Source organism: Hydrogenophaga defluvii (assembly GCF_042665235.1).
In the GTDB taxonomy this organism is placed as follows: Bacteria; Pseudomonadota; Gammaproteobacteria; order Burkholderiales; family Burkholderiaceae_C; genus Hydrogenophaga; species Hydrogenophaga defluvii_A.
In genome coordinates this window covers 1-56,267 of the sequence record NZ_JBHTBZ010000046.1, presented here as the reverse complement: position 1 = coordinate 56,267, position 56,267 = coordinate 1, and the positions used below count along the sequence as shown (strand labels likewise).

Here is a 56,267-nt window from a genome sequence, read left to right as displayed (position 1 = left end):
CAATGAGAAACAGCGGCCGGGGATCGGGCGCCGACTGCCAGCCCGCCCAGGGGCGGGTGTCGTCTTGAAACCGGAACTGGACGCCCAGCGCACCAAGCACGGGCTTGTAAAACGCCAGCGCGCGCTCGAAATCGCTGACGCCGACCATGATGTGTGAGAACACCGTCTGTTTCTTTCTCTGCGCGGGGTGGTACAGCGATATTAGCTGTGGGTTTGGCCTGTGTTGTTCGCGCGGTGCCACGGCAATGGTTTTCACGAGCAAGCGCTTGGGAGTAGTCCATAAGGCGGCTGTATTGCTGTTTGTTGGCTTCCTGCCGAGAACCCAGCTTGGTTACTGCATCAGTCCAATAACGTGTTTTTTATCATTTATGGCGTGATTGATATGAATCAAGGTGAAAAATATCGAAATTTGTTAAATTCGACGTGTTGTTTTTCACTTTGATGAAGTGCTGCTCCCTTCTGGGTAGTCCCTTGTTTCGTATGGGTATTGATAGGGCTCGATAGTTCGTCTCTAAAAATCTTGACGACTGATAGGGTTATTTCGCTGCATGGACCGTTTGTCAAAATTGCCGCACACGAAATCTGGCCGGTTTGCCGCATGGTTGATGGCTGGCAACGTGGCCGTGGCCGTGGTGTTGGTGTGGGCGACGTGGCACTACTTGTCGGACACCCGTCAAGCAGAAAGGCACCTGGCGGAGCAGATCGCAGACAACCTCGCCGTGAGTGTGAGCGCCGAGGTGGCGGCCGAGCTTCGATTGATCGACAACGCCCTGCAAAGCATCCAGCAGCGGCTGCCCGCGGTGTTGGACGTTGGTGACGCCGAGTTCAGGACCCGGCTCGGACTGGCCTTACGCGACCAATCCTTGTTGCTTCCGTTTGTTTACGCCATCCGGTTCGCCGATTTGCGCGGGCAGGTTAACGACGGGCGTGGGCAAGTGGACATCAACGTGGCGGATCGCGCGTATTTTCAACAGGCATTGACGTCAAACGGCGTGGTGGTGTCTGAGCCCATGGTGAGCCGGGTGTCCGGTGAATGGGTGATCATCCTGGCACGCCAAGTCAAGGGCGCAGATGGCAAGCCTTTGGGTGTGGTGTATGCCGCGGTGCTCTCCAAACACTTCAACACGCTGTTTTCCCGTTTTGCTTTGGGTTTGGGCGGTGCGGTGGCCCTGCGAACGGATCAGCTCACCCTGGTTGCGCGCTTTGCTTCGGGAGAGCCCGCCTCAGATGCAGAGCTCGGGACGCAGCGCGTTTCCCCGGCTTTGCATCAGGCCTTGGCGAACAACCCAGCGAAGGGGCTATTGACCACTCGCACGGCTCTGGATGGCATCGAGCGTGTGAACGCCTACCGTCGTATCCCAGAGATGCCCCTGGTATTGCTGGCGGGCTTGAGCACCGAGCACTTCGTCAGCAATTGGAGTCGCGACGCCACGCGCGTCTGGGGCATCGCCGCGCTGATCCAGCTCATGTTGATGGGGGGCTCAATTTACGCTTTTGTGCAGCATGGGCGAGAGCGACGGCTCAGTGCGGTTGCGACGGAGCTTGCCAAAGAGCAATCGATGGTGATTGACAACAAGTGGATCGGTGTCGCTCGCTTGAAAGATCGGAAGATCACATGGGCAAACGCCGCCATAGGCAACATGTTGGGCGTTCCTGCCTCGGAGATGGTGGGCAGGGAGAGTCGTGTCTTCTATGGCGATGCCGACGGTTACGCCAAAGTGGGGCAGGAAGGCTACGGGCAACTTGCTGACGCAGGCTCCTACCATGCCCAAGTTCAATTGAAGGCAGGGGATGGCGGCATCCTCTGGGTGGATATGACCGGGGTTGCGTTGTCCAATGGTGAATCCGCTTGGGTGCTGGTGGACATCACCAACCTCAAACATCGGGAGTCACAAGCCCAACACCAGGCCATGCACGATTCGCTCACGGGTCTGGCGAACCGCCGCTTGTTCAGCGAGCAGATGAAACTGGTTCGGGCGCAAAGCGAGCGCAGCCGTGCTGGCTGGGCCCTGTGTTTTCTGGACCTCGATGGCTTCAAGCCGGTGAACGACACCTTCGGACACGAGGCCGGCGACGAAGTCCTCAAAACGGTGGCAGACCGGCTGCGATCAGCCACCCGAACCAGTGACTTTGCCGCCCGCATGGGAGGCGACGAATTTGCCCTGTTGCTGACGGGCGTGAGTGATGCCGAGGAGGTCAAATCGACCGTTCAGCGCTGTTTGGATGCGATATCGCGTCCCATCGAGCTGGCGAGCGGCGTCACTGTGACAGTCGGCAGCAGCGCGGGTATCGCCATCAGCCATGACGGACAAGCCGACCCTCACGAACTGTTGGTCGCAGCCGACGAGGCCATGTACGAAGTCAAACGAAGCGCCAAGGGGCATCTCGCAGTCGTCACGTTCGGTGACGACGCAGTCAAACCTGGCATTTGATTGAATGTGCCGGCTGAGGTGGTTGCTCGGCGGCAAGGCGCTTCGAATTCATTGGCTGGGCCGACAGCCGGGATAATCCCCCCTTCCCCCAGACTTCCCCCCAAGCGGACCCGCCCGATGACTTTCGCCCCTCTGCAGAACGACACCTTCCTGCGCGCTTGCCTGCGCCAGGCCACCGATCACACGCCGCTGTGGCTGATGCGCCAGGCGGGCCGCTACCTGCCGGAGTACTGCGCCACGCGGGCCAAGGCGGGGTCGTTCATGGGCTTGGCCACGAACGTGGACTACGCCACCGAGGTGACACTGCAGCCGCTGGAGCGTTACCCGCTGGACGCGGCCATCCTGTTTTCCGACATCCTCACCATCCCCGACGCGATGGGCCTGGGCCTGTCGTTTGCGCAGGGCGAGGGCCCCAAGTTCGCCAAGAACGTGCGCGATGAAGCCGCTGTGGATGCGCTGGCCGTGCCCGACATGGACAAACTGCGCTACGTGTTCGACGCGGTCACCAGCATCCGCAAGGCGCTGAATGGCCGCGTGCCGCTGATCGGCTTTTCGGGCAGCCCCTGGACGCTGGCCTGCTACATGGTGGAAGGCGGCGGCTCGGACGACTACCGCGCCGTCAAGACGCTGATGTACCGCCGCCCGGACCTGATGCACCGCATGCTGGCCATCAACGCCGACGCGGTGGCGCTGTACCTCAACACGCAGATTGACGCCGGCGCGCAGGCGGTGATGGTGTTTGACAGCTGGGGTGGTGTGCTGGCCGATGGCAATTTCCAGGATTTCAGCCTGGCCTACACGCGCCGCGTGCTGGCGCAGCTCAAGCGCACGGGGGTGGACGGCAAAGTGGTGCCGCGCATTGTGTTCACCAAGGGTGGCGGCCTGTGGCTGCAAGACATGAAGCCGCTCGACTGCGAGGTGCTGGGCCTGGACTGGACGGTGAACCTGGGCGCCGCGCGCGCACTGGTGGGCAGCGGCGAACACGCCAAGGCCTTGCAAGGCAACATCGACCCCAACGTGCTGTTTGCCGAACCGGCGCAAATTGCCGCCGAGGCCGAGCGCGTGCTGCGCAGTTTTGGCGCCCCGCACACCGACAAAACCACCACCGGCCCCACCCACATCTTCAACCTGGGCCACGGCATCAGCCAGTACACGCCGCCCGAGAGCGTGGCGGCCCTGGTGGAGGCGGTTCACCGCGTCTCCAAGCAGATGCGGACGGGCGCATAGCACAAAAATGGGCCGTTTTGGAGACTTGACAACGCGACTTATGCACACTTTTGATGCTGCGGCGCGTCACAGTATCCATTTGTAAGCCGTTCGCATTTCATCCCGTGCAAAACGGCTAAGTGGTTGATTTGTATAGGGTTTGAATGTTGCTTTTTTTGCGGGCAATCTAACAAAGTCCTTGATTTACAAGGGCTTGCGGGCCAGAAAAGGCAACTATCAACAAAGTTATCCACAGAAAATTGGGACATCGTCCAAAACGCTGTCAAATCAACCACTTAAGCCACAAACCGCAAGTGCGACAGCAAAAAACCCAGCCAACATGAGCCACCTGCTCTCTGTGGTGGTGGCCACCCCGGCCCATGCCGGGCTGGGTGCCGCCCTGACTTACGAGCACCCCGAGGTGCTGGCGCCGGGCACCCTGGTGCGGGTGCCGCTCGGCAAACGCGAGGTGCTGGGCGTGGTGTGGGACGGCGCCCCCCTGGACACCGGCGCCGACCTGGCCACCCGCCCCATCACCGAGGTGTTCACGCCCCTGGCCCCGCTGCCGGCCAGTTGGCGGCAGTTGGTGGGCTTTGCCGGGCGCTACTACCAGCGCAGCCTGGGCGAGGTGGCCCTGGCGGCCCTGCCGCCGCAGTTGCGCGAACTCAACGGCGTGCAACTGGCCCGCCGCCTCAAGCGCCAGCCGGGGCCGGCCACCGCGCACACGCCGCCGCCCGTGCCTGCGTTGAGCCCCGAGCAGACCGAGGTGATGGCCCGGCTGCACACCGCCCGCCAGCCGGTGCTGCTGTTTGGCAGCACGGGCAGCGGCAAAACCGAGGTGTATTTGCGCAGCGTGCAGCAGTTGCTGGAAAGCGACCCGCAGGCCCAGGCGCTCATCATGGTGCCCGAGATCAACCTCACGCCGCAGCTGGAAGAGCGTTTTGGCGAGCGTTTTGGCGCCGACGGCGTGGTGGCCATGCACAGCGGCATGACGCCGCCGCAGCGCCTGGCGAGTTGGCTGGCCGCGCACAGCGGCGCGGCGCGCATTGTGCTGGGCACGCGCATGGCGGTGCTGGCCAGCCTGCCGCACCTGCGCCTGATCGTGGTGGACGAAGAACACGATCCCAGCTACAAAAGCCAGGAAGGCGCGCGCTACTCGGCGCGCGATTTGGCCGTGTACCTGGCCAAGCAGGTCAACGACAGCCACCCCACCCCTGACGGTGAAGCCAGCCACTGCCGCGTGCTGCTGGGCTCGGCCACACCTTCGCTGGAAAGCTGGCACGCGTCCGAAACCGGCCGCTATGTGCGCCTGGCCATGCCCAGCCGCATCGGCGGTGGTTGCCTGCCACGCCTGCGTTTGGTGGACATGAACCACCAGCCGCGCAAAACCCTGCTGGCCCAGCCGCTGCTCGACGCCATCACCGAGCGCATTGGCCGGGGCGAACAAAGCCTGCTGCTGCTCAACCGCCGAGGCTACGCGCCCGTGCTGGCCTGCCACGACTGCGGCTGGAAAAGCGAGTGCGCGCACTGCAGCGCCCACCGCGTGTTCCACAAGATCGACCGCACCCTGCGCTGCCACCACTGCGGCTTCACCGAACGCGTGCCGCGCGCCTGCCCGGCCTGCGGCAACCTCGACATCGCGCCGCTGGGCCGGGGCACCGAGCAGATCGAGGAACACATCATCGAGCGCCTGGCCGGCGTGTTGCGCCCTGACGGCCAGCCCGCCCAGGTGGCCCGCATGGACGCCGACAGCACCCGCCTCAAAGGCAGCCTGGAGCAGCACCTGGCCCGCATGCACAGCGGCGAGGTGGACGTGCTGGTGGGCACCCAAATGGTGGCCAAGGGGCACGACTTCCGCCGCATCACCCTGGTGGCCAGCGTCAACGCCGACGCCGCTTTGTTTGCCAGCGACTGCCGCGCGCCCGAGCGCCTGTTTGCCCTGCTGATGCAAGCCGCCGGCCGCGCTGGGCGCGACGCCAGCCTGGGCGCCGGCAGCGAAATGTGGGTGCAGACCGGCTACCCGCAGCACCCCCTGTTTGCCGCCCTGCGCCAGCACGACTACCCCGCCTTCGCCGCGCAAGAGCTGAAAGACCGCGAGGCCGCCGCCATGCCGCCTTTTGCCTTTCAGGCCCTGGTGCGGGCCGAGGCGCGCAGCCAGGAAACTGCGCAGGGTTTTCTGAACGAAGCGGCCGCCCTGGCCACCGAGTTGCCCGGCGCCGATCAGGTGACGGTGTTCCCCGCCGTGCCCATGACCATCCAGCGCGTGGCCAATGTGGAGCGCGCCCAGATGCTGCTGGAAAGCCCCACCCGCATGGCCTTGCAGCGTTTTCTGGCGGCGTGGCAGCCGGTGTTGCTTGATACCCGCCAGGGGCCGGCGGGCAAAGGCTTGATCCGCTGGGCGATTGACGTGGACCCGCTGAACCTGTGACCCTTCGCGGGCCGGCTTCAGGGTTGAAGCTGTGTCCAGCGGGGCAGTTGAAACCGAGCGAAATCGGCATCGAACGTGACCAGCCGCAACCTCGCCGCGTGTGCGGTGGCGGCCAGCCAGGCGTCGGTCCACAGGCGTGGAGGCAATTCCGCTGCCAGCAGGTGAGCCAGAGCGGCGTCGGCAGCTTCGGCATCGGGCACAAAGCCCACGCCCGGCTGGGCGCGCAGCTCGCGGTAAACGCCATGGGCTTGTGCCAGGCTCAACGCCGCATCGCCCATCAGCTTGGGCTGGCTCAGCAGCCGCACCAGGCCCAGCATGGTGGGGCGGCAAAAACACAGGCGCTGGCCTTGGTTCATGGCGTCTGCCATGCCGTCCCAGTACCGGCGGGCGGCCGCGTGGTGCGGGTGTTCGGGGATGACCAGCGCCAGCCAGACGTTGAGGTCAGGCAGGTCGCCTTGCAGGGGCGGGTGGGTGTCTGTCAGCCAGGTGGCCGGCGGTTCGGCCACTCGCAGCGGTTTGGCCACAACGTCACTCCTCGGCCAAGGCGCTGAGGTCGGCGTGGTTGAGTCGGGATGCCGCCAGCTGCAGAGGGCGGCCCAGCCTGACCACGGGCAAAGGCGTGGGCGTGGTTTGGGCGGCTGGGGCCTGCAAACCCCGTGTGACCAGTTCCAACACCAGGTCGCGCAGGCTGCGCCCCTCCAGCGCCGCACGGGCTTTGAGGTGGCGCATCAGCTCGTCGGGCAGGTCCAAGGTGGTTCGCATGAAAGCATATTTGTGCAGATGTGCCCGTCTGTCAATGCCGCTGACACAAAAAACCGCCCAGCGGCAGGTGCCGGTGGGCGGTGGTTGCGGCCGCAGTCAGGCCGGATGTCAGGCCAGGTCGAAGCGGTCCAGGTTCATCACCTTGGTCCAGGCTTTCACGAAGTCGCGCACAAACTTCTGGCCGTTGTCGCTCTGCGCGTACACCTCGGCAATGGCGCGCAACTGCGAGTTGGAGCCAAAGGCCAGGTCCACGCGGGTGGCGGTCCACTTCACAGCGCCGGTTTGGCGGTCGCGGCCCTCAAAGCTGTTGTCGCCGGTGGGCTTCCAGGCGGTGGCCATGTCCACCAGGTTGACGAAGAAGTCGGTCGTCAACTGGCCGGGGCGTTGGGTGAACACACCGTGTTGCGAGCCGCCGTGGTTGGCGCCCAGCACACGCAGGCCACCCACCAGCACCGTCATCTCGGGCGCGCTCAGGGTCAGCAGTTGCGCCTTGTCGAGCAGCATCTCTTCGGGCGAGACGCTGAACGCCTTTTTGCGGTAGTTGCGGAAGCCGTCGGCCACGGGTTCCAGCACGGCAAAGGAGTCGGCGTCGGTCTGTGCCTGGGTCGCGTCGGTGCGGCCGGGGGCGAAGGGCACGTCCACCTTGTGGCCGGCGGCCAGGGCGGCTTGTTCCACGCCCACGTTGCCGGCCAGCACGATGAGGTCGGCCAGCGACACTTTTTTGCCACCAGCGGCGTTGAAGCCGCGCTGCACCTCTTCCAGCACCGCCAGCACTTTGGCGAGCTGGGCCGGCTGGTTGGCCTCCCAGTCTTTTTGAGGGGCCAATTGGATGCGGGCACCGTTGGCGCCGCCCCGCATGTCCGAACCCCGGAAGGTGGACGCGGACGCCCAGGCGGTGGACACCAGTTCGGCCACGCTGAGGCGGGACGCAGTGATGCGGTCTTTCAGCTCGGCGATGTCGCGAGCGTCGATCAGCGGGTGCTCGGGCGCCGGCACCGGGTCTTGCCAGATCAGGTCTTCGGCCGGCACCTCGGGGCCCAGGTAGCGGGCCTTGGGGCCCATGTCGCGGTGGGTCAGCTTGAACCAGGCGCGGGCGTAGGCGTCGGCAAATTCGTCGGGGTTGGCGTAGAAGTGGCGCGCGATTTTTTCGTAGGCCGGGTCGAAGCGCAGCGACAGGTCGGCGGTGGTCATCACGGGCGGGTGTTTCTTGCTGGGGTCGTGGGCGTCCACCACCATGTCTTCGGGCGCCACGTTTTTGGCACGCCACTGGATGGCGCCGGCGGCGGTGGTCATCTGCTCCCACTCGTACTTGAACAGCACCTTGAAGTAGCCCATGTCCCACTGCGTGGGGTTGGGTTTCCAGGCGCCTTCAAAACCGCTGGTGGTGGTGTCGCCGCCCTTGCCCGTGCCGTGTTGATTGATCCAGCCCAGGCCCATTTCTTCCATGGGCGCGCCTTCGGGTTCGGGGCCCACCAAGGCGGCGTCACCGGCGCCGTGCATTTTGCCGAAGGTGTGGCCACCTGCCACCAGGGCCACGGTCTCGTAATCGTTCATGGCCATGCGGGCGAAGGTTTCGCGCACGTCCTTGCCCGAGAGCACGGGGTCGGGGTTGCCGTCCGGGCCTTGCGGGTTCACGTAAATCAGGCCCATCTGCACGGCGGCCAGCGGGTTTTCCAACTCGCGCTCTCCGCTGTAGCGGCTGTTGGGCTTGTCGCTGGTGGCGAGCCATTCCATTTCGGCGCCCCAGTAAATGTCTTCCTCAGGTGCCCAGATGTCGGGGCGGCCGCCGGCAAACCCGAAGGTTTTGAAGCCCATGGTCTCCATGGCCACGTTGCCGCAGAGGATGAACAGGTCGGCCCACGAGATGGCGTTGCCGTATTTCTGCTTGATGGGCCACAGCAGGCGGCGGCCTTTGTCGAGGTTGCCGTTGTCGGGCCAGCTGTTGAGCGGCGCAAAACGCTGGTTGCCGGTGTTGGCGCCGCCCCGGCCATCTGCCGTGCGGTAGGTACCGGCCGCGTGCCAGGCCAGGCGGATAAACAGGCCGCCGTAGTGGCCGTAGTCGGCCGGCCACCAGTCCTGGCTCTGCGTCATCAGATCAGCCAAGTCTTTTTTGAGCGCCGCATAGTCCAGCTTCTTGAAGGCCTCGGCGTAGTCAAAGTCCGGGTCCATGGGGTTGGACACGGCCTGGTGCTGGTGCAGGATGGACAGGTTGAGCTGGTTGGGCCACCAGTCGGCGTTGGACTGGGCGCCATGGGTGGCACGGGCGCCGCCTGCGGCGTGGAAGGGGCACTTGGCTTCAGAGGATGCTTGTGTCATCGCGGGTCTCCTGTGGGTGACAAAAACGGCTCAGCTGGCAGACGCCAGCGCGGCGAGGCGCTCCAGCCACTCGGCCGGCAGACACAGCATGGAGAAGGTGTTTGACGCTGTCATGTCGGGCTCCGGTGGGTGGTGGAGCCCTCACTGTAGGCGGGCACCGAAAATTGCGCAAACCAATTGTCAGCATGTAAGCAATAGCTGATTGCTATTCATCGCGTCAGCGACACCGCTCCCGAGAACGTGAGGAAGGCCGCCGCCGTGGACACCAGGATGATGCGTGCGATGCGCCCGTTGTCGGCGCCCAGGCGTTCGGCCAGCAGCGACACGTTGCTGGCGCTGGGCAAGGCTGCCACCAGCACCATCACCTTGAGCGCGAACGGGTCCAGCGGCACGCCCAGCTGGATGGCGCTCAGGCCCGCCAGCAGCACCAGCAGCGGGTGCAGCAGCAGCTTCATCAGCGCCACCGGCAGGTAGTCGCTCAGGGGCATGGGGTGGTTGGACGTCATCTGCGAACGCGCCAGCACCGCGCCGATGGTGAACAGCGCCACGGGCGAGGCCGCGTCGGCCAGCAGCCACACGGTTTTTTCCACCGGACCGGGCAGTTTGAGTTCGATGGCGGAGGCCACCGCGCCCAGGATGATGGCCCAGGGCATGGGGTTGGCCACCACGCCCTTGAGCGCGTTTTTACCCGCTTGCGCCGCGCCGCCCGGGCTGTCCAGCCGCGAGAGCGCCACACACAACGAGCTGGTGATGATCATGTCCACCACGATGGTGACGATGACCGTGCCCACCGCCTGCGATCCCAGCAGCGCGGCAATCAGCGGCACGCCCATGAAGCCCGTGTTGGGAAAGGCCGCCACCAGCGCGCCCAGCGAGGCGTCGTTCCAGCGGATGCGCCGGTTCATGCTCATCACAATGGCAAACCCCACCATGACCAGCGCGCACACCAGGTAGATGCCGGCCACCGCGCCATCAAGCAGCGTGGCAATCGGCGTGGTGGAGCCGAAGCGGAACAACATGCAGGGCAGGGCGAAGAACAGCACAAAACCGTTCAGCCCGGGGATGGCCTCCAGCGGCAACATGCGACGGCGAGCCGCGATGTAACCGGCCAGCACGAGGGCGAAGAAGGGGAAGGTGACGAGGAGGACTTGCAGCACGCGGAGGATTGTCGCAGTTGCGCGAAGCTGACTTTCTCCGTCGAAATGTTTATACTCAGTTTAAACATCAGGAGTTAGCCATGCCCGAAGCCGTGCTGTCTATCAAACACTGGGGCAACAACCTCGGGGTGCGCTTGCCGCAGAGTGTGGCGCGCGCGGCGCAACTGCACGCCGATCAGCAGGTGCGTGTCACGGTAGAGGGGGGCCGCGTGGTGATAGAACCCTTGCCGACGGCGCCCCTGAGTCTGGACGAACGCCTCAAGCGCTTCGATCCGCAGCGCCACGGCGGCGAGGTCATGCCCACCCAGCCGCTGGGTGCCGAGCGGTGGTGACGCGCCGATCCACATCGCAACCGGCTTCCCGGTCTGCTGGCTGGGTACCGCAGCGGCAGGACATCATCTGGATCGACTGCAACCCCCAGGCAGGGCGGGAAATGCGCGACGTCCACCCCTTCCTGGTCTTGTCGCCCGCCGTCTTCAACGAGCGCACCTCACTGGTGGTCGGTCTGCCCATGACCACGGCGGTCTACAACGCCGACAACCCGTTTGCCGTGGTGGCCGGTCAGGCGGGTGGGGCCAAGGCGGGGCTGACCAGCTATGTCTTGTGCCACCAGCCCAAGTCGTTTGACTGGCGGGTGCGGCAAGCGGCGCCACACCCGATGAAACGCCTGCACGACGCAGCCTTTGCCGAGGTCTGCGGCGTGCTCAACCAGATCATCGCGCTGGCCTGACCCGGTCGGTATGATCGGCCGCTTTGCCCAAAGCCCCATGTCCGCCGGCCTGAACATCGCCCAACAAGACGCCGTCAACCACCTGGGCGGCCCCTGCCTGGTGCTGGCCGGTGCCGGTTCGGGCAAGACGCGGGTGATCACGCACAAGATCGGCAGGCTGGTGCAGGCCGGGCTGGAGGCCAAGCGCATCGCGGCCATCACCTTCACCAACAAGGCGGCGGCCGAGATGCGCGAGCGCGCCAAGGCCTTGATTGGCAAGCCGGCCAAGGACGTGCTGATCTGCACCTTCCACGCGCTGGGTGTGCGCCTGTTGCGCCAGGACGGCGCGGTGCTGGGGCTCAAACAGCAGTTCAGCATCCTCGACACCGACGACATCACCAGCATCCTCAAGGACTGCGGCGCCACCAGCGACACGGCCACGGCGCGCCAGTGGCAGTGGGCCATCAGCGCCTGGAAAAGCGCGGGCCTGAACGCGGCCGAGGCGTTGGCGCAAGCCACCAACGACAACGAGCGCCACATCGCGGTGCTGATGGGCCGCTACGAGGAACGCCTGAGCGCCTACCAGAGCGTGGACTTTGACGACCTGATCTCGCTGCCACTCAAGCTGCTGCGCGATCACGCCGAGGTGCGTGAGAAGTGGCAGAAGCAGATGGGCCACGTGCTGGTGGACGAGTACCAGGACACCAACGCCACCCAATACGAACTGCTCAAGCTGCTGGTGGGCGAACGTGCGCGCTTCACGGCGGTGGGCGACGACGACCAGAGCATTTACGGCTGGCGCGGCGCCACGCTGGACAACCTCAAGCGCCTGCCGCAGGACTTCCCCGAGCTGCGCGTCATCAAGCTGGAGCAGAACTACCGCTCCACCAGCGCCATCCTGCGCGCGGCCAACAACGTCATCGGCCCCAACCCCAAGCTCTTTCCCAAGACGCTGTGGAGCGACCTGGGCGAGGGCGAACCGGTGCGTGTGGTGGACGCCGATCACGAGGACCACGAGGCCGAGCGCGCGGTGGCGCGCATCCAAAGCCTGCGCGCCAATTCCAGCCACAAGGAGTTCAAGGACTTCGCCATCCTCTACCGCGCCAACCACCAGGCGCGGCCCTTCGAGACCGCGCTGCGCCGCGCGCAGATTCCGTACAAAGTCTCAGGCGGGCAGAGCTTTTTTGACCGCGCCGAGATCAAGGACCTGTGCGCCTGGCTGCGCCTGATCACCAACAACGACGACGACCCGGCTTTCATGCGCGCCGTCACCACGCCCAAGCGCGGCATCGGCCACACCACGCTGCAGGCGCTGGGCAACTTCGCCACCCAATACAAACTCAGCCTGTTCGAGTCGCTGTTTTCGCACTCGTTGCCCAGCGCGGTGTCCACGCGGGCCATTGGTGGGCTGCACGAGTTTGGTCGTTACCTCAACGAGCTGGAGCACCGCGCCCGCCACACCCTGGGCAACGAGGCCGCGCGCACCTTCTTGAACGACTGGCTCAAGGACATCGGCTACGAAAAACACCTGTACGACGCCGAGGACAGCGAAAAGCTGGCCGCCGCCCGCTGGAACAACGTGCTGGAGTTTTGCGACTGGATGGCCGGCCGTTGTGGTGGCGAGGTGGACGAGAGCACGGGCATCGCCGACGAGCGCAAGAGCATGCTGGAGGTGGTTCAGACCATCGCGCTGATTTCCACCTTGAGCGAGCGCGAACAGGACCAGAACGTGGTGACACTCTCCACCCTGCACGCCTCCAAGGGGCTGGAGTGGCCGCATGTGACGCTGGTGGGCGTGAACGAAGGCTTGCTGCCCTTCAAGCTCGACGACGCCGATGGCGACCTGAGCGCCGAAGCCCTGGCCCTTCGCTTGCAGGAAGAGCGCCGCTTGATGTACGTGGGCATCACCCGCGCCCAGCGCACGCTGGCGGTGAGCTGGCTCAAGCGCCGCAAGAAAGGGCGCGAAACCGTGCCCGGCACGCCCAGCCGCTTCATCAAGGAAATGGCGCTGGACCAGACCACCATCAAGGAAGACCCGCGTGAAAAACTCAAGGCCTTGCGGGCCGAGTTTGCACAGCGGGCTCAGGCCGCTGCGGCGTCCGACAAGACCTGATTCAGTGCGCCCCGCAGTGGGCAAACAGGTTGTGCTCGTCGCTGCGCACCTGTGTGTCCACATCGGCCAGGCCCAGCAGGCTGTGGAACAGGTGGTCGTGCGAGAGCGGCTGCTTGGCTTGGCTGGCCAGGCAATCGCGAGCCCAGCCGCGCGCCTGGCGCAGCGCCGGCGACACCCATGTCACCATGGGCACGTGTTTTTGTGTGTCGGGCGCCATCGCGTAGGGCAGGCCGTGCAGGTAGAGGTTGTTTTCGCCCAGCGATTCGCCGTGGTCGGACACGTAAACCATGGCGCTCGGTTGGGTGTGCTGTTTGAGCCAGGCCACGGTCTGGGCCAGCACATGGTCGGTGTAGCGGATGCTGTTGTCGTAGGCGTTGACCACCGCTTGCCGCTCGCACTTCTGCAGGGCATTGGTGTCGCACTCGGGCGTGAAGTGTTTGAGCGCGGCCGGCGTGCGTTTGAAGTAGGCCGGCCCGTGGCTGCCCATCTGGTGCAACACCACCACCACGCCGCGCGCGCGTTTGACCGGGTCCAGCGCGGCGATGCGTTCGTCCAGGCCGTGCAGCATGACCTCGTCAAAACACGCGCCATCCGGGCACAGGCCGGGCAGGTTCAGTGCGCGGGTGTCCACGCTGGGCACGCGATCACACACACCTTTGCATCCGGACTGGTTGTCCACCCACAACACGGCCAGCCCGGCGTGTTGCAGCACATCCAGCAGGTTCTCAAAGCGGTCCTGGCTGCCCACAAAGGCCTCGCGCCCCTGGTGCGAAAACATGCACGGCACCGACGCCTGGGTGCTGGTGCCACAGGATGTGACCTGGCTGAAGTAGGTCAGATCGCCTTCTTGTGCCAGGCGCGACAGCTCGGGGTTGGTGTCGCGTGGGTAGCCACCGAGCGCAAAGTTGGCCGCGCGCGCGGTTTCGCCCAGCACCAGCACCAGCAGCGGGGCGGGTGCACGCGGGTTGCTCGGGTGGGCGTCGGTGCCCACGGGCTGCAGGGGCGCCAGCGTGGCCGGACCGGCCAGCGCCCGGCTGGTGGACCAGGCGGCGTTGAAGGGGTTGACCATGTAGCGCAGCGACTTGTGGTTGCGCATCAAGGGCGCCAGGTCTTGAAACCCCAGCACCAGCAAGCCGCCGGCCACCAGCAGCGCGGCCCCCAAGGCCAGCAGGTTGTGTTGGAGCTGGCGTGGCCACGGCAGGCGCGCCACCGGCTGGCGCAGCAGCCAGACCCCCGGCAGCAGCAGGCCCCAGGTGAAGGTCCACAACAAGCTGGGCGAGAGCAGGTCGCGCACTTCGCGCAGGTCGGTCTGCAGGGTGTTGGTCATCATGCCGGGGTCGATCACCACCCCATAGGCCAGCATGAAGTGGCTGCTGCTGGCGGCGGTGGCCAGGCACAACAGGGCAAGGGGCTTGGTCAGGCGCGGCCAGCTCAGCGGGGCCAGCACCAGCCACAGGGCGGCGGCGACGAACAGGGCGGTGCCGGCGATGAACAGCCCACCCCGCCAGCCGGCCAGATCGGGCAGTGCCCACAGCGCGCGCCACAGCGGCAGGTTGCCCAAGGTGGCCAGCCACAGCGCCAGGGCGCCACTGAGCCACAGGGGGTGGCGTGCCGGGCGGGTGGGCGGGTGCGCGGAGGGCGATACGGGGGTCATGAGCGCAGTGTCTGGCGCTCAAATTAACCTTCCCTTAACCGTTTGCCGCCTGGGTCGGCCAGGTGATGCGCCAGCCGTGTGACCACTCGGCGGTGGGTGGTGCGGGCTGCAACTCGGCACCGTGTTCGGTGGCGATGCGCCGCACCAGGGTCAGGCCAATGCCGAGGTTGTGGCCAGGCTGTGCCGGGGTGGATGCGTTTGTGGGACCACCCCCGTCGTCGAGCACGTCGATGCCGTAGGCGTTGGCGCTGCGCCAGGTGCGCACCAGCACCTGGGTGCCGCGCGGCGTGTGGCGCAGGGCGTTGTCCACCAGGTTGCGCAGCGCCAGCTCCAGCATCAGCGGGTGGCCGTGGGTTTGTTGGCCCGGTGCATCGTCTTGCAGGCCCAGCTCGCGCCCACCTTCAAACGCGGCCTGGGCGTGGTCGGCGATCACGGTGGAGGCCAGGTCGGCCAGTCCCACCGACACCATGCCTTGCCGGTTGAGGCCCTGGGCTCGCGCCAGTTCCAGCAACTGCGACAGGATGCGGCCGGCGCGCAGGGCGTCGCGTTCCACTTGTGTCAGCGCTTGCGCACGTTCGGTGGCGTCGCCGCTGCTGCGTGCCAGCTGGGCTTGCCAGACCAGTGCGGTCAGTGGCGTGCGCAACTCGTGTGCCACGTCGGCCGCAAAACCGCGCTCGCGCCGCACCTGGTCTTGCAGGTTCTGCACCAGGGTGTTGATGGCGTGCACCGTGCCCTGGAGTTCCACAAAACGGCGTTCATCGGGAAGGTGGTTGCCGCTGTGCAGATCGAGCGCTGCCACCTGGCCCGCCAGCCGGCGCAAAGGGCTGAGGCCTCGCTTGAGGGCCCAGGCCAGCAGCAGCGCCACCAGTGGCAGCAACACCAGGGCGGGGCGCACGATGTGTTCAGCGATGTCGCGGCCGAGCGCCGCGTGTGCTTGGGTGGGCACCAGCACCACCGCACGGCGCGGCGTGCCGTGATCGGTCGCGTCCTGCACCCACATGCGCCATTCGCCGGGCAGGCCGGGCAGGCGCAGGCGGTGCAGGCCGGCGCGCAGGTCGGTGGGCAGCTGAGGCTGCAGCCCGTGGCTGTCCAGGCGCAGGTTGGGGCCGCTCCAGAGCAGCACGGCCCATTCGCTGGTGTAGGCCTCTTTGCGTCGGGTCAGGGCGGTGGCGTCTCGCACAGGGGTGGCAGACGCGGCTTCGGGCCACTGTGCCGCCGGCAGCGCCAGCCAGTGGCTGGCCACCGATTTCAGCTGCCCTTCGGCGATTTCCTCGGCCTCGTGGTAGCCGGTGTAGAAGGCCACGCCCGCGAGGGTGAGCCACACGGCGGTGGTGGTGCCCAGCACCCACCACCACAGGCGAAGCCACAGGCTTTGGGGGCGCGACGTCATGCCACGTCCTTGGGCATGAAGTAGCCGACGCCGCGCACGGTTTTGACGATGCCGTCGCCCAGCTTGCGCCGCAGGTGGTGGATGTGGACCTCCAGCGCGTTGCTCTCCAGCCCTTCGTCGAAACCGTAGAGCGATTGCTCCAGCCGGTCGCGGCTGAGCACCTGGCCACGTGCCTGCCACAGGGTCATCAGCACCGCCCACTCCTTGGTGCGCAGTTCCACCGGCTGGCCGGCGCGCGTCACGTGCCGCGTGGCGGGGTCGATGGCCACCTCGCCGATGTGGATGAGCGGGTTGGCGCGGCCGGCGCTTCGCCTAAGGGCCACGCGCATGCGGGCCAGCAGTTCATCGGCGTCGAAGGGTTTGACCAGGTAGTCGTCGGCCCCTTGGTCCAGGCCGGCAATGCGGTCGGGCACGGCGTCGCGGGCCGTCATGATCAGCACCGGCAGGTCGGGGTGGGGCAGGCGCACCTGCCCAGGCGTGGCGGCGGGTTGGCGGCGCAGGCGTTGCAGCAGGTCGCCGCCGTCGCCATCGGGCAGGCCCAGGTCCAGCAGCATCAGGTCAAAGGCCTCGGTCTGCAGTGCCGACCACGCGTGGGCCAGCGTGGCGCAGTGGTCCACCGCATAGCCCACGCCTTTGAGCATGGCCACCAGGCCGCCGGCAATGCCGGCATCGTCTTCCACAATCAGCACGCGCATAGGGGCAAAGGGTAGGCGTTGTAGGGTGTCAGTGTAGTCACCCGGTATTCGAGCCTGCCTGGGTTAAGCCCGGCTTAATCGCGGTCGCTTGCAATCCGCGCATGCGTTGGAATTCCTTTTTGTCTGTGCCCGCGGTGCGTGCCGGTGGGCTGCTGTTGGTGGCTGCGTTGCTGTGGGATCTGGGCGGACAGGACATGGCCGTGATGCACTGGTGGGGCGATGCCAGCGGCTTCGCCTTGCGCCACCACCCTTGGCTGGAACGCTATGCCCACGATGGCGTGCGCCGGCTGCTGGTGGCCGTTTTGCTGATCGGCTTGGTGGTGTTGGCGCTGGGCCGTGGGCCGGTGCGCGGCTGGTCGGGCCGCGAGCGGCTGTCTGTGGGCCTGGGCGTGCTCGCGGCTTTGCTGGTAGTAAACGTGATCAAACGCGCCAGCCTGACCAGTTGCCCTTGGGACTTGGCCGAATTCGGCGGACCGGCACAGTACGTGTCGCACTGGGTGCTGGGGCTGGCCGATGGCGGCGGGGCACACTGTTTCCCGGGTGGGCATGCCTCGTCGGCGCTGGCCTTTGTGGGCGTGGCGCTGCCTTGGCTGAGTGGCCGGCGCGGCCCCGGCCGGACGGGGGCGCTGCTGCTGGTGGCGCTGTTGTTGGCCGGCGCGGCGTTGGGCGCAGTGCAGACGGCGCGTGGCGCCCACTACCCCAGCCACACCCTGTGGACCATGGTGATTTGTTATGCCGCCAACGCTGCCGTGTGGTGGGCGGTGCACCGCGTTGCGGCGGTGCGCGAACAGGCTTACCAGCCCAGCCCGATGTGCAGCGGCAGGTAGACCGCCATGCCACTGACGATGGTGCCCAGCACCCCGCCGCGCCAGAAGAACCAGGCCGCGCCCACCGCGGCCGCGTACAGCCGGGCGTCTTGCCAGGTGCTCACCCAAACCCCTTGTGTGGTCAGCACCTCGGGCGCCACCACGGCCGACAGCGCCGCCACCGGCGCATAGCGCAGGCCACGTTGCGCCCAGGCGGGCAGGGTCCAGGGGCGGTCGGAAATGAAGAACAGCGAGCGGGTGACCACGGTGATCACCGCCATGCCGATGATGCTCATCAGCGAGGTCCAGGTGATGTCAAACATGGCGGGCCTCCTCATGCGGGCCGGTTTTGCCCGTGGCCTCCAGCACCAGGCAGATGGCCACCGCACTGGCGATGGCGACCAGGATGTTGAGTTTGAGCGGCAGGGCATAGGCCACCACCGCCGCGCTGGCCGCCACACCGGCCGACACCGCGCGCAGCCGGGACGTGACCAGCGAACAGCCCACACCCAACAGGGCCAGGATGCCGGCAAAGCCCAATCCCCATGCCGTCGGAATGGCGTTGGCCAGCGCCACACCCAGCAGGCTGAACACCATCCACGCACCGTAGTTGATGGCGCAGTTGCCGGCCAGGTAGGCGTGTTGTGCCAGCTGCTGCGCTTCGTTCTGCGGGGCGTGGGGGTAGCGCCTGGCAAAGTACACGTAGGTCAGGTCACCGGTAAGGTAGCCCGTGACCAGGCGCTCCCAGCGGGGCAGGTGCATCATGTGTGGGCGCAGGTGGACCGAAAACACGATGAAGCGCAGGTTGACGCAGAAGGCGGTGGCCAGGATCACCCAGATGGGCGCACCGGCGCCCAGCAACGGGATGGCGGCGAGCTGCGCGCTGCCGGCGTAGACCAGCAGCGTCATCAGCGAGGCCTCCAGCGGGCTCAGGCCCGACTTGACCATGGCCACCCCTGTCATCAGCCCCCAGGCGGCGATGCCCATGGCCACCGTGGCCTGGTGTTGCAGCCCCAGCCGGTACTCGGGGTGCTCGCGGTAGATGCGCTTAAGAAACATGGTCGGGCCCGGTGGCGCCCAGGCGTTGGCCAGGGTGCAGGTCGGCCCCTTGCAGGAAGGCGGTGGCGGGCAGGCGTTTGCCGCCCGCACGCTGCAGTTCCGTCAGCCGCAGCACACCCTGGCCGGTGGCCACACGCACCCCTTGTGCGCTGGCTTCGAGCACGGTGCCTGGGGGGGCGTCGGATGCGCCGGGTTCAGCGAAGGCCGCCCAGATCTTGAGGTTTTCTTGGCCTTGGTGGGTGAGCGCGCCCGGAAACGGGTCGAAGGCGCGCACCCGGCGCGCCAGCACCTCGGCCGGCAAGGACCAGTCGATCAAGGCCTCGTGTTTCTCGATCTTGTGGGCGTAGGTCACGCCTTCGGCGGGCTGGGACGTGCGCCTCAGCTGCTCCAGGCGCGCCAGCGCGTCCACGATCAGGCGGCCACCCAGCGCCGCGAGCTTGTCGTGCAGGCGGGCCGTGTTGTCGTCGGCGGCGATGGGCAGGGTTTCCATCAGCAGCATGTCGCCGGTGTCCAGGCCAGCGTCCATTTGCATGATGGTGACGCCGGTCTCGGCGTCACCGGCTTCGATGGCGCGGTGGATGGGCGCCGCACCCCGCCAACGCGGCAGCAGCGAGGCGTGGATGTTCAGGCAGCCTTTGGCCGGGGTGTCCAGCACCCATTGGGGCAAGATGAGCCCGTAGGCGGCCACCACCATGGCGTCCAGGCCGGCGTCGCGCAACAGCCACTGTGCGGCCTGGGCGTCGTCGGGGTATTTACCGTCCAGGCGCAGGCTGCGCGGTTGGGCCACTTGCAGGCCATGGTCCAGTGCCAGCAGTTTCACGGCCGATGCCTGCAGCTTCATGCCACGGCCAGCCGGGCGGTCGGGCTGCGTCAGCACCAGTGGGACTTCGTGGCCGGCTTCCAGCAAGCGCTGCAGGGCCACGGCGGCAAATTCCGGCGTGCCGGCGAATGCGATTTTCATGGGGCGTTGGTTTGACAGCTCACTCGACGAAGCGGTCGGACGGCTCGAATTCGGGTTCGTCGGTGGTCAGCAGCTGGCGCACAGTGCCACCCGGATCCAGGTGCACATGCAACTGCCTGCGGCGCATATTGTCCAGGAAGCGGTAGGTCCAGATTTCCCCTTCGAAGCGCGCCACGCGCTCGACCAAGGCCGGACGACCGTAGCGCATCAGCACGTCATCGCGGCGCCAGCTACCAACTTGAATGTGGGCGAAGTCGTTGGGTTCCAGCACCTGTTGCGTGTGGGTCAGCCGGCCGTTGGCATCGAAGTCGAGGTTGTGCACCCAGGGGCCGGCGGGCTGGTAGGAGTATTGCAGGCGCTCGCCGTCGGGCAGGCGGTGCACCGCGCTGGGCGGGCCGAGTCGGGCCAGGGTGTCGTCGCGGCTGCTGCCCAGGGGCATTCGGTCGGGCGTGGCGCAGGCGGCCAGCAGCGCGGCGAGCATCGCCAGCACAGGCCACAGCAGCCAGCGCCTGGGTGTCATTCGCGGGCCTCGCGTTCGGCCTTGAGCAGCTTGGTTTTGATGCGGTTGCGCTTGAGCGGCGAGAGGTATTCCACGAAGACCTTGCCCATCAGGTGGTCCATCTCGTGCTGAATGCACACGGCCAGCATGCCTTCGGCCTCGATGGTACGCGGCTGGCCTTCGCCGTCCAGCGCGCGCACGCGCACTGCAGTGGAGCGCTCCACGCCGTCGTAAATGCCAGGCACCGACAGGCAGCCTTCCTCGCCCTTGCGGGTTTCGGGGCTGGCCCACTCGATCTCGGGGTTGATGAGCACCAGGGGCTGGTCGCGTTCTTCGCTGACGTCGATCACGATCAGGCGCTGGTGCACGTCCACCTGGGTGGCGGCCAGACCGATGCCGTTGGCTTCGTACATGGTGGCCAGCATGCGCGGGATGAGCGCACGCACGGACTCGTCCACGGCGGCCACGGGTTTGGCGACGGTGTGCAGGCGGGGATCGGGGTAACGCAGGATGGGGAGCAGGTCGGCGGACGGCATGGTGAACAAGGCAAAAAAGTGTGAGCGCGCGAGACGGCGGTTCCCTTCAAATGGGGACGCTGGCGCGGATTTGTAGCTATTTTCGCCACTTTTGAGTCGGACCGAGTGGGCGCTCGGGCCTAATCATTGCCTAATCAAGGGCTTGGGCGCAAAATCAAACGCAAATTGTCAAGAAATGGTGGGCGCCGACGTGCCTGGGTGCCGCCCGCCAGCAACAGGGCTTCAACATGCCGTTTTCCCCTTTTTGTACGCGTCCGACCGCCCGCCATGTGGCGCTGGCCCTCGGCACGGCGGCTTGGCTGGCTGCCGGTGTGGTGCAGGCCCAGTCGGCCACCCAGCGTTATCCCATCACGCCACAACAACGCGACACCGCGCAACAGGTGGCGCAGGCCGGCGTGGCGCTGAGCGAGTTGGCGCCCAATGCGCCCAGCAGCCACACGGTACAACGCGGTGACACCTTGTGGGGCATTTCGGGCCTGTTCCTCAAGAGCCCCTGGCGTTGGCCCGAGCTGTGGGGCATGAACCTGCAGGCCATCCGCAACCCGCACCTGATTTACCCTGGCCAGAAGCTGGTCCTGGACACCTCCAGTGGCCGCGCCATCCTGCGTTTTGCCCAAGACAGCACGGGTGGTGTGCCCACAGTCAAGGTGTCACCGAGGGTGCGCTCCGAGAGTTTGGCCGACAGCGCCATCCCGGCGCTGTCACCGCAGCAGATCGAGCCCTTCCTGACCGAAGCCATCATCGCCGATCAGGACTCGCTGGGCGACGCACCGCGCATCGTGGCCGCCCAGGAGGGCCGTGTGTTGCTCAGTCGTGGCGACCGGGCCTATGCCCGTGGCCTCACCGGCTATGGCACACAAGGCACGGCGCTGAGCATGGACCCGGGGGAGCCGCGCGCCTTCCGCGTGTTCCGCAACGTCACGCCCCTGAAAGACCCCACCACCGGCGACGTGTTGGGTTATGAGGCCAAGTTCCTGGGACGTGCCACGCTGGTGCGGCCCGAGGAAATGCGCGAGACCCCGGGCAGCGGCGGCAAGTCCACGCTGGAGCTGGTGCCTGCCACCATCGACATCGTGCAGACCAAGGAAGAAATCCGCGCGGGCGATCGATTGCTGCCCGAGCCGCCGCGTGCCTTCCGCAACTACGTGCCCACCGCAGCGCCAGCCGATGTGAATGGCCAGGTGGTGTCGGTGTATGGCAACGCCGTCACCTACGCCGGCCAGAGCCAGGTGGTGGTGATCAACCGTGGGACAGAACACGGCCTGCAGCCGGGCCACGTGCTGGCGGTGTTGCTCAACAGCACCAAGGTCACCGACACCACCGACAAGCAGCGCGTGCAAATCCAGTTGCCCGGTGAGCGCAATGGCCTGATGATGGTGTTCCGCACCTTCGAGCGCGTGTCGTACGCGCTGGTGCTGGAAATCGCCGACGGTGTGACCGTGGGCGCCCGGGTGATCAGCCCCAACCCCAGTCCCTGACAGGGCAGGCTGAGCGCACAAGACAAAAAAGACATCGCAGGGAGGCGCCGTGGAGCGCGACGAACTGGGCGCCTGGTTGCGCCTGCTGCTCACGCCTGGCGTGGGCAATGCCACCGCACGCCAGTTGCTGGCGGCTTTGGGTGGCCCTCATCAGGTCTTTGAGCAATCCCCCGCCGTGCTGGCTTCGCTGGTCGGGCCGCGTCTGGCCGATGCGCTGTTGACGCCACCGCCCGAATGGGTCAGCCAGCTCAGCACGACCTGGGCCTGGTTGCAGGCCGGTCCGGCCCACCATGTGCTGAGCTTGGCGGACGCAGGCTACCCTCCCGACTTGCTGCAGATGCCCGATCCGCCCACGCTGCTCTTCGTGCAGGGCAGCCTGGCCGCGCTGGCCCACCGGCAGCGGGTGGCCGTGGTGGGCAGCCGCAACCCCACACCCCAGGGCCAGCTCAATGCGCGCGAGTTCGCGCGCGCCTTGGGCCACGCCGGTGTGTGTGTGGTGTCGGGCCTGGCCCTGGGGGTGGACGGCGGCGCCCACGAAGGCGCGCTCGATGCCGGCGCCCCCACCGTTGCCGTGGTGGGCACCGGGCTGGACCGCGTGTACCCCGCGCGGCACAAGGCGTTGGCGCACCGCATTGCCGCCACCGGCGCGCTGATCAGCGAGTATCCGCTGGGCACGCCGCCGCTGGCGCCCCACTTTCCCAAGCGCAACCGGCTCATTGCCGCGCTGGGGCAGGGCACGCTGGTGGTGGAGGCGGCGCTGCAGTCGGGTTCGCTCATCACCGCCCGTTTGGCGGCCGACATGGGGCGTGATGTGTTTGCCATTCCCGGCTCCATCCACTCGCCGCAGTCGCGCGGCTGCCATGCACTGATACGCCAGGGTGCCAAGCTGGTGGAGTCGGCGCAGGACGTGCTGGAAGAGTTGCACGTGTTGCCGCCGGCCGATGCCGCTGCCCCCGCCGACGAGCCCCCCGAGGTGCCCGCAACAGGCGATGCGGCTTTGCTGGCGGCACTGGGTCACGACCCGGTGGGCCTGGACGCGCTGCAAGCCCGCACCGGTTGGCCCACGGCGCAGCTGCAGGCGGCGCTGCTGGAACTGGAGTTGGTGGGCGAGGTCGGGCGCTTGCCTGGCGGGTTGTTTCAACGCGTGGGCCGCGTCTGAGTCGCTGTTTAAGAAATTCTTAGGGAAGCGTTAAGCGCTATTTAGCAGCGCGCTTGGGACCCCATTTTTAGACTGCATGGCAGGCACGGAGGCGCACGGTGCGCCACCGCCCACCCGGAGTTTTTCATGCAATTCAACGCCCTTGAAATCAGTGCCGTGGCCCTGTCGGCCGCCACCGCCGCCGCCCCCCGGCTCGACCTCTACGCCGGTATCCACAAGGCCTTGCGCGCCGCCATGAGCGATGCCTTGCTCACCCTTGGCCGCTGCGACACGCAGGACCCCGTTGAGGTGTCGGCCATGGCGACCACCCTGCGCGAACTGCTGTTTTTTTGTGAGCAGCACGTGCTGCACGAAGACCGCTTCATGCACCCCGCCCTGCACGCCCGCGCGCCGGGGGTGAGCGACCACGCCGCCGACGACCACCACGGCCACCTGGAGCACATTGCCATGCTGCGCGCCGAGGTCGACGCTCTGCTGGCGCGTGCGCCCGCCCACCGCGAGTCCGCAGCCCTGGCGCTGTACCGCCGGCTGTCGCTGTTCGTGGCCGAGAACTTCGAGCACATGCTGATCGAGGAGACCCGCCACAACGCCGCCCTGTGGGCGCACTACAGCGACGCCGAGCTGGCCGCTCTGCACGACGCGCTGCTGGCGTCGATTCCGCCACAAGAGATGATGGCCACGTTGCGTTGGCTGGTGCCCTTCATGGCGCACGGCGAGCGCTGCGCCTTGCTGGCCGACATGCGTGCCCACGCGCCGGCGCCGGCCTTCGAGGCGGCATTGGGTGTGGTGCGGCCGCACCTGAGCGAGCGCGACTGGGGCAAGCTGGTTCAGGCCCTCGGCCTGCCCGCCTGAGCGCCATCACCCCTGGGTCAGCACCACCTGCCCTGACACGCAGAGGCGGAAGCGGCCGCGGCCGGTTTTCTCCAGCCGCAGGCCCACGTTCTGCTCCAGCAGGCGGCGTTGCAACAGCAGCAGTCGCGCCTCCAGGTTGTCCACCACATCGGGCAGGCCCAGGCTGGGGTCCAGCCGCAGCTCGCGGTTGGAAAACTCGGTGCGGCCGTGCGCGGCATGGTCGCGCAGCAGCTTGCACAGGATGGCGCCTGCCACCCCTTTGATGAGATAGCTGCCGTTGACGAACACGCTGTGGTTGGCCAGAAAGCAACGCACCTGCAGCACCGCCGGTGTCTGTGGGCAGGGGCCGGTGTCGGTCGGGGGGGCTTCCGGCGCATCGCCATGGGCTTGGAGGTGGGCCAACGTGGCGCCCACCTGGCCGGCCAGCGCCACCAGCATGTCTTCGTCTTCAAAGCTGAAGCGCATGTCCTGCCCGCTTTCCACGAACAGCACGCCCAGCAGCCGGCCCGCGCAGCGCATGGGCACCGCCATCTGACTGCGCGGCTCGGGCAGGCCGGGGTAGGGGATTTCCTGGCCCAGCGCCGCATCGGCTTCGCCCAGTCCGCTGCGCACCGCCTGGCTGTAGCGGTAGGCGCTGGTCAGGTGGTTGACGCGCACGGCGGTTTGCTCCTGCGCGGCCACGCCGATGACGCCGTCGCCCAAGGCAATTTCTGACCCCACCCCGGACAGCGGGTAACCACAACTGGCCACGGTGTAGAGCGAGCTGCCCGCTTCGTCGCACAACAACACCATGGCGTGGGGCATGTCCAGAGGGCCACGCAAGGTATCGATCAAGGTGTTGAGCAGCGCGTCCAGCGAGGTGCTGCGGCTGAGCTGGTCGCTCGCGCGCCGCAGCAGCGCCAGTTGGCCGCTGCGCTCCGGTGGCGCAGGCAGGGGCTGGCCGTCCACGGCTTCGATGCCCAGCACCGCGTAGATGTCGGACCCGCGCAGGCGGAACACCTCGGCCAGGCCTTCGTGTGAGGCGATGCCGGCCAACTGCGCCTTCATGCCTTCGAACACCGGGCCGCTGGTTTCGGTGCGCAGGTAACGCAGGTGCAGGCGGTAGAACTGCGCGGTCTGCGGGTGCAACACCAGCACCGTGGCCTGGGGCTGGGCCAGGATGTTCTGGCGCGTCTTGTTGAAAAACTGGAAGGACAGCGCCACGTGCGCCTCGTCCACGTAGAACACCTGTGACAGGTAGGCCACGTTGGGCGTGCCGTCGGCCGAGCAGGTGGCCATGGTGGCGGGGACCGCACCTTCCATGCAGGGGCGCAGGGCGCTCAGCGTCAGGCTCATGTCCCCACCCCCGGCGTCATCAACGGTGTGCCGGCGCGTGGCCCGGGGCTTTGGTCGAAGGCCTGTTCGGGGCAGAAAACGATGGCCACCACATCGTCGATGCGGTGGGCCAGCATGGCCTGGGTGAAGGTGGGCGGGAAGCCCACCGCACCGACCTCACGTTCCATGGATTCGCGGTAGCGCTGCAGGATGGGCAGGTCGCTCACCGCCATGGGGCGCAAGCTGACCTGACGGCTCTTGAGCTGCAGCGTCTGGTGGCTGGCCGGTGAACTGAAGACCACCGCCACCTGGCCGGTGTGGGCGATGTCATCGAGCAACTGGCCGGCCTGACTGCTCGACACGTAGACCGTGACCTCGCGCCCACCGTCGGCCACATGGCTGCCCACCGCACGCATGAGGCTGGGCACACGTGCCGCGCTGGCAGACGCGACGATCACCGACACCCCCCGTGCCATCAGTGCGAGGTATTCAGGGGGCAGCAGGGGGGTGGCGTCGGTCATGGTGAGGGACGCTCGGTGGCTCAGGCGAGCAGGCGTTCGGGGTTGGCGTCGAGCTTGTTGAGTGCGTCGCGGGTGGCGCGCAGCGTCAGCGTTTCGGCTTCGCAGGGCTTGAGCAGGCCGGCTTCGAGGTAGCTGGCCACACGGCCTTGCTGCAGCAAAAAGCTGCGCCGCTCGGGGCCGGCAAACAGGAAGAGTTGCTTTTGTGGGCTGCGCCACGACAGCTGCACCAGGCTGGCAAAGCCGTTGTGGCTGAGCTCGAACCAGGCGCCGCGCTCCAGGCCCTTGGCCCAGGCCCGCAGCGCGGCCGAGATTTTCTGTTCGGTGTCCGGCACCACCACGATGTCCGAGGCGTCCACGCCGGTGATCATCTCGATGCTGTACTGGTCGAGCTTGATCTGCTCGACCTCGGTGTCGGCCAGGTAGGCGTCGAGGCTGCCCAGGCGCTGGGTCATGTCTTGCAGCCACTGGTCGGACAAGGGTTGGGTGCGGGCCATGAAGGCCTCCACCAGCGCGTCGCTCACGCGTTTGATGTGTTGGTCCTGCAGCGCGGCCGTCAGCCCCAGCAGCGTCATGCCTTCGCGCAGCCGCGCCATCAGGCCGGGCAGGCGGCCAATCACCTTGGCGCGTTCTGCGCGGGTCGGCTTGGCGCTGGCCATCCACAGCAGTTCGCCGGCCACGGCACGGAAACCGGTGGACACCTCGTGCTGCGCCCCATGACGCACCGTGGCCACGGCCAGCACCTCGGTCCAGACGTGGAACAGGAAATCGCGCACCGGTTCGGCCACCGGCGCCTGGCCCAGCAGCTTGCGCAGTTCGATGGTGAACTTCACCGTCAGCGTTTCCTTGAGCTCCACCTGCTCGGCCAGGTTGGCCAGCTTCTGGGTTTCGCCGCGCTCCAGCAGGTGCTGCGAGAGGAAAGCCTCGAACTCCTTGTGGACGATCTCGAACACCTTGCGGCCGGTCTCGGGGTATTGCTCCACCACCTGCACGATGCGGCGCATCTCCGCTTCCAGCGGCTCCAGCGAGACGCCGGCGTCAAAGCCCATCACGCAGGCGCCCATACGGTCGAGCAGCAGGCGCGCCGGGTGGTCGGTGCTGCCCAGGAAATCCGCGTCCACCAGCGCCACACGCAGCACCGGCATCTGCAGCCGCGCAAACCACACACGGATGCTGGGCGGCAGGCGCTCCTCGGCCAGGATGCTGTCGAAAATCAGCGCCACCACTTCGATGACGGCTTTGTCCTGCTGGCTGGACGCGGCCTGTTTGAGCGCGCGTGTCTGCTGCCGCAATTCGGCCACGCCGGCCTGGTAGGCCTCGGGTGCGATGGCACCGGCGTCGGCCGCACGCAAGGCGCCTGGCGTGGGCGGGTGGGGCATGGCCACCATCAGGGTGGTGGCGTCGGCACGTGCCTTGTGGGACGGCGCCGAACCGCCGCCACCCGGTGTGCCAGCGTCCGGCCCGCCCGCAACACCTGGTGTGGGGGTGCCCGCGCTGGTGGGGGTGGCAGGGCCCATCCAGCGCGCCGCCGCTGGGATGTGATCGGCCAACAGCTGGCGCATGCGCTGCGTCATGTCCTGCAGCTTGGCGGCCACCGGGCTCATGCCCGCAGCGGGCGCGCCCGGCGGTGGGTGGGTGGGTGCTGGCCCGGTGGCGGCCGCGGTCCCATGGGCGGGCAGGGGGGCGCCGTCACGTCCACGCCGCACCAGCGCACGCAAATCGATGTGAGGCAGCACCCCTTGCTGCAACAGCCAGGCGTTGGCCAGGTGGCAGGCTTCGTTGAACACCTGGGCCAGGCGGCGCTCCACCACCGGCTGGCAGTGGAGCCAGTCGTCGCGCGTCAGCCCGACGTCCGACCACGCCCCGAGCATGGCCTGTGTGATGTGTGCGGGCTGCACCGTGTCGTTGTGGGCCAGCTCGTGGGTTTGCTCCAGGTGTTGCAAGCGCAGCCGCAGGTCGTTGAACTCGTCCTGTGCCGGGGCTGCCAGCGTTTGGGCCAGCCGCCCCGCGAGGATTTGTATCTCCATGTCCTCTTCTTCGAGCAGGCGCAATTCGCTGCCCAAAGGTGTGCCCGAGGTGGAACTGGGTGCCTGCTCGAGCAGGCGCTGCCCGGCGGCGCGCTGCCAGGGGAGGGCGCGTGTCAGCCAGCTGCGGCGCAGGTTGTCTGCCAGCTGGACTTTGTCGCTGCTGGCACCCGGTTCGGGCAGCTTGTCCAGCAGGGTGGCGATGTCCTTGACCACATCGGGCAGCGCCTTGAGCACATGGCGCAGCAGCAGGCGCCTGGCCTGCTGTGCGTGGGATGTGTGTGTGGAGGCGTCTGACACTTCAGCTGTGGTTCAGGGTGTGGGCCTCGATTGTCCCCGAGAAGCGCGAGCGTGCGCCGCCCCCGTGTGTCAGACCACGGCGCCCGCGTTCGGGTCGTTGGGGTCTTCCTTCTTGCCGCTGCCGCCACCGCCACCCTTGATGAGGTCTTCGCGTTTGATGCCCAGCCACATGGCGATGGCCGCCGCCACAAACACCGAGGAGTAGATGCCGAAAAGGATGCCAATGGTCAGGGCCAGGGCGAAGTAGAACAGCGTCGGACCGCCGAACAGCAGCATGGACAGCACCATGATCTGGGTCGAGCCGTGGGTGATGATGGTGCGGCTGATGGTGGAGGTGATGGCGTGGTTGATCACGCCCACCGTGTCCATCTTGCGGTATTTGCGGAAGCTCTCGCGGATGCGGTCGAAGATCACCACCGACTCGTTGACCGAATAGCCCAGCACCGCCAGCACGGCGGCCAGCACCGCCAGCGAGAACTCCCACTGGAAGAAGGCAAAGAAGCCCAGGATGATGATGACGTCGTGCAGGTTGGCGATGATGGCCGAGACCGCGTACTTCCACTCGAAGCGGATGGCCAAGTAGATCATGATGCCCAGGATCACGACGCCCAGCGCTTTGAGGCCGTCTTCCACCAGCTCCTGGCCCACTTGTGGACCCACGAATTCGGTGCGGCGCAGTTGCACTGCCGGGTTCTGGGCCTTGAGCGCGGCCAACATCGCCTCGCTCTGCTGGCCCGATGTCTGGCCCTGCATGGCCGGCAGGCGCATCAGCACGTCGCGTGAGGTACCAAAATTCTGCACTGGCACGTCGGCGTAGCCCAGGCCCTCGACCACTTTGCGCACCGCTTCCAGGTCGGCCGGTTGTTCGTAGGCCACCTCCATCACCGTGCCACCGGTGAATTCCACCGACAGGTGCAGGCCACGCGTGACCAGGAAAAACACCGCCAGTGCGAAGGTGACAAATGAAACCACGTTGAAAACCAACGCGTGTTTCATGAAAGGGATGTCCTTGCGGATCTTGAACAGTTCCATCGCGTGTGCTCCGCTTCAATCGGCCTTGACGGCAGGGGTCTTGACGGCGTCGTTCGCCGGTTTCCACACGGTGCCGATGGACACCGACTTCAGGCGCTTTTGGCGGCCATACCAGAGGTTGACCAGGCCACGCGAGAACAACACGGCCGAGAACATGCTGGTGAGAATGCCGATGCAGTGCACCACGGCAAAACCACGCACCGGGCCGGAGCCAAAAGCCAACAGCGCCACACCGGCGATCAGGGTGGTGATGTTGGAGTCCAGGATGGTGGCCCAGGCGTGTTCGTAGCCGGCGTGGATGGCCGCCTGCGGCGACGCGCCGTTGCGCAGTTCTTCGCGCACACGTTCGTTGATCAGCACGTTGGCGTCGATGGCCATGCCCAGCGCCAGCGCCATGGCGGCGATGCCGGGCAGGGTGAGGGTGGCCTGCAGCATGGACAGGACGGCCACCAGCAGCAGCAGGTTCAGCCCCAGCGCCAGGCTGGAGAACACGCCGAACAGCGCGTAGTAAATGCACATGAACAACACGATGACGGCAAAGCCCCACATCACGCTGTTGAAGCCTTTTTCGATGTTCTCGGCGCCCAGGCTGGGGCCGATGGTGCGTTCTTCGATGATCTCCATGGGCGCGGCCAGCGAGCCGGCGCGCAGCAGCAGGGCGGTGTCGTTGGCCTCCACCGTGCTCATCTGGCCCGAGATCTGCACCCGCCCGCCGCCAATTTCGCTGCGGATCACCGGTGCGGTCACGACCTCGCCCTTGCCCTTTTCGAACAGCAGGATGGCCATGCGTTTGCCCACGTTCTCGCGGGTCACGTCGCGGAACACGCGTGCGCCTTTGGCGTCCAGCGTCAGGTGCACGGCGGCCTCCTGGGTCTGGCTGTCGAAGCCGGCCTGTGCGTCGGTGAGGTTCTCGCCGGTGAGCATCGCTTCGCGTTTGGTGATGACGGCGCGCCCTTCGCGGTCCAGGTGGCGTTCCGAGCCAAACGGCACCGGCCCGGTGCCACGCTCGGCGGCGCGGCCTTCGGCGCTTTCGTCCACCATGCGCACTTCCAGCGTGGCGGTGCGACCCAGGATGTCTTTGGCCTTGGCCGTGTCCTGCACGCCGGGCAACTGCACCACGATCCGGTCGGCGCCCTGCTGCTGGATCACCGGTTCGGCCACGCCGAGTTCGTTGATGCGGTTGTGCAGGGTGGTGATGTTTTGTTTGAGCGCCTGTTCCTGCACACGGCGGGCCGCTTCGGGGCGCATGCTCACCCGCACCACCAGGTCATCGCCAGGGGTGGCTTCGGCCACCAGCAGGTCGAGGAAGGTGTCTTGCAGCAGGTTGACCACCGGTTGGCGCGTGTCGGCTTCGCGCAGGCGGATTTCAATTTGCTGGCCGCTGCGCGAGAGGCCACCGTGGCGCAGGCCCTTGTCACGCATGGCGGTGCGCAGATCGCCCACCAGGGTTTCGACGCGCCGGTCCAGGGCCGCCGCCATGTCCACCTGCAGCATGAAGTGCACGCCGCCACGCAAATCCAGGCCCAGGTACATGGGGGCGGCGTGCAGCGATGCCAGCCAGGCGGGGGTGCGCGGCAACAGGTTGAGCGCCACCACATGGCTGGGGTTGGCCGGGTCGGTGTTGAAGGCCCGTTCCAGCGCATCGCGCGCCTTGAGCTGGTCGTCGGTGCTGTTGAAGCGCGCCTTGACCGAGTTGCCGTCGAACTGCACCAGCGCGGCTTGCAGGCTGTTCGCCGCCAGCGCTTCTTCCACCTTGGTGACGGTGCCGGTGTCGACCTTGACCGTGGCCTTGCCCGCCGACACCTGCACCGCAGGCGCTTCACCAAAGAAGTTGGGCAGGGTGTAGATCACACCGATCAACAGCGCAACCACCAAGATCGCGTATTTCCAGAGCGGATAACGATTCATAAGAGAGCAAACCTCAAAAGCCGGCGCGCGGGGAATTCATCCAAGGGCACCGCAGATCCGGCTCCGCCGGTCTGCCAGTGCCGCCCCCTTGAGGGGGTGACGCGCCGCAGGCGCGGCGCGGGGGGGGTCAAAACTTCACGGTGCCTTTGGGCAGCACGGTGGCCACCGCGCTGCGTTGCATCTGGACCTCAACGCCGCTGGCAAGTTCCACACTGATGTAGGTTTCGCCAATTTTGGATACTTTGCCCAGCATGCCACCGGCGGTCACCACCTCGTCGCCCTTGGCCAGCGCGTCCACCATGGACTTGTGCTCTTTTTGTTTCTTCATCTGCGGGCGGATCATGACGAAGTACAGCACCACAAACATCAACACCAGGGGCAGCATGCCCAGCAGCGTGTCTTGGGTGCTGCCGCCAGCGGCGGCTTGGGCGTAGGCAGAAGAAATGAACACAGCGGATCTCCAGTTCGAATCAATGAGGGCTCAAGCGAAACGCACGGCCCAGCCGCTGCCCCGCTTGAAGGCAACCGGGGATTGTATTCGGCTGGGTTGTCGGTGGCCGAATGACCCCGCCAGGGCGCGGCGGGGTCACGGGTTTGTCGCTTGTCAGGCGGCCTGGCGCACCGCCGGGTCACGCCACTGGGCCATCAGGCCGTCCCAGCGGCTGCGGGCGGCGCGTGCGTTGCGTTCCTTCACATGGCCAAAGCCCTTGATCTGCTCGGGCAGGCGGGCGATGTCCAGGGCCAGTGCGTGGTTGCCGGCGTTCAGGCCGCGCAGCACCTCGTCGATGCTGGCGCGGTAGTCGGCGATCAACTGGCGCTCCATGCGGCGCTCCTCGGTCTTGCCGAACACGTCCAGCGCGCCACCGCGCAGGCCTTTGAGTTTGGCCAGCAGCTTGAACGCGGTCAGCATGGCCGGGCCGTACTTCTGCTTGATCAGCTCGCCCTTGTCGTTCTTCTTGGCCAGCAGGGGCGGCGCCAGGTGGTAGTTGAGCTTGAAGTCGCCTTCGAACATCTGGGCAATGCGCTCGTGGAACGCCGGGTCGGTGTGCAGGCGCGCCACCTCGTACTCGTCTTTGTAGGCCATGAGCTTGAACAGGTTCTTGGCCACGGCCTCACTCAAAGACGTTTTGCCCAGGGCACGTTCGGCCTGCTGCACCTGTGCCACGAAGCTGCGGTAGGTGTCGGCGTAAGCAGCGTTCTGGTAGCCGGTGAGGAACTCGGCGCGGCGCGCCACGATGCTGTCCAGCGTTTCGCGTTTTTTCAACTCAATCACCTGGGCCGGCGACAGCAGGGCTTGCACCCGCGCCCAATCGTGGGCGGCCTGGCGGCCCCATTCGAAGGCGGTCTTGTTGGCCTCCACCGCCACGCCGTTGAGTTCGATGGCGCGGTACAGCGAGGCGCGCTCCAGCGGCACCCAGCCCTTTTGCCAAGCGTAGCCCAGGATCATGGGGTTGACGAAGATGGTGTCGCCCATGAGTTTGCTGGCCACGGCGTCCGCGTCGAACAGGCCCAGGTTGGCGGGTTCGCCCACGGCCTGCGCCACGTTGGCCACACACTGCTCGGCCGGGTTCTCCCAGTTGCCGTTTTTCACGAACGCCGCCGTGGGCGTGCTGTGCGTGTTGAGCGCCACGTGGGTGCGGCCGGCACGGATGCGCAGCGTGGTTTCCTTGTTGGCGGCCACAATGGGGTCGCAGCCGATGATGAGGTCGCCCCCGGCCATGCCCACGCGGGTGGTGCGGATGTCGTCCTGGCGGTCGGCGATCAGCACGTGGCTCCAGGTGGCGCCGCCCTTTTGGGCCAGGCCGGCAGCGTCCTGCGTGACGATTCCTTTGCCTTCCATGTGGGCGGCCATGCCCAGCAGCTGGCCGATGGTGATGACGCCGGTGCCGCCCACGCCCGCCACCACAATGCCCCAGGCCTGTTCGGTGGGGGGCAACACGGGCTCGGGCAGGGCGCCCAGTTCCACGGGCGAGGCTTTGGCCGCGCCTTTGGCTTTCTTCTTGAGTTGGCCACCTTCCACCGTCACGAAGCTGGGGCAGAAGCCCTTGGTGCAGGAGTAGTCCTTGTTGCAGGTGCTCTGGTTGATGGTGCGCTTGCGGCCGAACTCGGTCTCCAGCGGCTCCACGCTCAGGCAGTTGCTCTGCACGCCGCAGTCGCCGCAGCCCTCACACACCAGCTCGTTGATGACCACACGCTTGGCCGGATCGACCAGGGTGCCGCGTTTGCGGCGGCGGCGCTTTTCGGTGGCACAGGTCTGGTCGTAAATGATGACCGTGGTGCCCAAGATAGAGCGGAATTCGCGTTGCACCGCGTCCAGCGTGTCGCGGTGCTGGATGGCGATGCCGGCGGGCAGGCCGCTCACGCCAGCGTATTTCTCCGGCTCGTCGGTGACGATGGTGATCTTCTGTGCGCCTTCGGCCCGCATGCTCTGCGCGATCTGCACCACGCTGTGGCCTTCGGGGCGCTCGCCCACCTGCTGGCCACCGGTCATGGCCACGGCGTCGTTGTAGAGGATTTTGTAGGTGATGTTCACCCCGGCGGCGATGCTCTGGCGCACCGCCAGCAGGCCGCTGTGGAAGTAGGTGCCATCGCCCAGGTTGGCGAACATGTGCTGGTCGTGGCTGAAGGGCTGCTGGCCCACCCAGGGCACACCCTCACCGCCCATCTGGGTGAAGCCCACGGTGTCGCGGTCCATCCAGATGGTCATGAAATGGCAGCCAATGCCAGCCATGGCGCGCGAGCCTTCGGGCACGCGGGTGCTGGTGTTGTGTGGACAGCCGCTGCAGAACCAGGGCTGGCGCTCGGCGCTGCTCAGCACCGGCACCGCCTTCATGGCGTTTTCCTTGGCCTCCAGGATGGCCAGCTGGGCGTCAATGCGGGCGGCCATGTCGCCGTCCACGCCCAGTTTTTTCAGGCGTTTGGCGATGGCGCGCGCGATGATGGCGGGCGTCAGGTCGGCGTTGGCGCGCAGCAAGGTGTTGGCGCTGGGGTTGGGCACGCTCCATTCGCCGCCCGAGAAGTCGCCCTCCACCTCGTCGAACTTGCCCAGCACGTTGGGGCGCACGTCACCGCGCCAGTTGTACAGCTCTTCCTTGAGCTGGTATTCGATGACCTGGCGCTTTTCCTCCACCACGAGGATCTCGCGCAGGCCGGTGGCAAATTCGCGTGTGGTCTGTGCCTCCAGCGGCCACACCACGGCCACCTTGTGCAGGCGGATGCCTAGAGCGCGGCAGGCGTTGTCGTCCAGGCCCAGGTCCAGCAGGGCCTGGCGGGTGTCGCTGTAGGCCTTGCCGCTGGCGATGATGCCCAGTCGGTCGTTCGGGCCTTCGATCACGTTGTGGTTCAGGCGGTTGGCGCGGATGTAGGCCAGGGCCGCGTACCACTTGTAGTCGAACAGGCGGGCTTCCTGGTCCAGCGCGTGGTCGGGCCAGCGGATGTGCACGCCACCCGGCGGCATCACAAAGTCGGGCAACACGATCTGCACCCGCTCGGGGTCGATCATGGCGGTGGCGCTGGACTCGACGATTTCCTGGATGGTCTTCATGCCCGCCCACACGCCGCTGAAGCGGCTCATGGCGAAGGCATGCAGGCCCAGGTCCAGGATTTCCTGCACCGAGGCCGGGAAAAACACCGGCAGGCCGCAGGCCTTGAAGATGTGGTCGCTCTGGTGGGCGGCCGTGCTGCTTTTGGAGATGTGGTCGTCACCCGCCACCGCAATCACCCCGCCCCAGGGTGTGGTGCCGGCCATGTTGGCGTGTTTGAACACGTCGGAGCAGCGATCCACGCCTGGGCCTTTGCCGTACCAGATGCCGAACACGCCGTCGAACTTGTTGCTGCCGGGCGGCGCAAAACCCAGTTGCTGCGTGCCCCACAGCGCGGTGGCGGCCAGTTCTTCGTTCACGCCCGGCTGGAACACGATGTTCTGCTGCTTCAGGTAGGGCGCGGCCTTTTGCAGCGCCTGGTCGTAGCCGCCCAAGGGCGAGCCCCGGTAGCCGCTGATGAAGCCGGCGGTGTTTTTGCCCACCAGGGCGTCGCGCTGGCGTTGCAGCATGGGCAGTTTCACCAGGGCCTGCACCCCGCTCATGAAGGCGCGGCCGTGGTCCAGGCTGTACTTGTCGTCCAGCGTGACGGTTTCCAGGGCTTTGCGGATGTGTTCGGGCAGCGGTGCGTTCAAGACAGTCTCCTGCGTGGGCGCCAGCCTTATGGGCCGGTGTTTTTTTGGGGGCTTGGCCTGGGTGTGGCCGGGTTGAAATTGAACGCAAAGTGTATGTCTCGTCGCCAGATATGTCTTTGCGTTTCATGCCTCCAAAAACGCGACTTGACAAAGATTCTTGCGCCTCCATTGACAAATTGACAAATTTCTACAGAATTCGCGCACCTGGGGCCTGGGTGATCCGGGCCCCTTCTTTTTGCCTGTCATTTTTGCGCTCTCTGTCCTTGCCTCCTTTGTTTGTGATGCCAGCCCTCGCGCTGGCTTATGCCGCGCTGGGCTGGTTGTCCTTGCGGGTGACCATCGCGCCCGACCACGTGTCGCTGGTGTTTATGCCGGCTGGCCTGGCCTTTGTGGCGGCGCTCACCTGGCGCCGCGTCGGGCTGGTGGGGGTGGCCCTGGGTTCGCTGTTGCTCAACGGACTGACCAACGGGCAGAGTGGTGGCGATGTGCTGAACTGGAACCTGCTCGTCACGCCGCCGGCCGCAGCGCTGCAGGCGGGGCTGTCGGCCTGGATGGTGCGGCGGTGGGTGGGCTACCCGAACGCACTCGACAACCCGGGCCGCGCGCTGGCTTTGCTGGCGCTGGGCGGCCCCGTGGCCTGCCTGATCAACGCCAGTGTGTCGGTGCCGGTGCTGGTGGCCTTGGGCGTTGTGCCCGAGCCCGAGGCCTGGTTCAGCTGGTGGAACTGGTGGTTGGGCGACGCGTTGGGGGTGGTGTTGAGCACGCCCTTGTTGCTGGTGTTGTGGGGCCAACCACGCGAGGCTTGGGTGACACGACGCACCACCGTGGCCTTGCCCATGTTGGTGGCCATGGCCCTGGCCAGCGCCACCGTCTACCAGGTGCGCGACAGCGAGGAGCGCACGCTGCGCGACCAGTTCGAGGTCGAAAGCCGTGAACTCGCCCGGCAACTGCAGCGCCGGCTCGATGCCCAGTCTGACAGTGTGATGGCGGTCGCCAAGCTGATGGAACTGGCCTCGCTGACCCGACCGGAGGATTACCGCGAGGCGGTGATGCCCTGGCTGCGGCGCTACAGCGGCACCCAGAATTTCGGCTGGAGCCCACGTGTGCTTGAGGCGCAGCGCGCGCAGTTCGAGGCCGAACAACGTGCCGCCGGGCGGACCCAATTCCGCATCCTGGGGCGCGATCCGCAAGGCGCAACCTTCCCCGCCTTGCCGGCGGCCGACCATTTGCCCATCACCCTGGTGGAGCCCCTGGAGACCAACCGCAGCGTGCTGGGCCTGGACGTGCTGGTGCTGCCGGCCACGTCCGAGGCCGTGATGGCCACCCAGATCTCGGGTCGCCCGGAGGTGACGCAGGCCATCCGGCTGGTGCAAGAGACCCGCCAGCAGCGTGGCGTGGTCATGTACCAAGCGGTGTTCCACCCGCAGCCCGACGGCCGACCGTATGGCGAACTCAAGGGCGTGGTGTCGGCCGTCTTCCGCATGGACGATGTGTTGACCGCCGCGCTGGGCCCCGTGGCCCCGCAGCGCTTGCAACTGTGTCTGATCGACCCGCAGGGCCGGGCTGGCAACCAGCGCCTGGTGGGCGCGGAGGGCTGCGAGCTGCAGGCGGTGGTTGGGCGCACCATGTCCATGCAGTTGCCGGTGCGTTTCAGCGACCGTTTCTGGGAATTCCGCCTCACAGAAGGGCCAGGCTACCGCGCGGAACAACGCAGCTGGACCGCCTGGGCCACGGTGGCGCTGGGGATGGGGGCTGTGGGCATGTTGGGTGTGTTCCTGGTGGTCATCACCGGCCACGGGCGGCGCACCCAGCTGCTGGTGCAACAGCGCACCGAAGAGCTGGCCGGTAGCAACGCCCGCCTGGTGCAGCTGGCGCATTTCGACCCGCTGACTGGGCTGGCCAATCGCAAACACTGGATGGACCAGGCCCAGGCCACGTTGGAGGCGGCACGTCGGCACGGCGACCGGCTGGCGGTGATGTTCATCGATCTGGACCGGTTCAAACACGTCAACGACAGCCTGGGGCACAGCGCAGGCGACCGCCTGTTGGGCACGGTGGCGCTGCGGCTGCGCGAATGCCTGCGTTCGCGCGACGTGCTGGCGCGTTTGGGTGGCGATGAATTTGTGGTGCTGCTGCCACGGCTGAAGGAGCGTGACGGTGCCGCGGTGGCGGCGCGCAAAATCATGCAGTTGCTGGTGGCGCCGGTGTTCATCGACCAACACGAAGTGACGGTGTCGGCCAGTGTGGGCCTGGCCTGCTACCCCGAAGATGGCGACAGCATTGAAACCCTGCTTCGCCACGCCGACACCGCCATGTACGCGGCCAAAGACGCCGGACGCAATGGCTGGCGTTTCTTCTCCTCCGAGATGAACGAGCACCTGTCGCAGCGCATGTTCATCGAAACCGGGTTGCGCCGCGCGCTGGCGCAAGGCGAGCTGTTTTTGCAGTACCAGCCGCAGGTGGACACCCGAAGCGGCCGGCTGGTGGGGGCCGAGGCGCTGGTGCGCTGGGCGCACCCAGAGCGCGGATTGATCGCGCCCGACCAGTTCATTGCCGTGGCCGAAGATTGCGGCCTCATTGAGCCGCTGGGGCGCTGGGTGTTCACCGAGGCCTGCCGGCAACTGCGTGCCTGGGAGGACGAAGGTCTCAGCGGCCTGCAACTCGCGGTCAACATCTCGGCGCTGGAGTTCAACCGGCCTGGGTTTTTGCCGCAGGTGCGCGACATCCTCAGCGCCTCGGGTGTGAACCCGGCGCAGATCGAACTGGAGATCACCGAAAGCCTGCTCATGCAGTCGTTGCCCGAGCTGAGCGAGCGCCTGGGCGAGCTCACCGCGCTGGGCCTCAAGCTCGCCCTGGACGACTTTGGCACCGGCTACTCCAGCCTGGGCTACCTCAAGCGCCTGCCGCTGTCGCGCCTGAAGATCGACAAGTCGTTTGTGGCCGGCGTGCCCGGCAGCCCGGAGGGCGAGGCCATCATCCGGGCCAGCCTGTCCATGGCACACGACCTGGGGCTGGACGTGGTGGCCGAAGGCGTGGAGGCCGAAGACCAGCGCGACTTCCTGCTCAGCCACGGCTGCGACCGCCTGCAGGGCTACCTCATCGCCCGGCCCATGGGGGCCGACGCCTTTGGTGACTGGTGGCGCCAGCACCTCCACGTCCACGGCAAGGCCATGGCACCCTCGCCCTGAACATCCCCGGGTCTATTGCATGGAACACCTCGACAAATTCGACATCGCCATCCTGCGTGAACTGCAGGCCGACGGCCGCCTGACCAACGCCGAGCTGGCTCAGCGCGTGGGCTTGTCGGCCGCGCCCTGCTGGCGGCGGGTGCGTGCGCTGGAGGAGTCTGGCTACATCCGGGGCTACCGCGCCGAAATCGACCGCCACAAGATCGGCCTGGGTGTGCTGGCCTTTGTGCGTCTGCACGCCGAGCGCAACAACGGCGACAACATCCGTGCGTTGGAAGAAGCCGTGCGCGCCCTGCCCGAGGTGGTGGCCTGCCACTACATCAGCGGCACCGGCACGTTCGAGCTGCAGGTGGTGGCGCAAGACCTCGACAGCTTTTCGCGCTTTGCCCAGCAGCGGCTGGTCAACCTGCCCAATGTCAAAGACCTGCAGACCAGCTTTTCACTGGGTGAGGTCAAGGCCGGCGGGGCCTTGCCGCTGGGGCACCTCAGCGGGCGCTGATCGCGCGCTGATCGGGCGCTGACTCAAGGCCTCAAGGGCGTGCTGGCAAGCCGAACAAGCGTGCGCCATTCCCCCAAGCAATGGCACTGGCCACATCCGTGGGCAGCCCGCCCAGCCACACGCGGTAACCCTGCATCAGCGCGTCGTATTGTTCCCAACGTCCATTGACCCAGGTGTCCGATCCGATCAGAAAACGCCCCGGGTACTTGAGCATGAGCGCGCGCCATTCGGGGCACAGCTGCCCACCCTCGCAGGTCAGGCCGGGGCGGTAGGAGAGTTCGCCCATCAGGCCGGGGTAACGCGCCAGCAGCGCCTCCACCCGCGCCACCGGCGTGCCGCCGATGCCGGTGTGTGCCCAGATCAGCCGCAGCTTCTTGCCTTGGCTGGGGGTGTGTGCCATCAGCAGGTCGATGGCCGCGTCGTCCACATGGGCCAGCACCACCAGGTCGCGTTCCTCGGCCAGGCGCATCAGGCGCCGGGCCGTGGGGCCGTTGGCGGCGGGGCTCTGGTACAGGTGGAATTCGCCCAGGCCTTGGTAGGGCCCGGCGGCGGTGCCAGCGGCCAGTTCGGTGTTCACCATGTCCACGATGCTGGCGTCGGTGGGCCAGCCTTCGTAGTCGGCGCGGTTGCGGTAGAGGCGAACGAAGGGCACCACGGTGACGCTGGCTTTCTGCGCCGCCTCGGTGGCGGCGGCCAGCGCCTTGGTGCCGTCGTTGGGGCGGCTGTTGGCCAGCACCGCGCGTACGCCGTTGCGCTGCATTCGGGCCAGCACGTCGGCCAGCGGGTAGGGGCAGGCGGCGCTGGCCTGGTGCACACAGGCCTCGTCGTTGTAGTGCAGGTGGGCGTCGAACAGCGGGCCGCTGTAGGGCGCGGGTTGGGCCCCCGCCGAGCCGCCAACCGCCAGTGCGAGGAACGCCAACCAGCGCCACATGGCCGTCAGCTCAGGTGCTGGGCGAAGAAGGCCAGCGTGCGTTCGCGCGCCAGCGTGGCCGACTCGGCGTGGTACGAGCCACGCTGGTCGCAGTTGAAGCCGTGGTTGGCGCCGTACACGTGCACCGTCACGCCGGGCTGGGCGGCGCGGAAGGCCTGCACCGTCTCCAGCGGGATCCAGTGGTCCTGGTCGCCAAAGTGGGCCATCACCGGGCACAGCGGCTTGCGCCCGGCATCGGCCTCGGCGGTCATGCCGCCGCCGTAGTAGGGCGCTGCAGCGCTGATGCCGCTCAGGCCGCAGGCCGCGCGCCAGGTCAGCAGACCGCCCCAGCAGTAGCCGACGATGCCGACCTTTTTGCCACTGACCGCCGCCGCGTGGTCAACCGCCGCCTGGATGTCCTGCATCACGCCCGGGGCGGGCAGGGCCTCGACGGCCATCTTCAGGCCGAACCCGGCCTTCATGTCGTCTTCGGTGTAGCCCAGTTCAACGCCTTGCTGCACGCGGTGGAAGGTGCTGGGGGCCACGGCCAGGTAGCCCGCGGCGGCGTAGCCATCGGCCACCGAGCGGATGTGGCTGTTGACGCCAAAAATCTCTTGCAGCACCACCACGGCGCCCTTGGGCGCGCCTTGTGGTTGGGCCACGTAGGCGGGGAAGCTGAAGCCGTCGGCGGCCTTCAAATCTACAAAAGAACCCATGTCACTTTGCTCCGAGTTGGTGTTGCAGAAAATCGAGCCGGTCCTGGCCCCAGAAAATTTCGCCGTCGAGCACGTAGCTGGGCGCACCGAACACGCCACTGTCGATGGCGGCCTGGGTGTGGGCCTGGCAGGCAGCGGCCACGGCAGGTGTTTGCGATTGCGCCAGCCGCTCGGCCGGCAGGCCACAGGCTTGCAGCAGGTCGGCCAGCGTGGTGGGGTCGGCAATGTCGCGGTCCTGCGCCCAGCAGGCGGCCAAGACGGCACCGGTCAGGGCCAGCGCTGCGTCGCTGCCGTCGTGCTGGTCCACCGCCACGATCAGCTGGGCCGAGGCGTCGCCCTTGACCGGGAAAAACGCCGGCTGCAGGTTCAGCGGCAACTGCAGCCAGTCGGCAAATCGGCGCAGCTCCACCAGCCGGTAGGCCTGGCGCTGCGGTGAGCGTTTGGGCAGTGGCAGGCCGCCCGACACTGGGAACACCTGGCCCAGGTCCATGGGACGCACACGCACGGTGGCCCCGGCCTCGCGGGCGATGCGCACAAAACGCGCGTGGCCCAGGTAGGTCCAGGGGCTCATGGTGGCAAAAAAGTAATCGACGCAACGGGGCGCTTCGGTCATGCTGTCTCCGGTTTTGTTCTAATCGGCCGCCTTGGGGCGAGCCGCCAAGCTTAAGCCCCATCCCATTTGTTTGCTGAAAGGTCTGTGCATGTCCCGAGTTCTGTTGGTCACCGGTGGCGGGCGCGGTATTGGCGCGGCCACCTGCCTGCTGGCGGCGCAGCGTGGGTACGCGGTGGCGGTGAATTACCAGGCCAATTCGCTGGCGGCCGACGAGGTGGTGCGGCAGATCCGCGCCCAAGGTGGCACTGCCATGGCGGTGTTGGCCGATGTGGCGGACGAGGCCCAGGTGCTGCGCATGTTTGCCCAGGTCGATGCCAAGTTCGGCCGGCTCGATGCCCTGGTCAACAACGCCGGTGTGGTGGACGTGGCGCAGCGGGTGGACGAGATGGACGTGGCGCGCTGGCAGCGCATGTTCAACACCAACGTGATCGGCAGCATGTTGTGCGCGCGCGAGGCGGTGCGCCGCATGAGCACACGGCATGGCGGCCAGGGTGGTGCCATCGTCAATGTGTCGAGCGTGGCCGCCAAGCTGGGCTCGGCCGGGCAGTACGTGGACTACGCCGCCAGCAAGGCCGCCATCGATACCTTCACCCTGGGGCTGGCGCACGAAGTGGCCACCGAAGGGGTGCGGGTGAACGCGGTGCGCCCCGGCATCATCGACACCGAGATCCACGCCAGCGGCGGGCAGCCCGACCGGGCACAACGTTTGTCGCACCTCATTCCCATGCAACGCCCCGGCACGGCGCAGGAGATCGCGGCGGCCATCGCCTGGCTGCTGTCGGACGAGGCCAGCTACACCACCGGCGCCGTGCTGGATGTGGGCGGCGGGCGCTGAAAGCTGACCATGGACCTGAAACCCCTCATCACCCTGCTGGCGCTGGTCAATCCGCTGGCCATCGTGCCCTTCTTCATCCACTACACCCAGGGTTTCTCGCCCGCACAACGCCAGCGCACCATCACCATCGCGTCCATCAGCGCGTTTGCAGTGATCGCCCTGTGTGCGCTGGTCGGCCTGCAAATCCTGGACTTCTTCAGCATCTCGCTGGCCAGCTTTCAGGTCGGCGGCGGGCTGCTGCTCATGACGTCGGCACTGTCCATGCTCAACGCCCAGCCGGCCGAGGCCAAAACCACGCAGGGCGAGGTGGACGACGCGTCCTCGCGTGCATCGATTGCGGTGGTGCCGCTGACCATCCCGCTGCTCACCGGCCCGGCCACCATGTCCACTGTGGTGATCTACGCCGACCGCGCCCAGACCTTCTGGCAACACGCGGCCCTGGTGGGGTACGGCGTGGTGATCGCGGCGGCCACGGCCGTGTGTTTCACCCTGGCCGAGCCGATCGCGCGTTTTTTGGGGCAGACCGGCATCAACGTGATGACGCGCTTGATGGGCCTGATCCTGGCCGCGCTGTCGGTGGAGGTGATGGCCAGCGGGCTCGTGAAGCTGTTTCCCGCTTTGGCTGGCTGATCAGTACAGGCCCTTGGCCTGCGCATGCACACGCGCCAAGCCCATCAGCGCCCGGGTGAAGGGCATGGCGGTGGTGGTGAGCTGGCCCAGCTCGATCACCGCACCCAGCAAGGCGTCCAGTTCCACTGGCCGGCCGGCTTCCACGTCTTGCAGCATGGAGGTTTTGAACGCGCCGAGTTTGGCGGTGACCGCGTGCCGGTCCTCCGGTTCCTGCTCGATCGGCAGGCCGATTTTTTCGCCCACGGCGCGGGCCTCCAGCATCACGGCCGAGACCATGGCGCGCAGATCGGGGTCGCCCAGGATGCGGTCGGTGGTGGCGCCGGTGAGCGCCGACATGGGGTTCATGGTCATGTTGCCCCAGAGCTTGAACCAGATGTCGCGCTGGATGCGCGACGACGTTTCCAGCTCCAGCCCACTGCGTTGCAACAGGGCCTCCAGGGCTTGCAGGCGCGGGGAGGTGCCGCCCGCCGGTTCGCCGATGATGAGTTTGTTGCCGAAGTGGCGCCGCACCACACCGGGCGCATCGGTGGAACAACTGGCGTGCACCACACCACCGATCACCCGTTCGGGCGCGATGGCCGCTGCGATGTCGCCCGTGGGGTCCACCGAGCGCAGCGCGCGCTGGTTCAATGGCGTGTTCAGCCCGTGCAGAAACCACCAGGGCACGCCGTTCATGGCGGTCAGCACCACCGTGTGGGGCCCCAGCAAGGCTTGCACCTGGGGTGCAACCGCCGCCAGCGCCGGGGCCTTCACCGCCAGCACCACCAGATCGGGTGTGCCCAGGTCGGCCGGCTGGTCGCTGGCCCGCAGTTCGTGGCTGACTTCCTTGTCGGCCTCGCGCAGCCGCAGGCCATGGCGTTGCAAGGCCTGCAGGGTGGCGCCTCGGACCAACAGGCCCACCTCGGCACCCGCCTTGTGCAGCGCCGCCGCCAGCCAGCCGCCAATGGCGCCAGCACCCACCACCACCACCCGTTGAATCACCACGTTGTCTCCCATGCTGTGCTGTGCCGGCTGTGACACCGGCCCCTGGTTCACGCGGTTCCGTCGGCTTCGCCGGTCTCGAAGTCGCTGTCCAAAGCGGTGTCCTCGCTGGGTTTGACCAGCGTCACCGGCACCGGCGCAGCGTGCACCATTTCCACGGTGACCGAGCCCAGCAGCGCCTGGCGCACCATGCCCTTGCCGTGCGCGCCCATGACCACGCCGTCGCAGGCGTGTTGCTCAATCAGTTCGACCAAGGTGTGCGCCGGGTCGCCGCGTGCCACCACCGCCTCAAACGGCACGCCCGAGGACTCGACCAGCGACACCGCCGGGGCCAGCACGTGCAGGCCCGCGCCTTCGCTCACTTCGTCCAGCACCGCCGGGTCGTGGGCCACCACCATTTCATACAGGCTGGCCGACTCCTGCACATTGGCCAGCAGCAATTCGACGTCCAGACCGGCTTGAGACAGCTTGAGCACGTGGCGCACTGCCTCCAGGGACAGCGCCGAGCCGTCCACCGGGATCAGGAATTTCATGAAGTCTCCTCGAAAAGATCGGGTGTTTGGCACCATGATAGATCGGTTTTTGACAAACCACGCGCTTCGCACGCCCGGTAGACAATAGCCCATGCCCGACGCCAAGCCCCCCGAGTCACCCTCACTGGACCCCGATCAGGACAAGTCGACCTTGGCGCCGCTGCGCCGCCCGGTGTTCCGCATGTTGTGGACCACCTGGCTGATGGCCAATGTCTGCATGTGGATGAACGATGTGGCGGCGGCGTGGCTCATGACCTCGCTGACCACCAAGCCCATCTGGGTGGCGCTGGTGCAGACAGCGGCCACGCTGCCGGTGTTTCTGCTGGGCCTGCCCAGCGGCGCGCTGGCCGACATCCTGGACCGGCGTCGCTACTTTTTGATGACACAGATCTGGATCGCCGGTGTGGCCATGCTGCTGTGTGCGGCCATCGTGCCCGATCTGGTGACGCCGCCCTTGCTGCTGGCCCTGGTGTTTTTCAACGGCATCGGGCTGGCCATGCGCTGGCCGGTGTTTTCGGCCATCGTGCCCGAGCTGGTGCCGCGCGCCCAGCTGCCGGCGGCGCTGGCGCTCAATGGCGTGTCCATGAACGCCTCGCGCATCATCGGCCCGCTGGTGGCAGGCGCCCTGATCGCCAGCGTGGGCAGCGAATGGGTGTTTGTGCTCAACGCGGTGCTGTCGCTGGCCTCGGCCGTCATCATCTGGCGTTGGAAGCGCGAGCACGTGCCCAATCCCCTGGGCCGCGAAAAGCTGTGGAGCGCCATGCGCGTAGGCGTGCAGTTCGTGAGCCAGTCGGCCCGCCTGCGCGCGGTGTTTCTGCAGGTGTTCCTGTTCTTCTTCCATTCCACCGCCTGTGTCTCCATGTTGCCGCTGCTGGCACAAGGGCTCGAAGAAGGGGGCGCAGGCACCTTCACCTTGCTGCTGGCCACCATGGGGATGGGCGCCATCCTGGCCGCGCTCGCCTTGCCCCGCCTGCGCCAGCGCCTGTCGCGCGATCACCTGGTGCTGGGGGGCACGGCCCTGCAGTCGGCCGGCATGTTGGTCATGGCCATGACCTCGCACCTGTATTTCGCCGTACCGGCCATGTTCGTCTTTGGCGTGGCCTGGATCAGCACCGCCAATTCCCTGTCGGTGTCGGCCCAGTTTTCCCTGCCCGATTGGGTGCGCGCGCGCGGCATGTCCATCTACCAGATGGCCATCATGGGCGGCAGCGCCATGGGCGCGGCGCTGTGGGGGCAGCTCGCCACCGTGACCGATGTGCACTTGGCGGTGGGTGTGGCTTCTGTCACCGGCTTGCTGCTGGCCGCACTGGCCCAGCGCCACAACCGCGACCGTGGCATCGAGGAGGACATGACGCCTTCGCGTGTCATCCAGCGCCCGGTGGCCGAGGCGCCGCCCAGCAGCGGCCACCTCATGGTCCACATCGAGTACCTGATCGACCCGGCGCGCAGCAACGACTTTCGCGCGCTGATGCAGGAGAGCCGCCGCAGCCGTTTGCGTCAGGGCGCGCTGGCGTGGGAGTTGTTGCACGACATCACCGAGCCGGGGCGTTTTGTCGAACAGGTGATCGACGAGTCGTGGACCGACCACCTGCGCCGCTTCGACCGCGTGACCGGCGCTGACGTGGCGCTGCGCGAACGCAAGCTGGCCTTCCACATTGCCGAAGCGCCGCCGCGCGTGACGCGTTATGTGCTGGAGAGCACGGTCAGCGAGTGACGACGAGGGCTCCCACGATTGCAAGCAACAGCCATCCTGGGTCGATTGCACGCCAAACGACCCAGGTATCGGCATCCTGTCTTTTCATTCAGATCAGAACAAGCGCAGGCTTTGTGCGGGATGCAGTTGACGTTGTGCTGCAAAGTGTGCAGCGAGGCAATGGGTTCGAGCAAGCTCGCGCGAGGCACACTGGGCGCACCAGCGCGGGCGTGCCTGTGGCGGCCACGCCATGAACCGCGGACCTTCTTGGCCAGATCGATGCCGACGGGGACAATACGCATGGACTTCCCCTTCCAAACAACAAGCGAGTTGATGAGCGTTCGAACTTCCCATCGTGGCACCCAGATGCCGTACCCCGCAACGGCGCGGATCACTCAGGACGGGGAAGTCCCTTTCATTCGTTGAGGCTGTGCAAAACCCCCCGCCGAGCCGGAACGAACGACCATCGGCGGAGTCCATGTTCAAACGCTCAATGCTGGAGAGCAGGACATGGCCAGATACAAGCTCATTGATCGCAATCCCCGGCTCTTGCCCGTGGTGCTGAGCGAGCAGATTCAACCCGGCACATTTGAATTTGCGCTCGACCATCTGGTTGACAACGAACTGGATCTCAGCACCCTGGACGCGCGCTTTCGCAACGACGAAACCGGCGCCAGTGCCTACGACCCACGCGTCATGCTCAAGATCGTGCTGCTGGCCTACATTCGGGGGCTGATCTCCTCGCGCCGCATCGAAGCGGCCTGTCTGCACAACGTGCAGTTCATCGCCCTCAGTGGCGACAGCCAACCGAGCTATACCCACATCGCCAACCCAAGGTGGGCACGCAGTGGCGGTTGTATTGCCTGGTGCACAACATCGAGAAGATGGCCTGGTGCGATCTGAAGCGGTAACGGTAGAAAGGCTGGCGGTGTTGATGCCAGAATGAGCGGCGCAGGCTTGATCAGGCGCCCGTTGGAGCGAACCGATCACCGCAAAAGCACATCGGGAGGAAACAAGGTCATGACCAGCCACAACATCGCAACCCTGCCCCAGCCTACGGCTGGATTTGGGGTTATTGCACAGTCTCGTTAGGCGTCACAGCAAATGCCGCGTTACGTCACGCTCGGAACGGTGCGCCCCCTTGGTTGGGTCACGCTCGTAGGCTTCCTCATCGCGGCAGTCTGGGCGCTGCGAGCCGGGGAACCCTGGCCAGCGCTTGGCTTTGCCGCTTTCGCGCTGCTCGGCGTCTACTTGCTTATTGGCGCCTACGGGCGCTACGCCGTCGAAGATGATTCGCTTCACTCGATCACGCCCCTCGGTTGGCAGTACCGGATGAGTTGGGCCGAGGTGAAGTATGTCGAATTCGGTACCGGTGGCACGCTTGTCTTCTTCGGTGATGGAAAGCGCTTCGTGCTACCCCCGGCCGCTTTCTGGTCTGGCGAGCACAAACCAGAGATGTACAAGCGCCTGGTCCAACTCATCGAGGCCCACAGCCTTACTCCGGTCCCAAGCAACACTGCTGACTACCGGTTCAACAGGAATGTGCGCGTACAAGGTGAGGCCTCTCAAAAAGACCGCCCAAGTGATTGATTTTGTATCCCGCGTTCAAAGTCCAAGTGCAACACCCTCCTTGGAGAATCTGTTGCATGCCCAAGGTCTTGGCCCGTTGGGCGAGGTTGTGCGGCACCCGCTGGCGGTAACGCTCCTCAAAGCAGTCCCGCATCCGGTTGGTGTATTCCTGCCCGTGGGTGAACATGACGTAGATCAGACGGGCGAGCGCCGTCACGGCCTTGGGTCTGTCCTGCGGGCGCACATGCGCCGGTAGTGGCCGCCCTGCGCCGATCGGCTGGATCGCAGGACGGCGTTTGTACACTGGGACGCTCCAGTGGCGTCTACGCCATGAACCGCGAAGACGTTCTTGGCGAGATCAATGCCGATGGTGACAATACTCACGGACTTCCCCTTCCCAACAAAGCGTGAGTTGATGAGCGTTCGTATTTCCCATCGTGGCACCCAGATGCCGTACCCCGCAACGGCGCGGATCACTCGGGACGGGAAAGTCCCTTTCCTTCGTTAGACATCATGAATAGCCTGCGTTCCCCGTTTGTCGTCTATCTGCTCGGACTGCTGTCCCACGGCATCTTCTATGAGCCGGTGAAGTACATACTGGGCCGAGGCGCAGTGTTCTTTTTGGCGGCTCTCGTCTACTTGCTTTTTCTGCGCGGCATTGGCTGGCTTGTTAGTCGGAGGTCGAAGGATGTTGACGCGTAGCGCCGGGGTGCTTCTTCTTGCGCTTCTGATGGCAGGGGGGCTCTGGGCGAAGCGCGAGCTCGAAATCGACCGTTGCCTAGACGCCGGTGGTAAGTGGAACTACGATGCCCGCTTGTGCATACAGGCGCCATGAGGTCTCTCAAGAAACACCACCCACCAAGTGATTGATTTGTATGGTGTTGTCAGTACTCCGGTTCGCTTGGCACAAGCTGCATGCCACGAGGCCGTGGCCCGTTGTGCGAGGTTTGTGCGGCACCCGCTGGCGGTAACGATCTTCAAAGTAATCCTGCCCCCGGTCGGTGCATTCCTCCCCGTGCCTGAGCATGGCGTAGCTCAGACGGGCGCCCATGCGCCGGTAGTGGGCGCCCAGCGCCGATTGGCTGGATCGCAGGATGGTGTCGGCTGCGTCGTTTTTTCCCGCGCTTGCCCGAGGCGGTAGGCCATGATGAACTTGGGCGCTATCAGGCGCTCGGTGTGGCCGAACCTCTGAAATGCGCGCGCCGAGTGGTGGGCGCCGGAGCAGCCCTCGACCCCCTATGCTGTACCCCGAACTTCGCGGATCGCCCGGGACGGAGAAGGCCCTTTCATTCGTTAGGATGGCTGCCTGCAACCCAGCGGCTCAGACCGCATGACTTCAGGAGGGTCTGCCATGACCGATACCAACGCACTGAGCGAAAATCTGCAGAAAAACCGCCTCAGCCGGCGCCAGGCCTTGTGGCTGATGGGCGCCAGCACCGCCGCCACGGTAGGCTTGCAAGGCTGCGCGCAGTCGCCGGTCACTGGCGAGCGCATCGTGGTGGGCATGAGCGAGGCGCAGGAGCGTGCGGTGGATGCCGAGGTGGCGCCGCACCAGTTCTCACAAGACCTGGGCGCCTTGCAGGACCGTGCCGTCAACGATTATGTGAGTGGCGTGGGCCAGCGCCTGCAAGGCCTGTCGCACCGGCCGCAGATGCCGTACTCCTACCGCGTGCTCAACGCCAACTACGTCAACGCCTACACCTTCCCCGGTGGCGCCATGGGGGTCACGCGCGGCATCCTGGCCGATCTGCAGGACGAGTCCGAGCTGGCGGCCTTGCTGGGCCATGAGATCGGCCACGTCAACGCCCGCCACGCCGCGCAACGCCAGGGCCAATCGATGTTGGCCCAGGTGGCGGTGCTGGGTCTGAACATCGCTGCGGGTGATTCGCAGTGGGGTGGCCTGGTGGGTCTGGGCAGCCAGGTGGGGGCCAGCGCGTTGCTGGCGGGTTACTCGCGCGAACACGAGCGCGAGGCCGATGCCCTGGGGCAACAGTATCTGGTGAAAGCGGGCTACCCGGCGAGTGGCATGACGCGCTTGCACACCCTGCTGGTGTCGGAACAAAAAGAGCAGCCGGGCCTGCTGGAGACCATGTTCTCCAGCCACCCCATGAGCAGCGAACGCCTGGAGACCGCCCGCCGCGCGGCCGACACCACTTACGCCACCAGCGCCCGTGCGCCCACGCAGCGCGAGCGTTTCATGGACCACACGGCCAGTCTGCGCCGCATCAAACCCACCATCGCCGATTGCCAGCAGGGCGAGCTGGCCATGGCCACCAAAACCTACCCCGCCGCGCAAGCCGCGTTTGCCAGCGCGATCAAGCGCACGCCCCAAGACTACGCGGCCAACTTCCGCATGGCGCAATGTCTGCAAGCCCAGAACCAGGCGCAACAGGCGCGGCGCTACGCCGAGGCGGCGCAGGCCATCTACCCGCAGGAGGCGCAGGCCCACAAGTTGTCGGGCGTGTTGGCGCTGAGCTTGCGCGACCCCGGCGCGGCCTTTGCCCACCTCGACCGATTCGACCGCCAGTTGCCCGGCGACCCGGGCGTGACCTTCCTCAAAGGGGTGGCGCTGGAGGGGAGTGGCCAGCGCCCGCAGGCGGCCGCGCAGTACCGGCGCTTTCTGCAAATGGGCGCCAGCGGCCAGGCCGCGCAGTACGCCAACAGCCGCCTGCAGGCCTGGGGCGCTTTGCGCTGAGCGCCCAGGTCAGGCCGCTTGCCGCAGCCGCCAGGCCGCCCACCAGCCGCCGGCCTGGTTGACCACCAGCCCCAGCAACACCAGCCCCGTGCCCAGCCACTGCTGGGCCAGCGGGCGCTCACCAAAAAACACCCAGGCCGCCCACAGGCCCACCACCGGCACCAGCAGCGAAAACGGCGTCACCTTGGCGGCGGGGTGGCGCTGCAGCAGGCGTGTCCAAAGGGTGTAGGCCAGCAGGGTAGCGAGCAAGGCCAGGTAAAGCACGGCGAGGAAGGCGTTGAGCCCCAGGCCTTGCAGTTGTGTGCTCACGGTGTCGGGGCCGGTGGTCCACAGTGCGAGGCCAAAGAAGGGCAGGATGGGGAACAGGCTGCTCCAGACGATGAAGGGGAAGGGCTGGTAGTTGGCTACCCGGCTGGCCTGGCGCGCCACCAGGTTGGACACGGCCCACATGAACGCGGCCGACAGCGTGAGCACAAAGCCCACCAGGGTCATTTGCCCCGGGCCATCGCCGTGTGCGGTGGCGATCATGAGCAGCCCGCCGAGCGCCACCGTCAGCCCCAGCCACTGGACCGGCTTGCCACGTTCGCCCAGCAGCGGCGCGGCCAGCAGCAGGGTGAAGAAAGCCTGCGTCTGCATCACCACCGAGGCCATGCCCGCCGTCATGCCCAGTTGCAGGCCCAGGAACAAAAAGCCGAACTGGCCCAGGCCCTGCGCCAGCCCGTAGGCCGCGACAAAGCGCCAAGGCAGGCTGGGCGGTCGCACGAACAGCAGAAAAGGCAGCGATGCGAGCGTGAAGCGCAGCGCGCCCATCAGCATGGGGCTCAGGCCTTGCAGGCCCACCTTCATGACGACGAAGTTCAGGCCCCAGATCACCACCACCGCAAGGGCGCGCAGCAGGTCGCCGTGGCTCAGACGCGTGGTGCTCATGCGGCTGTGACCGGTTTGCCCTGGGCGGCACGCGCCGCCACAAAAGCGTCGAAGGCCTGGGCGCTGGTTTGGGCGGGTGTGTAGCCAAAGCGGGTTTTCAGCGCGGTGTTGAGCAGCACCGGGCGGTAGCGCAAAAAGTCGAGCTGCTCGGGGCCGTAGCGGCTGATGCCCAGCGCCTTGCCCACGGCCAGTGCGGCCTGCAGCAGCCCGGCGGGCAGCACACGGGTGCGTTTGCCCAGGCGCTGGGCGATCTGGTGGATGGTGAGGGCGCCGTCACCGGCCAGGTTGTAGCAACCGGGCGGCGCGTCCCCGCTCAAGGCGTGGCAGATGGCACCGGTCACGTCTTCGTTCCAGATGAACACGAAGGGGCTGTCGCTGCCGGCGATGGCGATGAGGCGGGGCTTTTCGAACAAGGCGGTGATTTGGTTGTCCACCCGCTCGCCCAGGATGGTGCCGATGCGCAGCACGGTCTGCGCCAGTGCCGGGTGCTGTGCGCGGTACTGGGCCAGCATTTCTTCGACCAGGCGTTTGTGGTCGCTGTAGGCAAACACCGGGTTGCCACGCAGCGGGTGGTCTTCGGTCAACCAGGCCGGGTTGTCGGCGTGGTAGCCGTAGGCCGCGCCACTGCTGGAGACGATGAGGTGCTTCACGCCCTGGGCCACACAGGCGTCGAGCACATTGCGGGTGCCGCCCACGTCCACCGAATGTTCGAAGGCGCGGTTGGAGCCTTTGCCCGGCGTGACGATGGAGGCCAGGTGCACCACGCTGTCGATCCGGTGTTCGGCCAGCAGGGCGCCCAGGCCGCTGTCGCGCACGTCCAGCACCCGGTAGGTGATGCCGGGCAAACGTCGCGCCTGCGGCACTTCGCGCACGTCGGTGGCCACCACCGCGTCGGTGTTGTTGCGGCGGGCCAGTTCGGCGATCAGGCCTTGGCCCAAAAAGCCGTCGGCGCCGGTGACGAGAATGCGGCGCGCCCTCATGACTGGGCCACCGGTTTGCGGGCCCACCAGCCGGCCAGCAGCAGGCCGGCGATGATGTCCCAGAAGCCCCAGACGCCGGCCACCACGGCCATGCCGCCCAGGCCACCGAAGAAGCTGAAGATGAGGACCAGGCCCAGGCCGGCGTTGCGTATGCCCACCTCGATGGCCAGGGCGCGGCGGTCGTAGTCGCTCAGGCCAAAGGCGCGCGCGCAGGCCCAGCCGGTGCCAAAGGCCAGCGCATCGTGCAGGGCTACAGCGAGGATGACCATGCCCACGTAGTCGAGGAAATAACGCCAGTTGCCCGCGATGGCGCCGACGATGAAGCCGATCAGCGTGAGGAAACTCAGGATGCGCATGGGCTTCTTGAAGCGCTCGGTCCAGACCGGAAAGTGATGGGCACAGGCCAGGCCCAGCACAAAAGGTAGGCCGATGATGAGCAGGATGTGGCCGGCCATCTCCAGCGGGTCCAGCGAGATGGTTTTGAGCAGGCTTGACGCCGTGGGATGCAGCCCACCCCAGAAGGCGAAGTTCAGCGGCATGGCCACGATGGCGATGGCGTTGGACACCGCCGTCATGGACACACTCAGCGCCACATTGCCCTTGGCGCGGTGGGTGAGGACGTTGCTCACGTTGCCCGGCGGGCAGCAGGCCACCAGGATCATGCCCAGCGCGATGCTGGGTGCCACGCCCAGCAACAGCGTGAGCGCGTAGGTGATGGCCGGCAGCACCACAAACTGCGCGCCCACGCCCACCGCAAAGGCCACAGGCATGCGCGCCACGCGCTTGAAGTCTTCGATGCGGGTGTCCAGCGCGATGCCGAACATCAGAAAGGCCAGCACGCCGTTGAGCACTGCCAGCGAGGCGGGGTTGAAGTTCAGGCGAATCTCGTCAATCGGCAACATGGTGTGTCCTCAGGCGAAGGCGGCGGCGGCCTGGCGCACCGCCTGGCGGTAGGCGTCTTTGTTGACGTAGTAGGCCATGCGTTCCAGCTGCAGGTACTTGTAGCCGCCGCTCAGGTCGGGCGGCGGGCCTGCCTTGGCGGTTTTCAGCGCATCGGCCTTCGGGCTGCCGCTGTCCAGTGCCTTGAGGTAACGCGCCACCAGTTCGGCCTGCTCGTAGCGGCCTTGCCAGCCCAGGCCGCTGGCTTCCACCATGCCCAACACCGCCAGGCGGTCGTGGCGTGGCGCGAAGATGTTGAGGTAGAGGCTGGGCGCCATGCCCTGCCAGTTCAGGTGGGCGCGGTCCAGGAAGGGGTAGTGCAGCTTGTAGCCGGTGGCCGCGAGGATGAGGTCGTAGTCGCGCGCGCTGCCGTCCTTGAAGTGCACGGTGTGACCGTCCAGTCGGGCGATGTCGGCGCGAACGCCCACGTCGCCGTGGCCTATGTGGTACAGGATGAGGGAGTTCACCACCGGGTGCGATTCGTACATCTTGTAGGCCGGTTTGGGGAAGCCGAAGCGCACCGGGTCGCCGGTAAACCACTTGAGGATGGTGCCGTCCACCCTTTGTTTGAGCCAGGGCGGCAGCGTGACCTTGCCGCCCAGCGAATCGGCCGGTTTGCCGAACACGTATTTGGGCACGAAGTAGTAGCCCCGACGCACCGAGATGTCCACGCTGTGTGCGTGGTGCACCGCGTCCACCGCGATGTCGCAACCGGAGTTGCCCGCGCCCACGATCAGCACCCGTTTGCCCTTGAACTGCTCCGCGCTTTTGTAGGCGCTGGTGTGTTTCAGCTCGCCGTCGAACTGGCCCTCAAACGTGGGCATGTTGGGTTCGGCCAGTGTGCCGTTGGCGATCACCACGCCTTTGAAATCGGCCGACTGCGTGTCGCCGGCTGCGTCGCGCCAGGTCACGCGCCACAGGCTGTCAGCGGCCTCGCTCAGCGGCTCCACCTGCAGCACCCGCACCCCGAAGTGGAAGTGGCGTTTGAGGTCGAAGTGGTCGGCAAAGGCGCGGAAGTAGGCCAGCAGCTCGCGGTGGCTGGGGTAGTCGGCCACGCTGTCGGCCATGGGGAATTCGCTGAACTCCGTCATGCGTTTGCTGGAGATCAGGTGGGCCGATTCGTACACCGTGGAGCGTGGGTTCTCGATGTTCCACAGGCCGCCGACGTCGGTCCAGGCTTCGAAGCCCTGGAAGGGGATGCCGAGTTTCTGCAGGTTGCGTGCGCCGGCCAGGCCAGACGGGCCGGCCCCGATGAGGGCGATCTGGTCTTGGGTGTTCACTGGGGAAGGACGGGTCATTTTTTCAGTCCGGGAATGTGAGTGGCGCCGGCTTCGCCGGGGCGGGGTTTGCGCGGTTGTTTCAGCAGCAGGCCATCGTGCCAGCGCGCCGGCAGGCACATGAGGGCCCGCGCCAGCCACCCCGTGCGGCGTGGCAAAACGATGTGCTCGCGCCCGGCGGCCACACCCGCCAACAGCGCACGCGCGGCGGCGTCGGGTTCCAGCAAACCGGGCATGGCAAAACGGTTGCCGGCGGTGAGTGCGGTGCGCAGGTAGCCGGGGCTCACCGTGTGCACCGTCAAGGGCGTGGGTCGCAGTTCTGCGCGCAGGCTTTGCAGGTAGGCGATCAGCCCAGCCTTGCTGGCGCAGTAGGCGCCATTGCCCGGCAGGCCGCGCCAGCCGGCGATGCTGGCCACGCCCACCAGTGCGGCGGGTTGTGGCGCCGCTTGCATGGCGGGCAGAAAGGGGGCAAACGTGGTGGCCACGCCCAGCAGGTTGATTTCCAGCATGCGGCGCATCACCGCCAGGTCGCCCGGTTGCGCGGTGTCAAAGCCGCCGGCCACACCGGCGTTGGCGATCACCAGGTCGGGCGTGCCGAAGTGGCCCATCCAGTCCTGCGCCATGGCGGTCATGGCGGCCGCGTCGCTCACGTCGGGCGTGTACACCGCGCAGCGGCCCGGGGCGGTGGCGGCCAGGTCTTGCAGCGCGCTGCGGTTCAGGCCCACCAGTGCCACGCGGGCCCCGCCGGCCAGCAGCGCGCGGGCCAGGGCCTGGCCCAGGCCGCCGCAGGCACCGGTCAGCACCACGTTGTTGAAAGTGCGTGTGGACACGCGTTGTCTCCGTTGGTTCTTTGACGCCGGACTGTAGGCGGAACTAGAATGCGTCTCGAAAAAATTTATTGAATCGTCTCATTTTTCGAGATTTATGTGATGTATGGGCACGGATGAAGCCCCTGGCCTGCGGCTCTTGGCGCTGCTGGAACACCTGGTGACCCAGGGCGAGCCGCAGGCTTTGCCCGAGGTGGTGGCCCTGACCGGTTGGCCCAAGCCCACGGTGCACCGCATGCTGGCCCAACTGGAAAGTGGCGGCTGGTTGCAGCGCGAACCCGATGGGCGGCGCTACGCGCTGACACCGCGTCTGCACGGTTTGGCCGAGGCCACCTTGAGCGCCAGTACCCAACACGGTGTGCGCCACGCGGTGTTGCGCCAGCTGGTGGCCGACCTGGGCGAGAGTTGCAACCTCACCGCCTTGTCGGGCGCCGAAGTGGTGTACCTCGATCGCGTGGCGTCGGCCTTCCCGCTGCGGCTGGAGTTGCGGCCAGGCACGCGCGTGCCCATCCACTGCTCGGCCAGCGGCAAGCTGTTCCTGGCCTTTTTGCCCACCCGCCAGCGCAACGCCTTGCTCGACGGTCTCACGCTGACCCGCCACACCGCCACCACGCTCACCACACGCGCGGCGCTGCTCGCGGAGCTGGACACCATACGCCGCGAGGGCTATTCGGTGGATGCCGAGGAGTTTGTGGACGGGCTGGTGTGTGTGGCCGTGCCGGTGCGGGCACCTGGAACGACAGCTGGGTCGGTGCGTTGTGCCCTGGCCTTGCAGGCGCCTTCGGCCCGCATGGACCTGGTCCAGGCCCGTCTGCAGTTGCCGCGCTTGCGCGAGGCAGCCCTGGCCTTGGCGCGCACTTTGTGAAAGCGTGGGCAATTGTGAAAGAGTGGGCTGTCAGCAGCAAATAGAACTGTCCGGTTTTGTAGCAAGTAGATTGTCCGCTTTGACGTGATGTGATGGTGCTGGCAGCCA

General features: G+C 66.6%; 49 protein-coding genes (1 of these 49 running past the window's edge). 19 read left to right on the top strand and 30 right to left on the bottom strand.

Features of this window, described 5'->3' with window-relative positions; translation table 11 throughout:
- A protein-coding gene (locus tag ACFQU0_RS15680; RefSeq protein WP_382202416.1) for a VOC family protein crosses the window boundary here: on the bottom strand, positions 1–163 show its 5' end (the start). Its footprint begins 230 nt before the window's first position; the window shows 163 of its 393 coding nt (coding positions 1–163); its start codon is at positions 161–163; the stop codon falls past the left edge of the window.
- 385 nt (positions 164–548) lie between these two features.
- On the opposite strand from ACFQU0_RS15680, the gene ACFQU0_RS15675 reads away from it, so the two are divergent.
- From ACFQU0_RS15675 to priA, 3 genes are all read left to right on the top strand, one after another.
- Complete coding sequence (locus ACFQU0_RS15675) at positions 549–2,432, top strand: sensor domain-containing diguanylate cyclase (RefSeq protein ID WP_382202414.1); 1,884 nt, start codon at positions 549–551, stop codon at positions 2,430–2,432.
- Between the two features lie 117 nt (positions 2,433–2,549).
- Entirely contained in the window at positions 2,550–3,659 is a 1,110-nt protein-coding gene (gene hemE, locus ACFQU0_RS15670) for a uroporphyrinogen decarboxylase (protein ID WP_382202412.1), read from the top strand.
- A 319-nt stretch (positions 3,660–3,978) separates the two neighbouring features.
- Positions 3,979–6,066: a replication restart helicase PriA gene (gene priA, locus ACFQU0_RS15665; protein ID WP_382202410.1), complete on the top strand. Its 2,088-nt coding sequence runs from the start codon at positions 3,979–3,981 to the stop codon at positions 6,064–6,066.
- Positions 6,067–6,083: 17 nt separating this feature from the next.
- Here the strand turns inward: priA and ACFQU0_RS15660 are convergent, their stop codons facing one another.
- The 4 genes from ACFQU0_RS15660 to ACFQU0_RS15645 all read right to left on the bottom strand — a co-directional run bounded on the left by ACFQU0_RS15660 (position 6,084) and on the right by ACFQU0_RS15645 (position 10,301).
- Positions 6,084–6,590, bottom strand: a complete 507-nt coding sequence (locus ACFQU0_RS15660; RefSeq protein ID WP_382202408.1) for a TA system VapC family ribonuclease toxin — start codon at positions 6,588–6,590, stop codon at positions 6,084–6,086.
- A 4-nt stretch (positions 6,591–6,594) separates the two neighbouring features.
- Positions 6,595–6,828 carry a hypothetical protein gene (locus tag ACFQU0_RS15655; protein ID WP_382202406.1) on the bottom strand — a complete coding sequence of 78 codons (234 nt, stop codon included), beginning with the start codon at positions 6,826–6,828 and terminating at the stop codon, positions 6,595–6,597.
- A gap of 108 nt (positions 6,829–6,936) precedes the next feature.
- On the bottom strand, positions 6,937–9,144 hold the full coding sequence (gene katG / locus ACFQU0_RS15650) for a catalase/peroxidase HPI (protein WP_382202404.1): 2,208 nt from the start codon (positions 9,142–9,144) through the stop codon (positions 6,937–6,939).
- Positions 9,145–9,353: 209 nt separating this feature from the next.
- Positions 9,354–10,301: an AEC family transporter gene (locus tag ACFQU0_RS15645; protein WP_382202402.1), complete on the bottom strand. Its 948-nt coding sequence runs from the start codon at positions 10,299–10,301 to the stop codon at positions 9,354–9,356.
- An 80-nt stretch (positions 10,302–10,381) separates the two neighbouring features.
- Between ACFQU0_RS15645 and ACFQU0_RS15640 the strand changes: the two genes are divergently transcribed.
- The 3 genes from ACFQU0_RS15640 (at position 10,382) to ACFQU0_RS15630 (ending at position 13,123) form a co-directional block, all read left to right on the top strand.
- Positions 10,382–10,633, top strand: coding sequence for an AbrB/MazE/SpoVT family DNA-binding domain-containing protein (locus tag ACFQU0_RS15640; protein WP_382202400.1), 252 nt, complete (start codon positions 10,382–10,384; stop codon positions 10,631–10,633).
- A 101-nt stretch (positions 10,634–10,734) separates the two neighbouring features.
- Positions 10,735–11,031 carry a type II toxin-antitoxin system PemK/MazF family toxin gene (locus ACFQU0_RS15635; protein ID WP_382202398.1) on the top strand — a complete coding sequence of 99 codons (297 nt, stop codon included), beginning with the start codon at positions 10,735–10,737 and terminating at the stop codon, positions 11,029–11,031.
- Positions 11,032–11,068: 37 nt separating this feature from the next.
- Complete coding sequence (locus ACFQU0_RS15630; RefSeq protein ID WP_382202396.1) at positions 11,069–13,123, top strand: ATP-dependent helicase; 2,055 nt, start codon at positions 11,069–11,071, stop codon at positions 13,121–13,123.
- Position 13,124: 1 nt separating this feature from the next.
- Here ACFQU0_RS15630 and ACFQU0_RS15625 read toward each other — a convergent pair whose 3' ends face one another.
- From ACFQU0_RS15625 to ACFQU0_RS15615, 3 genes are read right to left on the bottom strand one after another with little or no spacing between them, the layout of a single operon-like run.
- Positions 13,125–14,777 (bottom strand): phosphoethanolamine transferase, encoded by a 1,653-nt coding sequence (locus ACFQU0_RS15625; RefSeq protein ID WP_382202394.1) that lies wholly within the window; start codon positions 14,775–14,777, stop codon positions 13,125–13,127.
- A 34-nt stretch (positions 14,778–14,811) separates the two neighbouring features.
- Positions 14,812–16,167 (bottom strand): histidine kinase dimerization/phospho-acceptor domain-containing protein, encoded by a 1,356-nt coding sequence (locus tag ACFQU0_RS15620; protein WP_382202392.1) that lies wholly within the window; start codon positions 16,165–16,167, stop codon positions 14,812–14,814.
- A complete protein-coding gene (locus tag ACFQU0_RS15615) occupies positions 16,164–16,862 on the bottom strand; it encodes a response regulator (protein ID WP_382202390.1) in 699 nt (232 codons plus the stop codon). Before ACFQU0_RS15615 ends, ACFQU0_RS15620 begins: the two co-directional genes overlap by 4 nt.
- 125 nt (positions 16,863–16,987) lie before the next feature.
- Here ACFQU0_RS15615 and ACFQU0_RS15610 point away from each other — a divergent pair, with 125 nt between their 5' ends.
- Complete coding sequence (locus tag ACFQU0_RS15610) at positions 16,988–17,689, top strand: phosphatase PAP2 family protein (RefSeq protein WP_382202481.1); 702 nt, start codon at positions 16,988–16,990, stop codon at positions 17,687–17,689.
- Here the strand turns inward: ACFQU0_RS15610 and ACFQU0_RS15605 are convergent.
- Genes ACFQU0_RS15605 through def form a run of 5 tightly spaced genes read right to left on the bottom strand, consistent with a single transcriptional unit; the run spans position 17,656 to position 20,723 of the window.
- The gene (locus tag ACFQU0_RS15605; RefSeq protein ID WP_382202388.1) at positions 17,656–17,991 is read right to left on the bottom strand and encodes an AzlD domain-containing protein; all 336 of its coding nucleotides are present in this window, start codon (positions 17,989–17,991) and stop codon (positions 17,656–17,658) included. The two genes, ACFQU0_RS15610 and ACFQU0_RS15605, sit on opposite strands and share 34 nt — an antisense overlap.
- Positions 17,984–18,727 (bottom strand): AzlC family ABC transporter permease, encoded by a 744-nt coding sequence (locus ACFQU0_RS15600; protein ID WP_382202387.1) that lies wholly within the window; start codon positions 18,725–18,727, stop codon positions 17,984–17,986. Before ACFQU0_RS15600 ends, ACFQU0_RS15605 begins: the two co-directional genes overlap by 8 nt.
- A complete protein-coding gene (fmt, locus tag ACFQU0_RS15595; protein ID WP_382202385.1) occupies positions 18,717–19,688 on the bottom strand; it encodes a methionyl-tRNA formyltransferase in 972 nt (323 codons plus the stop codon). The genes ACFQU0_RS15600 and fmt overlap by 11 nt, the downstream gene beginning before the upstream one ends.
- Before the next feature lie 19 nt (positions 19,689–19,707).
- Entirely contained in the window at positions 19,708–20,208 is a 501-nt protein-coding gene (locus tag ACFQU0_RS15590; RefSeq protein WP_382202383.1) for a hypothetical protein, read from the bottom strand.
- Complete coding sequence (def, locus tag ACFQU0_RS15585) at positions 20,205–20,723, bottom strand: peptide deformylase (RefSeq protein ID WP_382202381.1); 519 nt, start codon at positions 20,721–20,723, stop codon at positions 20,205–20,207. Before def ends, ACFQU0_RS15590 begins: the two co-directional genes overlap by 4 nt.
- Before the next feature lie 227 nt (positions 20,724–20,950).
- Here def and ACFQU0_RS15580 point away from each other — a divergent pair, with 227 nt between their 5' ends.
- The 3 genes from ACFQU0_RS15580 (at position 20,951) to ACFQU0_RS15570 (ending at position 24,212) form a co-directional block, all read left to right on the top strand.
- Positions 20,951–22,201, top strand: coding sequence for a LysM peptidoglycan-binding domain-containing protein (locus ACFQU0_RS15580; protein ID WP_382202379.1), 1,251 nt, complete (start codon positions 20,951–20,953; stop codon positions 22,199–22,201).
- A gap of 49 nt (positions 22,202–22,250) precedes the next feature.
- Positions 22,251–23,360, top strand: coding sequence for a DNA-processing protein DprA (gene dprA, locus ACFQU0_RS15575; RefSeq protein WP_382202377.1), 1,110 nt, complete (start codon positions 22,251–22,253; stop codon positions 23,358–23,360).
- A 126-nt stretch (positions 23,361–23,486) separates the two neighbouring features.
- Positions 23,487–24,212 (top strand): hemerythrin domain-containing protein, encoded by a 726-nt coding sequence (locus ACFQU0_RS15570; RefSeq protein ID WP_382202376.1) that lies wholly within the window; start codon positions 23,487–23,489, stop codon positions 24,210–24,212.
- Positions 24,213–24,218: 6 nt separating this feature from the next.
- On the opposite strand, the gene ACFQU0_RS15565 is transcribed toward ACFQU0_RS15570, so the two are convergent.
- The 7 genes from ACFQU0_RS15565 to ACFQU0_RS15535 all read right to left on the bottom strand — a co-directional run bounded on the left by ACFQU0_RS15565 (position 24,219) and on the right by ACFQU0_RS15535 (position 35,482).
- On the bottom strand, positions 24,219–25,547 hold the full coding sequence (locus ACFQU0_RS15565) for a GAF domain-containing protein (RefSeq protein WP_382202374.1): 1,329 nt from the start codon (positions 25,545–25,547) through the stop codon (positions 24,219–24,221).
- Positions 25,544–26,047, bottom strand: coding sequence for a hypothetical protein (locus ACFQU0_RS15560; protein ID WP_382202372.1), 504 nt, complete (start codon positions 26,045–26,047; stop codon positions 25,544–25,546). The genes ACFQU0_RS15565 and ACFQU0_RS15560 overlap by 4 nt, the downstream gene beginning before the upstream one ends.
- A 20-nt stretch (positions 26,048–26,067) precedes the next feature.
- Positions 26,068–28,368 (bottom strand): DUF1631 family protein, encoded by a 2,301-nt coding sequence (locus tag ACFQU0_RS15555; protein ID WP_382202371.1) that lies wholly within the window; start codon positions 28,366–28,368, stop codon positions 26,068–26,070.
- 69 nt (positions 28,369–28,437) lie between these two features.
- Entirely contained in the window at positions 28,438–29,400 is a 963-nt protein-coding gene (secF, locus tag ACFQU0_RS15550; protein WP_382202369.1) for a protein translocase subunit SecF, read from the bottom strand.
- 15 nt (positions 29,401–29,415) lie between these two features.
- Positions 29,416–31,308: a protein translocase subunit SecD gene (secD, locus tag ACFQU0_RS15545; protein ID WP_382202367.1), complete on the bottom strand. Its 1,893-nt coding sequence runs from the start codon at positions 31,306–31,308 to the stop codon at positions 29,416–29,418.
- 127 nt (positions 31,309–31,435) lie between these two features.
- Complete coding sequence (gene yajC, locus ACFQU0_RS15540) at positions 31,436–31,759, bottom strand: preprotein translocase subunit YajC (protein ID WP_382202365.1); 324 nt, start codon at positions 31,757–31,759, stop codon at positions 31,436–31,438.
- 153 nt (positions 31,760–31,912) lie between these two features.
- Positions 31,913–35,482, bottom strand: a complete 3,570-nt coding sequence (locus ACFQU0_RS15535) for an indolepyruvate ferredoxin oxidoreductase family protein (RefSeq protein ID WP_382202363.1) — start codon at positions 35,480–35,482, stop codon at positions 31,913–31,915.
- Between the two features lie 281 nt (positions 35,483–35,763).
- On the opposite strand from ACFQU0_RS15535, the gene ACFQU0_RS15530 reads away from it, so the two are divergent.
- Positions 35,764–38,670 carry a bifunctional diguanylate cyclase/phosphodiesterase gene (locus ACFQU0_RS15530; protein ID WP_382202362.1) on the top strand — a complete coding sequence of 969 codons (2,907 nt, stop codon included), beginning with the start codon at positions 35,764–35,766 and terminating at the stop codon, positions 38,668–38,670.
- Positions 38,671–38,689: 19 nt separating this feature from the next.
- Positions 38,690–39,169, top strand: a complete 480-nt coding sequence (locus ACFQU0_RS15525) for an Lrp/AsnC family transcriptional regulator (RefSeq protein WP_382202360.1) — start codon at positions 38,690–38,692, stop codon at positions 39,167–39,169.
- A 31-nt stretch (positions 39,170–39,200) separates the two neighbouring features.
- Here the strand turns inward: ACFQU0_RS15525 and ACFQU0_RS15520 are convergent, their stop codons facing one another.
- From ACFQU0_RS15520 to ACFQU0_RS15510, 3 genes are read right to left on the bottom strand one after another with little or no spacing between them, the layout of a single operon-like run.
- Positions 39,201–40,100, bottom strand: a complete 900-nt coding sequence (locus ACFQU0_RS15520) for an amidohydrolase family protein (protein WP_382202359.1) — start codon at positions 40,098–40,100, stop codon at positions 39,201–39,203.
- A 5-nt stretch (positions 40,101–40,105) separates the two neighbouring features.
- A complete protein-coding gene (locus tag ACFQU0_RS15515; protein ID WP_382202357.1) occupies positions 40,106–40,795 on the bottom strand; it encodes a dienelactone hydrolase family protein in 690 nt (229 codons plus the stop codon).
- 1 nt (position 40,796) lies between these two features.
- The gene (locus tag ACFQU0_RS15510) at positions 40,797–41,408 is read right to left on the bottom strand and encodes a 2-hydroxychromene-2-carboxylate isomerase (protein WP_382202355.1); all 612 of its coding nucleotides are present in this window, start codon (positions 41,406–41,408) and stop codon (positions 40,797–40,799) included.
- An 88-nt stretch (positions 41,409–41,496) separates the two neighbouring features.
- Here ACFQU0_RS15510 and ACFQU0_RS15505 point away from each other — a divergent pair, with 88 nt between their 5' ends.
- Together ACFQU0_RS15505 and ACFQU0_RS15500 are read left to right on the top strand one after the other, a co-directional pair.
- Positions 41,497–42,243: an SDR family oxidoreductase gene (locus ACFQU0_RS15505; RefSeq protein ID WP_382202353.1), complete on the top strand. Its 747-nt coding sequence runs from the start codon at positions 41,497–41,499 to the stop codon at positions 42,241–42,243.
- 9 nt (positions 42,244–42,252) lie between these two features.
- Positions 42,253–42,873: a MarC family protein gene (locus tag ACFQU0_RS15500; RefSeq protein WP_382202351.1), complete on the top strand. Its 621-nt coding sequence runs from the start codon at positions 42,253–42,255 to the stop codon at positions 42,871–42,873.
- Here ACFQU0_RS15500 and ACFQU0_RS15495 read toward each other — a convergent pair whose 3' ends face one another.
- Together ACFQU0_RS15495 and ACFQU0_RS15490 are read right to left on the bottom strand one after the other, a co-directional pair.
- Complete coding sequence (locus ACFQU0_RS15495; RefSeq protein ID WP_382202349.1) at positions 42,874–43,869, bottom strand: 2-dehydropantoate 2-reductase; 996 nt, start codon at positions 43,867–43,869, stop codon at positions 42,874–42,876.
- 35 nt (positions 43,870–43,904) lie between these two features.
- Entirely contained in the window at positions 43,905–44,387 is a 483-nt protein-coding gene (locus tag ACFQU0_RS15490) for a universal stress protein (RefSeq protein WP_382202347.1), read from the bottom strand.
- Positions 44,388–44,478: 91 nt separating this feature from the next.
- On the opposite strand from ACFQU0_RS15490, the gene ACFQU0_RS15485 reads away from it, so the two are divergent.
- The 4 genes from ACFQU0_RS15485 to ACFQU0_RS15470 all read left to right on the top strand — a co-directional run bounded on the left by ACFQU0_RS15485 (position 44,479) and on the right by ACFQU0_RS15470 (position 50,344).
- Positions 44,479–46,101 (top strand): MFS transporter, encoded by a 1,623-nt coding sequence (locus ACFQU0_RS15485; protein WP_382202345.1) that lies wholly within the window; start codon positions 44,479–44,481, stop codon positions 46,099–46,101.
- A gap of 489 nt (positions 46,102–46,590) precedes the next feature.
- Positions 46,591–46,983, top strand: a complete 393-nt coding sequence (locus ACFQU0_RS15480) for a transposase (protein WP_382202343.1) — start codon at positions 46,591–46,593, stop codon at positions 46,981–46,983.
- Between the two features lie 201 nt (positions 46,984–47,184).
- Complete coding sequence (locus ACFQU0_RS15475) at positions 47,185–47,670, top strand: hypothetical protein (protein ID WP_382202341.1); 486 nt, start codon at positions 47,185–47,187, stop codon at positions 47,668–47,670.
- Between the two features lie 1,330 nt (positions 47,671–49,000).
- Positions 49,001–50,344: a M48 family metalloprotease gene (locus ACFQU0_RS15470; protein ID WP_382202339.1), complete on the top strand. Its 1,344-nt coding sequence runs from the start codon at positions 49,001–49,003 to the stop codon at positions 50,342–50,344.
- Between the two features lie 9 nt (positions 50,345–50,353).
- Here the strand turns inward: ACFQU0_RS15470 and ACFQU0_RS15465 are convergent, their stop codons facing one another.
- From ACFQU0_RS15465 to ACFQU0_RS15445, 5 genes are read right to left on the bottom strand one after another with little or no spacing between them, the layout of a single operon-like run.
- Positions 50,354–51,271 carry an EamA family transporter gene (locus tag ACFQU0_RS15465; RefSeq protein WP_382202338.1) on the bottom strand — a complete coding sequence of 306 codons (918 nt, stop codon included), beginning with the start codon at positions 51,269–51,271 and terminating at the stop codon, positions 50,354–50,356.
- Complete coding sequence (locus tag ACFQU0_RS15460) at positions 51,268–52,251, bottom strand: SDR family oxidoreductase (protein WP_382202336.1); 984 nt, start codon at positions 52,249–52,251, stop codon at positions 51,268–51,270. Before ACFQU0_RS15460 ends, ACFQU0_RS15465 begins: the two co-directional genes overlap by 4 nt.
- The gene (locus ACFQU0_RS15455; protein WP_382202335.1) at positions 52,248–53,153 is read right to left on the bottom strand and encodes a bile acid:sodium symporter family protein; all 906 of its coding nucleotides are present in this window, start codon (positions 53,151–53,153) and stop codon (positions 52,248–52,250) included. Before ACFQU0_RS15455 ends, ACFQU0_RS15460 begins: the two co-directional genes overlap by 4 nt.
- 9 nt (positions 53,154–53,162) lie before the next feature.
- Entirely contained in the window at positions 53,163–54,488 is a 1,326-nt protein-coding gene (locus ACFQU0_RS15450) for a flavin-containing monooxygenase (RefSeq protein ID WP_382202333.1), read from the bottom strand.
- Positions 54,485–55,297, bottom strand: coding sequence for an SDR family oxidoreductase (locus tag ACFQU0_RS15445; RefSeq protein WP_382202331.1), 813 nt, complete (start codon positions 55,295–55,297; stop codon positions 54,485–54,487). The genes ACFQU0_RS15450 and ACFQU0_RS15445 overlap by 4 nt, the downstream gene beginning before the upstream one ends.
- Positions 55,298–55,400: 103 nt before the next feature.
- Between ACFQU0_RS15445 and ACFQU0_RS15440 the strand changes: the two genes are divergently transcribed.
- Positions 55,401–56,159, top strand: a complete 759-nt coding sequence (locus ACFQU0_RS15440) for an IclR family transcriptional regulator (protein ID WP_382202329.1) — start codon at positions 55,401–55,403, stop codon at positions 56,157–56,159.
- Positions 56,160–56,267: the final 108 nt, after the last annotated feature.

Coding starts and splice junctions, on each gene's coding strand:
- ACFQU0_RS15470 (WP_382202339.1), top strand. CDS start 49,001: ATGACCGATACCAACGCACTGAGCGAAAATCTGCAGAAAAACCGCCTC.
- ACFQU0_RS15620 (WP_382202392.1), bottom strand. CDS start 16,167: ATGACGTCGCGCCCCCAAAGCCTGTGGCTTCGCCTGTGGTGGTGGGTG.
- ACFQU0_RS15655 (WP_382202406.1), bottom strand. CDS start 6,828: ATGCGAACCACCTTGGACCTGCCCGACGAGCTGATGCGCCACCTCAAA.
- ACFQU0_RS15525 (WP_382202360.1), top strand. CDS start 38,690: ATGGAACACCTCGACAAATTCGACATCGCCATCCTGCGTGAACTGCAG.
- ACFQU0_RS15480 (WP_382202343.1), top strand. CDS start 46,591: ATGGCCAGATACAAGCTCATTGATCGCAATCCCCGGCTCTTGCCCGTG.
- ACFQU0_RS15630 (WP_382202396.1), top strand. CDS start 11,069: ATGTCCGCCGGCCTGAACATCGCCCAACAAGACGCCGTCAACCACCTG.
- ACFQU0_RS15625 (WP_382202394.1), bottom strand. CDS start 14,777: ATGACCCCCGTATCGCCCTCCGCGCACCCGCCCACCCGCCCGGCACGC.
- hemE (WP_382202412.1), top strand. CDS start 2,550: ATGACTTTCGCCCCTCTGCAGAACGACACCTTCCTGCGCGCTTGCCTG.
- ACFQU0_RS15635 (WP_382202398.1), top strand. CDS start 10,735: ATGCGCGACGTCCACCCCTTCCTGGTCTTGTCGCCCGCCGTCTTCAAC.
- ACFQU0_RS15640 (WP_382202400.1), top strand. CDS start 10,382: ATGCCCGAAGCCGTGCTGTCTATCAAACACTGGGGCAACAACCTCGGG.
- ACFQU0_RS15560 (WP_382202372.1), bottom strand. CDS start 26,047: ATGACCGACGCCACCCCCCTGCTGCCCCCTGAATACCTCGCACTGATG.
- katG (WP_382202404.1), bottom strand. CDS start 9,144: ATGACACAAGCATCCTCTGAAGCCAAGTGCCCCTTCCACGCCGCAGGC.
- priA (WP_382202410.1), top strand. CDS start 3,979: ATGAGCCACCTGCTCTCTGTGGTGGTGGCCACCCCGGCCCATGCCGGG.
- ACFQU0_RS15590 (WP_382202383.1), bottom strand. CDS start 20,208: ATGACACCCAGGCGCTGGCTGCTGTGGCCTGTGCTGGCGATGCTCGCC.
- secF (WP_382202369.1), bottom strand. CDS start 29,400: ATGGAACTGTTCAAGATCCGCAAGGACATCCCTTTCATGAAACACGCG.
- ACFQU0_RS15530 (WP_382202362.1), top strand. CDS start 35,764: ATGCCAGCCCTCGCGCTGGCTTATGCCGCGCTGGGCTGGTTGTCCTTG.
- ACFQU0_RS15565 (WP_382202374.1), bottom strand. CDS start 25,547: ATGAGCCTGACGCTGAGCGCCCTGCGCCCCTGCATGGAAGGTGCGGTC.
- ACFQU0_RS15440 (WP_382202329.1), top strand. CDS start 55,401: ATGGGCACGGATGAAGCCCCTGGCCTGCGGCTCTTGGCGCTGCTGGAA.
- ACFQU0_RS15455 (WP_382202335.1), bottom strand. CDS start 53,153: ATGTTGCCGATTGACGAGATTCGCCTGAACTTCAACCCCGCCTCGCTG.
- ACFQU0_RS15505 (WP_382202353.1), top strand. CDS start 41,497: ATGTCCCGAGTTCTGTTGGTCACCGGTGGCGGGCGCGGTATTGGCGCG.
- ACFQU0_RS15615 (WP_382202390.1), bottom strand. CDS start 16,862: ATGCGCGTGCTGATTGTGGAAGACGATGCCGGCATTGCCGGCGGCCTG.
- ACFQU0_RS15580 (WP_382202379.1), top strand. CDS start 20,951: ATGCCGTTTTCCCCTTTTTGTACGCGTCCGACCGCCCGCCATGTGGCG.
- fmt (WP_382202385.1), bottom strand. CDS start 19,688: ATGAAAATCGCATTCGCCGGCACGCCGGAATTTGCCGCCGTGGCCCTG.
- ACFQU0_RS15520 (WP_382202359.1), bottom strand. CDS start 40,100: ATGTGGCGCTGGTTGGCGTTCCTCGCACTGGCGGTTGGCGGCTCGGCG.
- ACFQU0_RS15515 (WP_382202357.1), bottom strand. CDS start 40,795: ATGGGTTCTTTTGTAGATTTGAAGGCCGCCGACGGCTTCAGCTTCCCC.
- ACFQU0_RS15675 (WP_382202414.1), top strand. CDS start 549: ATGGACCGTTTGTCAAAATTGCCGCACACGAAATCTGGCCGGTTTGCC.
- ACFQU0_RS15475 (WP_382202341.1), top strand. CDS start 47,185: ATGCCGCGTTACGTCACGCTCGGAACGGTGCGCCCCCTTGGTTGGGTC.
- def (WP_382202381.1), bottom strand. CDS start 20,723: ATGCCGTCCGCCGACCTGCTCCCCATCCTGCGTTACCCCGATCCCCGC.
- ACFQU0_RS15485 (WP_382202345.1), top strand. CDS start 44,479: ATGCCCGACGCCAAGCCCCCCGAGTCACCCTCACTGGACCCCGATCAG.
- ACFQU0_RS15460 (WP_382202336.1), bottom strand. CDS start 52,251: ATGAGGGCGCGCCGCATTCTCGTCACCGGCGCCGACGGCTTTTTGGGC.
- ACFQU0_RS15490 (WP_382202347.1), bottom strand. CDS start 44,387: ATGAAATTCCTGATCCCGGTGGACGGCTCGGCGCTGTCCCTGGAGGCA.
- ACFQU0_RS15600 (WP_382202387.1), bottom strand. CDS start 18,727: ATGTTTCTTAAGCGCATCTACCGCGAGCACCCCGAGTACCGGCTGGGG.
- ACFQU0_RS15465 (WP_382202338.1), bottom strand. CDS start 51,271: ATGAGCACCACGCGTCTGAGCCACGGCGACCTGCTGCGCGCCCTTGCG.
- ACFQU0_RS15495 (WP_382202349.1), bottom strand. CDS start 43,869: ATGGGAGACAACGTGGTGATTCAACGGGTGGTGGTGGTGGGTGCTGGC.
- secD (WP_382202367.1), bottom strand. CDS start 31,308: ATGAATCGTTATCCGCTCTGGAAATACGCGATCTTGGTGGTTGCGCTG.
- ACFQU0_RS15450 (WP_382202333.1), bottom strand. CDS start 54,488: ATGACCCGTCCTTCCCCAGTGAACACCCAAGACCAGATCGCCCTCATC.
- ACFQU0_RS15570 (WP_382202376.1), top strand. CDS start 23,487: ATGCAATTCAACGCCCTTGAAATCAGTGCCGTGGCCCTGTCGGCCGCC.
- ACFQU0_RS15605 (WP_382202388.1), bottom strand. CDS start 17,991: ATGTTTGACATCACCTGGACCTCGCTGATGAGCATCATCGGCATGGCG.
- ACFQU0_RS15500 (WP_382202351.1), top strand. CDS start 42,253: ATGGACCTGAAACCCCTCATCACCCTGCTGGCGCTGGTCAATCCGCTG.
- ACFQU0_RS15510 (WP_382202355.1), bottom strand. CDS start 41,408: ATGACCGAAGCGCCCCGTTGCGTCGATTACTTTTTTGCCACCATGAGC.